This window comes from Yeguia hominis, from assembly GCF_014384705.1.
Taxonomy (GTDB): Bacteria; Bacillota; Clostridia; order Oscillospirales; family Acutalibacteraceae; genus Yeguia; species Yeguia hominis.
Map to the genome: position 1 here is coordinate 1 of NZ_JACRSN010000023.1, position 44,023 is coordinate 44,023.

Below are 44,023 nucleotides of genomic sequence, written 5' to 3' on the forward strand. Positions count from 1 at the left end.
AAAAAACGAATTGATGTTAATCTCGTTTCAACATATTTTAACCGTGCCAATTTTGAAAAGTTTATAGATGAAGCAAAGGCAAGGGAAAATACCGGAGATATAGGATTCTATTATCTAAATAAAAAAAGAGCCATCCGAGATGTAAAGGGTCTCGGGCAACAATTGCCCGCCATCCTTTCCCGCGATAGCTCTAACATTATTATACGCAGGATCGATGAAAAAATCAACAGAAAAATTTCCCATATTACGCAGAGTCAGCAATTCAAGCGTTGGTTTGGGGACTGGCAGAACCATCCGGAAAAGGCGAGTAAGGTTGTGAATGCGGACGGGACGCCAAAGGTGATGTATCACGGGACATTAGCGAATGGACTTCATGAGTTCCGAAAAGATTTTATCGGAAGTAGATTTTCTTTTGACGAGGTCGGATTTTTCTTTGTGGATCATAAGGGCATTGCAAATGATTACGCAACGCCAGACTTTGGTGAATCTAGAAAAGGCGAAGTGATTCCTGTATATTTGAGCATCAAAAAGCCTTTGATTTTTAACAAGGCCTATGCATTGAAAAACGGATATGGAAATGTTTTCAGAAATAATGATGTTATTGATGTATGGGATGCGTATCAAGGTGCAATTCTTGATGAAGCAGAAGAACAAAAAGCGGATGGTATTCTGTTAAATGATGGAACCGTTCAAATGGCGGTTGCGTTCGAACCCAACCAAATCAAATCCGCCACCGATAACATCGGCACATTTGACGCGAAAAATCCGGATATTCGGTACAGCCTCAATGACACCACGCCGGAGAATGAAAGCGAAGGCTACCGAGAAACCGATCTGGACGCTTCGGCGTTTCGACCGGAAGTCCGGCGGGAATTTCGGAAAATCACGGCCATGTCGGACTACAAGCTTTTGAAAAATGCGATCGGCACATTGACCGAAAGCAGCTTAGAATCGCAGGCGGTAAGCCTTTACAAAGAGGCGGCAGAGAACGTCCATGCGTTATATGAGGAGATCGACGCGCTGGAAGAAAAGCGGGATGCGGCAACCTCACGCGCAGATCTTTCGCGGATTACGGAGTATATTAATATTCGGGAAAAGCGTCTTTCGGAATGGCTGCCGCGATTGGACAAAAGAAGTGCGTCGCCGGAATTGCAAGCAGTGATGCGCCGTGCAGTCAGTCAAGAGGTTGATCGGCTTGTTGAAAAGTACGGGCGGATCCGCCCGGGCGAAAAGCGGGTGCGCGAAGTTTCTGTACCAAAACAAACCTCAGACGATAAGCGGGTTCGCCAGACGGTGCGCACTGTTCTGGAAAGCGGCGCAATCACGGACGGCATGGTGCCCGAAATTCAAAAAGACCTTTTGCGGGAGCGGTTTTCATATACGCCGGTATCCAATAAGGAATCCATGGAATGGGCGAAGCGGTATCTGAATGTCAACGGATATGAGGGCGGCATGAATGAGTGGGCCGCAGTCGTAAAAGGCGACCGCCCCGCAGGGAAAAATCAAATTGCACTTGCGGAGTATTTGCTGCAGGAAGCAGCGCAAAGCGGAAGGGTAGCGGACGCCCTTCGATTGACCGCCGAACTGGCAGCGGAAGGGACCCGCGCCGGGCAGACTGTCCAGGCGCTGAGTATGCTTAAACGCTTGGACAAGCCAGAAGTAAAGCACCTTGGCGAGCTCTATTATTTGCAAAAGGTAACAGAAAACCTGAACAAGGACCTGCTGAATCGGTTTGCAAAGAAAAAAGGCGACGTCCCGCAAATCCAAATTGATCCAGCGCTTGGCGAGAAGCTTTTAAAAGCGCCGGCAGAGGACTATGACCGGGTAGTACAGGAAATTATGAAAAGTCTCGCCGAACAACTTCCTTCAACTTGGGTGGACAAGTGGAATGCCTGGCGGTATTTGGCTATGCTTGGAAATCCCAAAACGCACATTCGAAATCTGATCGGGAATGCGGTGTTTATGCCGGCGGTTAAAATGAAAAATGTAATTGCTGCGGGCATGGAAAAGGTTTTTTTACGGAAGAATCGGACAAAGGCGGTTTATGCAAAAAAAGAGTATCGGGATTTTGCTCGCACGGATTTTCAGAAGGTAGAGGATGTACTGGCCTCAGGCGGAAAAATGAATGCTTATAACGAGATTATAGATCAAAAGCGCGTGTTTCAAACCCGATGGCTCGAGAAGGCCCGGCAATTTAACTCTCAAATGCTGGAAAAAGAGGATGTTCTTTTTCTCAAGCGGTACTATATTTCTTCGCTGGCACAATATCTGCAGGCAAATCAGCTCGACACGATTCAGCTGCGGGAAGGAAGCGATGCTCTTGAGAAGGCGCGGCTCTATGCAATTCGCGAAGCGCAAAAAGCAACTTACAGAGATTTTTCTGCGGTTGCACAATGGCTTTCCCGCAGCTCCAAAACAAAAGGATTTGGATGGGCGATCGAGGCGGTTCTGCCGTTTAAGAAAACGCCAATCAACATTCTCAGGCGCGGCATCGAATACAGCCCGGCAGGCCTTTTGAAAACGCTTTCAAAGGGTGTTTACGATTTAAAAACCGGAAAGATTACAGCAAATGAATTTATTGACGGGATTGCTTCTGGTCTGACTGGTACGGCAATTATGGCGGTCGGCATGGCGCTGCGGTCGCTCGGTATGATTCGCGGCGGATTTGACGACGATGACGAAGAGGCGTTTGCGAAACTACAGGGTGAGCAGGTTTATTCTGTAAAAATTGGCGATACCTCTTATACCGTTGACTGGATGGCTCCGCTTTCGATGCCGCTTTTTATCGGCGTGGAGCTTATGTCTGCGCTTGAAAAAGGAATGGAAAATCTGACGTTTTCAGATGTTTCCGAGGCTTTGCTGAATATCACAGAACCCATGTTTAATCTTTCCATGCTGGACGGGCTGAACAGTATGATTGATTCTGTAAGCTACCAGGACAACAAACTGACAGCAATCGGCGTGGAGGCGGTGTCAAGTTATCTGCAGCAGGCGTTTCCGACTCTTGGCGGGCAGATTGCCAGAACGATAGATCAGAACCAGCGCACGACGTATACAGACAAAAACAACAAATGGCTATTGCCGGAAGTACAGTATTTCCTGCAGCGGGTTATCAGCAAAACGCCGGGGCTTTCTTTTTTAAATCAGCCGCGGCTGAACGTTTGGGGAGAAGAACAGGAAGATCCGAACGTTTTGCTGAGAGCCTTCGAAAACTTCCTCTCCCCAGGCTATTTTGATACACTCGACAGCAATGCGGTCGAAACGGAGATTGGGGATGTTTACGAACGGACAAAAGAAAAATCTGTTTTGCCAAAGCGCGCAGAAAAAGCATTTGCGGTGAATGGGGAGCGCAAGAACCTTACCGCAAAAGAATATACGCTGTATTCAAAGCTGCGCGGACAGCTGTCCTATGAGATCCTTGACGACATGATCAATCTGAATGGGTATACAGACCTAGATGACGCGACAAAGGTGTATATGGTGAAGAACGCATACCTTTACGCAACCGCGTTGTCGAAAATGGAAATTGCGGCGGAATATGTTCCGGACGACAAATGGATTCTCAATGCGCAGGAAGCGGAAACCAAATATAACATTCCGGTTGAAATGTTTATTTTGTTCCGCGCATCCATTCGAAACCTGGAAAGCGATCAGGATTCGGACGGCAACACAATTCCCGGATCCAAAAAAGCAAAGGTTCTGGAAGTGCTTGACGGGCTCGACCTTACCAAAAAGCAAAAGGACGCGCTTTATTATTACCAGAATTACGGAGAGAAAGAGATTCAGGACGCGCCGTGGAACTAATCCAGGGTGAAATGACCTCTGTTAATCCGGTACAATGAAATAGGGGGCAGGAACGTGCAGTCCTGTCCCCTTATTTTATGAAATACGGGAGGATTTACCATGAAAATCAATTGGAAAGTGAGATTTAAAAATCCGGTATTCTGGGCGAACCTTGCAGTAGCCATTTTCCTGCCGATGCTGGCCGCGCTGGGGCTTCGTTGGGAGGATATTACTAGCTGGGCGGCGCTTGGAAATGTGTTGCTAGAGGCTGTTAAAAGCCCGGTAATTGTGGTGTCGGTGCTTGTATCAATCTGGAATCTGATCGGCGATCCAACCACAACGGGCCTGTCCGATTCCGCAAACGCCATGAAATACGATAAGCCGAATGGGGAGAAGTGAGATGAATGATATTCTTGTAGCACTGATTACCGGAGGGCTGGCGCTCATTGGGTCTGCAATCGGGGTATTTTCCGGGATTAAAACCAGCCAGAAGGTGACAGAGGTTAAAATCGAGGAACTAACCCGCGAGGTGCGGGAACATAACCACTTTGCAAAGCGGATTCCTGTTGTTGAGGAACAGATCAAAGTAATCAATCATCGAATTGAAGATTTAGAAGGGAAGTAATTATATGGCAAAGAAAATTTATCTATCTCCCAGTAACCAGAACGGCAACCTGTACAAAGGCCAGAACACGAACGAAATGGAGCAGTGCAACCGGATTGCGGCGGCAGCAGAAAAGCACCTTCGGCGCAATGGGTATGAAGTAAAGCGTGCGCCAAAGGGGCAGGATATGAGCAAATCTATCGCGGAATCCAATAAATGGGGCGCGGATATTCATATTCCGATTCACACGAATGCCGGCGGCGGCAAAGGGCCGCTTGTGATGGTATATTCGAAAGAATCTGGCAATATGAAATATGCGCAGCCGGTATATGATGCGCTGCTTGCGTTGAGTACCGGAAAAAAAGGCTACGGCGTGAGGGTTGGCACCGAAATGACCGCAGGAAACTATATGCCGTCAGAATTGAGCGATACAGCAGCCGTTAGCGTTTATTGTGAATGCGAATTCCACGACAGCGCAGACCTCGCAAAGTGGATTGTGGCGAATGTAAATAAGATCGGAGAAGCGATTGCAAAGGGCATTTGCAAAGCGGACGGGAAATCTTACATCAAAGAGAAGCCTGCGGCTGCTCCGGCGAAAAAAGATACCATTTATCGGGTACAAGTTGGCGCATTCAGCGAAAAGAAAAACGCCGAAGCAATGGAGAAGAAGCTGAAAAAGGATGGCTATTCTACCATTGTGAAGGAAGAAAAGAAATAAGTAAAGAAAAAGCGGAGGCGTCCGGTGGGCGTCTCCGCGATTTTTTAATTTTTATATTTTTCTTTCATTGCCGCTTTGATTAAATTTTCTATATAGTTGGAAGTGGTGCGGCTTTCGGCTTCAGCAGCGGCTTGTACTTGGGCTTTGAGTTCCGGCGTGATCCGGATTTCAAGGCGTCCGGTTCTTACCATTTTTTCACCTCCAGATTACTTTACAACGCAGAAGAATATTTCCTGCATCATCAAATACGTTAATGCAGCTAACGAGGTCATTTCCTTCGATGTGTTCGGGCTCTTCCTCATATACGCTGGAAATAATCTCATTGCCGGGGACGGTAAGCAAGTGCCCATCGCCTTCATCATCTACGATCACTCGGAGCGTATCGGGGAGAGAAAGCTCTGTGTGCCGCCAGGTGCCCGGATATTTTGCGCGCGGCTTTGCTCGAATCTTAATCATATCTGGAACATTGCGGAAGGTGGACGGGATTTTGTAGAGGTGAGCAATCATAATTTATTCTCCTTTCTTTTTACGCCATCAGCGAAGGGCATCAATGATTTTAGAGGCATTGCTTTCGGAAAAAATCATTTCAATTTTTGCTGCATCATCAGCAGATGCAAGGCTGCAATTGCGCTTGAGATATTCAAGGCGGTAGCCGGCAAACCATTTATCGAAGGGCTTGCCTTCTTTTTCGGCGGCAACTTTCAGCGTAGTAATTGCGGATTCGCTGCAGTTTTCGGGATGAAGCTTTTCAGCCAGCGCGAGAAAGCGATTAATATTGAATTCACGAGATGCCAATTCTTCGGAGATAAAGCGCTTGCGGAGAGAGGATGCATATGCCGTCTGTTTTTCGGAAACGCCGGAGATCATCGGCAGAGGATGCTTCTCGCTAAAGCTGGCAATATAGCTTTCTAATTTAGCGCTTTTCTCGGATTCCTTTGCGGCAGCGTAGCAAGCGGGGCATGTAGTGATATTTTCTTTTGCCCATTCTTCATAAGAGGCGGCATCACTGGAATTGCGGCACATGTGAATATGTTCGAACGGTTTTCCACAGCGAGTGCAAGTAAGAGTGATTTTTACGCGTGCCATATTATTTTCCCTCCCGGCCATTGGCCTTTTCTTTTATCTTTCCTGTGATTTATATTGTACGGCACTGTGCCGTACAAAACAAGACTTAAAGCGCACAAACATTTATAAAGTTTTTTGTGCAAAAATAAAAACCGCATCTCTTGAGGAAAGAGATACGGCGATTTTATTTTGAAATCCTATTACACGTTTATTACACACTGATTATTAAAAAACTTAGTGTTTAAGCCGATTTGTTAATGAATGGGGTTCAAGAGGCCGCAGGTTCGACTCCTGTCACTCGGACCAGAAAAAATTCACGGTGGATTTTCTCACCAAAAAGCAAAAAGTCAACAAAGGCGAAGTTCTGCAGTATTATGTGGAAGGTAGCCATCCGGCAATCATCTCCGCAATGGACTTCGACCGAGTGCAGGCAGAGATTGCCCGCCGACAGAGCCTGGGGCGTTCCTACAGCGGTTCGAGCATTTTTGCCAGCAAACTGATTTGCGGTGACTGCGGTGGCTTTTATGGCAAAAAGGTGTGGCACTCCACGGATGCATACCGCAGAGAGGTGTGGCGGTGCAACGGCAAATTCAACGGCGAAGCCAAGTGCGGAACACCAGCCCTCACCACAGAGGGCATTCAGCGGATGTTCCTCCAGGCATACAATCAGCTGATGGGCGACCGAGAGCAGGTCATCCAAGCCTGTGAGGTAATGCGGTCGATTATTGCCTCCGACTACTCCAAACTGGATGCAGAGATTGATGCTCTGAACGAAGAAATTCAGGTTGTTGCCGGACTGGTCAACCAGCGCATCAAGGAGAATACCACCACGCAGCAGTCCCAGGAGGAATACAACAAAAAATACAACCGACTGATTAAGCGGTATGAGAAAGCGGTGGATCGGCTGAACAAAGCTACCGCCGAGCGTGAAAGCCGGATGCAGCGTGACCGAGACCTATGGATTTTCATTAGCTCAATAATAGAACAGCCCCTCGTCCTTGGGACCTGGGACGAAGGATTATGGCTCACGCTGTTGGATACGGCAACGGTACACGCAGATAACAGAATCACATTCCGCTTTAAGGACGGAACAGACATCGGGGTTGGGGCTGAATAAGCCCCGCCTTTTTTGTTGATAGAAATGTTTACATTGTTATGATACACTGTACTAAAGTCCGTTTTATAGGACACCTACCGTGATAGAATGCTATTGTAAACCAAGAAAAGCATTTATCACGCCGGATATGAGGAGAACACGATGAGTAATGTCATAAGCGACTCCGTCAGCAAACTTTCAGCAATTACAGACCAAACACCTATAGATTGGGATGCCTTCGATTCTGTTCTGAAGGGCTTAGAGGATATCAATGCCTATGATGAGCATTATGAAGAGACAATTCTGTCAGAGTTTATTATGGATGGAGAATTTTACAAGCGTGGGTTCATCCTGGCAGATGTTGTCCGTCACTTTCTCGCTTGCGGTTATGATGTTTCTGCAAATAACGGGTTAAATGGTGGTCTGGCGCTTCATTCGCTTTGTTGGTCATCGTACGATCATTACGTTTTGGAGGCTGCCAAGGTTCTTATGAATGCCGGAGCCCCCGTCAAATACAGAACCAGTGACGATGATCCCAACGAAGAACCAGAGGGTCTGCTTGGAAGCATCAGCTGGAATCTTTCTGGTGCCTGGATGGTGGACAAGGACTATGCCTGGGCAAATACACTTGAAGCCTATTATGCTATGACAGAGGCTAATATTGCAGGCAAGGATTACAATGCCATAGACAATTACTTTGCTTGTATTGGGAAACCACTTACCGCTGTTTCTGCCGTCAATGTTGGCGGCAAACCCGCTCTATATGACGAGGGTGCTGTTTCTGTGTATTCCGAACCGCTCATCCTGTGGTTTGAGGACAAGCCCCTGGTAGTCAGCTGCTATACCGATTTTGTGGTAAACCCGGTATACGCTGATGACAAAAAGAACGACCTTGCAGATGTTACTGCAGCATTTTCCTCTCTTATTGGTACTGCGCTGAAAGAAGTGCAGTACATTGGCACAACCATCTGTTATTTCGAGTTTAGTAACGGAAAACGGCTGTTTTTTGCAAGCCGCGATATTGGAGACAGAAAACGAGTCGGCACTTTTGATATACTGGCTGACAGCAAAAAAGTGAATGTCGAGCAACTCCGTATCGAGAGTTTCTGCGCCATAAGCGGTCGCACCTTTGCCAGCACCGTCACGGAATATAGCGAGGATGCTATTGCTCTCTTCTGTGATGATGCAGCATACCTTCTCTATCTCCGTCCTGGAACAGCCGACAGATACCAGTTTGGTATTTGCCCTTGTACCAAGAAATTGCTTATTGAATACACACGTCAGTATCCATTACAGCAACCGGTCAAAACCACATGGATTTATGACCAAAGTATTCTGTCCGCAGTTCGCCTTGATTTCCCAGAAGGACACTTGTATATGGCGGCTACAGAATATTCTGACATCGAAATCCAGCTTTCAGATAAAATTTATAATCCTTTGGATTACAAGGTTTTGCCTCACAAAGAGGGCAAACACATGGAATTCCTAAAAAGGAAGGTTGGTGATGAACTATGAAATTGTTCGATACTATCGAAGCAGTAAAGTTCCCGGAAGAAAATATGATATTTATAACCCGCGGTGGGTATCTTTACTATATTTACAACCCCAAATATAAATGGTGGAGAAAACACAGCAATGCCGGAAACGATCATCTTACCATCTCCAACTACCCTGATGTAAGCAGAGAAGAACTTGTTGATGCCATGAAGGGTGTTTTTCCAAAAAAGGAAACAGATTTTATGCGTTTATGCAATTCATCCCAACTGTGCATCAGAGATATGCTGGATTTGCTCAAAGAGGATTATCCAAAATATATGGCTGACTATGCCATTTACCATACTATACACCGGCTTTTGTTGGAGTCGGACATCTGCCATAAATCGTTTGAAAAATTGCAGAAACTGCTGGAGGATGCCACCACCAATCACCATAATAGCAACCAGGTTCTCACTCAAATAAAGAATCTCTCTTTTGCCATCATCGGCAGAGACATTTTCAAGAGAGAAATCGGCATTGTCGATGGTCACGATAGTTCGTCTTATTTTTGGATTATGCCCGTGCGGGTCATTGACTTTGAGAATACCGCTGATCTGGATAGCGTTGCAGAAATGAGAAGTGCAGAGATTTCGATTGAAGAGGATGACGTTGCACAATACCTCACACCGTTTCTCTACAAATATTTCGATGAGGAACTGACAGAAAACAAGAAGCGAAAAGATGTTTCCGGCTTTGAATGGTACTTAGAGCATAACTTTTTTACATTCGATTCGATGGCACTGATCTTAAAGGACATTGAGGATACCGTTGATGCGTTGAGTTCTGGAAGAGAGACAGAATACACCCAAAAACTGAAAATAAAGAGAGGCACCGCAACCTACCAGTTGGTATATGCTAAAAACCTAACCGCAGAAGAGGTCGCAGAGTACAATGCCAATAGACCCACAGAGGATGATACCGCAGAGGCGCTCGTTGTTGATTTTTATCAGCGTTTCCTCTACCGGATGGAGCATATGCTCAAAGTCGGCAAAGAGAAGGGATATAACCTGATCTCCTTTATGGGTCCCTAATAACCCCGCAGATGGTTTCATTTCTGTGGATAGGTTTCATTTTCAAGTGAAACCTTTTGAAACGCTATGAAACCGTATCATTATTAGCAACTGCTGCCACGAAAGAACGAACTTTTGTCTACCATGACAAAGTTCGTTCTTTCTTTTTCGGGGATAAAAACGCCATAATGATAATGATGGAAAAAACAGCAAAAGTAGCTAAACGGAGCATCGGAGCAGTTAAATAGGCTGTACCGATGCTCTTTTTTTGTTTGCAGTACCGGGGTTTCGGGCAGCATGCGAAAGTTCGTTGTATGCCTCAATAAAGGGCCAACAAAAGGTTGATATTGAAAAAATTAAACACAAAAATCCGCAATAAATTCAAAGAAGCACGATTTTGTACGCCAATTGTAGGTTTGTCAAACAAAATGGACAGCGAACTCGGAGGGAGAAAGCCGGCGGAGGGGTCTCATGGGTAAGTTGTTAGAGCGACGATTGTGAACGGCAAGCTGCTTTGTGAAATCATCCAGAGAATAGAAAGCGTGGCAGGAGTAAAAACGCTTCTGATCCTCGCGGCGGTTGCGCTCGACCTTGCCGTTGTGGCGCGGGGTATACGGACGAATGCGCTTGTGGCGAACGCCCAGCTCAGCGGCAGTCTTTTCAAACAGCGTCGGTAAGTCGCGATTGCTGCCAGAAAAGCGGTTCGTAAACTCAAAGCCGTTGTCTGTCTGGACACATTCCACCTTGATGCCGCGGCGCATATACCACACTTTCAGTCTGCGCAGGAAATCCGCCGAGGAATAGGTAGACTGCTCCGGATAGGCGGCGAGGAAACGCAGGCGCGTGAACTCGTCAATGGCGGTGTACTGGAACAGCCGAAGGTTCGGATCTGCGATACAGCTGCGCGGCACGACCTTCACGTCGACCTGAACGCGCTCGCCGGGATAGGTTATCTGCTCATACGGCTTGGACTTGTATGTCTTTTTGGGCTTTTCGGCGGGAAACAGACCCATTTTACGCATGACACGGAACAGACTTTCCGGACAGCGTGTATAGCCGCGCTGCCACAGGCGGTGCCAAAGTTCGATCATGCCTAGGGTCGGGTTCCTGCGGCGCATGTCGCGGATGAGCGTTCGGGGTCAATCCCAAATTCTGTGTAAACGCTAAATCGTGGTGCAAAATAGAGCAAAATAATTTTAAGGCGGGAGCGGCGTAAGCTGCTCCCGCCTTGTCTATAAAATAACAGCGCTTCGAGGGTATGTCAAGGGCGGAGACGTCAGCCTCCGCCCTTGACATACCGGCGTGCAGAGTCGGTCAATCCGGCATACGGCCGGCAAAGAACACGGCCGGCTGCGCATGGATCAGGCTCCAGTCCTGCCGTCTTCCGGCCCATTTCTTCGTAATATCCATCATGGCCAGATACAGCATCTTCAGCAGGCTGTCATCCGTAGGAAATACCGATTTTGCCTTGGTTGCTTTCCGAAGCTGCCGGTTAAAGCCCTCGATTGCATTGGTCGTATAGGATCAGACGGCGCACCTCCTGCGGGTATTTGAAATAGGTACTCAGGTTGGGCCAATTCTCCCGCCGGGACTGGGCAATTTTCGGGTATTTTTTGTCCCATTTCTCCGCAAAGGTATCCAGAGCATCCAGCGCAGCAGTCTCATTCGCTGCGGCATAGACTGCCTTCAAATCTGCCATGAGCGCCTTTATGTCCTTGCAGGACACATATTTGTTGGAATTTCGGAGCTGATGGATGATACAGTTCTGGATTTCCGTTTTGGGGAACACCGCTTCAATCGCTGCAGAAAACCCGGTCAGATTGTCTGTGCAGGCGATGAAAATGTCCTCAATTCCGCGGTTTTTCAGGCTGTTGAGTACCGTTGCCCAGTATTTGGCGCTTTCATTTTCACCGACCCGCATGCCCGGAACGTCTTTCCTGCCGTCCAGATCAATGCCGATGGCGATATAGACAGCCTTCTTCACAATTTGGCCTTCGCTGCGGACATGGTAGTGGATGGCGTCCATGAAAACCACTGCGTAGACGATTTCCAGCGGCCTCTGCTGCCATTCTTTTGCGATGGGGAGAATCTTGTCCGTAATACGGCTCACGGTCGTGTCGGATACCTATACGCCGCAGATATCCCGAATGTGAACCGCAATATCCAATGTTGTCATGCCCTTGGCGTACATGGACAGGATCTTCTCCTCGATGTCCTGACTGATACTGGTCTGGTTTTTCCTCAGCACCTGAGGCTCAAATTCGCCCTTACGATCCCGGGGCACGGATATCTCCACATCGCCGAAGCCGGTTCGCAGCGTTTTGCTGCTGTGCCCGTTCCGGCTGTTGTCCGTGTCCTTGGTTTTATAGTCGTACCTGCTGCAGCCCAGTTCGTCGTCCAGCTCCGCATCAAGGCCGTTTTCCATAAATTCGGCAATCGTTTCCTTGAACAGGCTCTGAATGTCGTCCATGCTGCCGATGTTCGCCATCTGCAGCAGCTCTCTGATCTTTTCCCTGCGGGCATTTTCTTCCGGGGTGCGTTTCTTTCTTGCCATTGTAAAACCTCCACTGTGGTGCTTCTATTATACACCACAGTGGAGGTTTACACAAAGTATGGGACGGTCTCGATACGATACAGGCTCATAGCCCAAATTCAGAAATAGTGTCTACAGAATTTGGGATTGACCAGATTTCTTGTATTTGTAGTTTACTGTAATAACAAATGTGATAACCCCAACGATGAAAACAAGCATATATATCATGCTGATCTTCATGTGCAACTCTCTGTCTGCAAAGTAAATAGGCACATACAAAACATTCAGTGCAAGTGCAAAAATGCCAACCAGCAGGCTCATAATACGCAGTTGCTTTGTAATCTTTGGAAAATTGCTGCTTTCTGACTTTTTATAACCGGCAATCATTGAAAAATCATTGTTTTTAATACTGCTCTCAAAAGCAAAATACATAATGAGTGAAATTATATCGGCCAATAAAACCGATACAATCACTCCAATAATATTGATTTTTCCAGTAAGAGCCATGACAAAATGAACTATGCAAAGCAGTGTGCTTGCTCCGCAAATTATCAGTCCTTTTTGGTTTTTTTCAACCAGACCTTTCGATTGACCATCACTTATGATTTCATCAAGAGAAACTTGAAACAAGGAGCTAATTCTTATAAGCATATCAGCATCGGGTTGTGTTTTTCCATTTTCCCAATTTGAAACAGCCTGTCGGGAAACATAGAGGCTTTCAGCAAGGGTTTCTTGGGACATGTTGTGCCGCATACGGAGATTGCGTAGTGTTTCACCAATTCGATTTTCCATTTATCCGACCTCATTTTCGATATCGTCTTTATTGTATAGACAAGGCATGCAGCAAACCATACTATTTAGCTTACATCTGCGCAACATTTTGTTGCGCCTTGACAAAAAATAAATACCGCATAGAAATTCGCGCTATCTTGATTATAGCAGAAAAATATGCACGATTCTACCGCTCAACAAAAGAAAACCGTTAATAAAAAAGCGCTTGACAAAACGCTTTATGACCAACCATTTCAATTTTAGCATAGCTCTATGAGTTTTCTTCCTCTTTCGCAGTTTGCAGCCAAGATATACCTCATCCGCTCCGACTATCCGGACCGTCAAGGGACGAGTCGTTTTTTTGCGCACAGTGCGAAAAAATCTCCACTCTTAAACCCTTGACCGTCCGGATTTTTGCCGCTGCCTTTTCGTCGCCGAAAACGGGGAACAGGATTAGTAAACCCTGCACCCCGCTTTTGTCCGCTTCATTTTAGCGGCAAAACCGTCTGCACTTGCGCGGCGTTCACTGTCGACTTTTGCGAGGCTTCGCGCCCCGCGCCCCCCCGACCTCAAACAAGGAACAGAACGTAGCCCTTACAGCGCAGGAAAGCATGTGAATATGGAGTATTTACCCCTGCCACAGCCTCTTTTCCGAGGTGGGGTACTGTCAAGAATTATGCGCAAAAAGGTTTGCAGACTCCGGCTGAATGAGAAGTCAGCCGGCAATAGGGACGTCGTTCAAAGCCGCCTCCAGATGCTTCATATTCATGTGCTTCTTGTTGCCCCGCTGCGTTCCCGCCACATGACGCAGCCTTGCACAGACCAGCATCAGCGCAGAGTTCCCATCGGGGAACGTTCCCGCCGCACGCGCCCTGCGGCGGATCTCACGGTTCAGCCGTTCAATCACATTGTTGGTGCGGATACGCGTCCAGTGCTCGCCGGGAAAACCACAGCAGGTCAGCGTCTCCTCGATGCCGTCCTCAACCTTCTTGGCAGCCTCCTTCAGCTTCATCGCTCTCAGCTCGGCAACGACAGCTCTTGTCTTCTCGCGGGAGACTTTCTTGCTCTCCTGCGCATGGATCGCCTTGAGCATTTTCGCTGCAATCTTAACCTTTGATTTTGGCACAACGGAGAAAACATTGCGGCAGAAATGCACGATGCAGCGCTGGTATTTGGCATCTGGGAATACTTCGCCCACGGCCTCCAGCATCCCCATGCATTTGTCGCCGACGATGAGCTTTACGCCGTCCAAACCGCGGCCACGGAGCCACTGGAAGAAGCTGACCCAGCTGGCCTTGTCCTCTTTCATCCCCTCGGCAGCGCCCGGAACCTCACGAAACCCGTCCTCATTCACGGCAATTGCCGCCGGAATGGCAGCATTTTCGTATTCTCCGCCCCAGTTGCGGCGCAGGCAGATGCCGTCCACGTAGACATACGGATAGCGTCCGCCCTGCAAAGGACGGTTCCGCCAGTCTTCAATGCGGACGCAGGCTTTCTTGTTCAGTTCGCTGACGGTGGCAGGCGAGACCTTGCTGTCCCACAGAGCCTCGGTGATGTTCTCCACACGGCGCACGGAAACGCCAGCTAGGTACATCTCGATGAGGGCCTCCTCCACGCTGCTCTCCCGGCGGCGATACCGCTCGATGATGGCCGTCTCGAAGGATACGCCCTTGAGCCACGGCATATGGAGCGTGACATCGCCGGAGGTCGTGGTGAGGTTCCGGTCATAGTGGCCGCTGCGATAACCCTGACGGGCCTCGCTGCGCTCGCAGCGGGCCGCCTGCGTCAGGGACTCCGCCTCCTTTTCCAGCAGCTCGTTCAGGGTTTCTTCCGCGCTGCTTCGGACCAATTCCCTGATCTACCCCTTGATTAGTTCCTCATTCAGCTGTACAATTTTCTCTGACATCGTTTGCTGTCTCCTTTCGAATGTTTGTGTTGTGACTTCATTCTACCAGAGCCTGCAAGCGATGTCTTCTTTTATCCTCTTTTCAATTTGCGCAACTTATCTTACCTTATCAATTTGCGGGACTCACAATAGAAAAACTTTGGTACAGAATTAAAAAAACAAAGAGTGCAGACCGTTCGTTGTCAATTTCTAGACGCAAATGGTTGATATCAATTAAAAAATCCGCCGGTGAAGCAGTGTTTCATGCTTGCCGGCGGACATTTTTTGAGATCTTGTATCAGGAAAGCTCGGTTATTCGCCAATGGCTTCTGTCCGGAAGATGAACTTCACACTGCCGTCCATATCCGCAGAGATACCGGCGAAGTTCTGATATTCCTGCGAGACTTCCACGATCGCCTGGAGCCGTTCTGCCAGGACATCGATATTGTCATCGAAGAAGTCGAGGATCTTCTGGATGCCTTCTGACTGGAATTCCTTGAGGCCGTCCGAAAGTGCTTTTGCACCGTCGTCGAGTGCTGCAACGCCATCAACCAGTGCGCCGCTGCCGCTCTGGAGCGAACCCAGTCCGCTGTATAGGGTATCGGTTCCGTTGTAGAGTGCGGATGCACCGTCTTTCAGCGCTTTGGTGCCGCTGACAAGACTCTTGTCTCCGCCGTTTACGCCGTCATATGCCTTGTCAACACCGCCGGTGTATGCCAGAACACCGCTGTAAAACTCCGCATAGCTGTCAAGTTGATTCTTCAGAGCAGCGATGCTGTTGGCGCCGGTTTTAGCCTGTTCAACCGCTGCGTTAATCTGGGAAACAACCTCATCGCTTGCCATCCTCTGATCGATGATCGCAGATTTCTGCGCTGCAACATTCTGTTCGATTTTGGCCTGGATTTTGCTGCTTGCCATCTGTGCGGAAACTGCCTGTTCAATCGCGGTCTGTGTCTCTTCCGGAATCAGTCCGGCCGCAACCGCTTTTTCGTAATCTTCCGCCGTCATTTCCTGGCCGACCTGTTTGAGAACTGCTTCCAGCACGGCCTTGCGGACTGCGCTCTCAACGCCTGTACGGATATCCGCTTCGCTTGCGTCTACCGCTGCGGTCACTTTGCTCAGCGCGGTGTTGTACGCCATGTTGTAGACGGCCGTTTCGTCGAGGGAAGCAATCGCGCCGGAGAGAACTTCATCATAATTGTCCACCGTCAAACTCGGCAGAGTAAGGCCGGCTGCTGCCAGCTGCGAATCTGCTGCTGCAAGCAAAGAGGTGAATACCTGTTTTGCGCCATCATTGAGTTCGCCGCTCTTGCTGGAAAGCGTTCCGAGTCCGTCGCTGAGTTCGTTTGCACCTTCTTCCAGGTCTTTTGTACCGGCATAAAGCGTTCCGGCGCCGTTGCGAAGATCCCATGCACCGGCGGTGAGGGCATCCACGCCGTCTACGAGATCGCCGCTCTTGCTGCGCAGTTCACTGGTTCCGCTATAGAGGGCAGAGACGCCATCGAGAAGCTGATCCATTGCATCCGTCAGTTTTTTCGCGGTGTCTTTCAGTTCTTTCTCGTTGATCGAATTGCCGTCGAGGCTGCTGAATACATCATTTGTCGCAACGGTCATCACCGTGGAAAGCGAAAAGTCTTTGACATCTGCTGTGATCTCTACATAGTCGGGCAGTTCGAGATCTTTTTGATCGATGCCGAGGCTTTCCTGCATGCCGGGCATTGCCATGCCCATCACGATGCTGCGGTCGCCGTCGTTGATGAATTTCCCGTTTGTCACTTCCACATTGGAGAAAATGTCGTTATCGAGAATGATGCCGCTGACCATGATGAAGGGAACATAGATCGTCTCTTTTTTGCCGTTAATCGTCACGGTTTTCTTTTCTTTATTCGTGTAGTTCAGGCGCATGGTCACATTGCCGCTCTTTCCGGCAAGGTCCTTCGGGGAAATCTTTTTGCCGTCGAGCTTGTATTCGATGTCGACAGCGACCGGAAGTTCTTTGTCGGTTTTTCCCTGGTAGTAAATATCGTTGCCGCCTGCATTCCAGACGTAGTTGCCTTTTGCATCGACGGTATAGGTTTCGTCACCCTTGACGTTTGTGACGTCTGTCAGTTCCGTATAGTCGGTGATCTGGTTTTCAGCAGTTGGGTTGCTCAGCCAGTCGCTGACAATTACGTTGCTGACTTTGCCGTCTGCGCCGGTCATGACATAAACCGTTTCTGTTTTGCCGGCCGTGCCCGCTTCAGAAGTACCGGCGGCGGTTTCCTGATTCTGCGAGGAGGAAGAAGCGGCCGTTTCTTCTTCCGGTGTTTTCGCAGTATTGGAGCTCAGCGCATAGACGCCGGCGCCCATCATGCCGCTGATCATCACAAGGGTCAGCAGCACCGCAACCATTTTTTTCGCGGAAAGTTTTTTGAATCGTTCGAAAAGCATTCCAAATTCCTCCTGTCGTATTACTCACGCATCAGCTTCCGATTGTTTTTTGCGGAAGCCAAGACTCGTATGAATGATCAGTTTATCGAACAGCATCAGCATCGCAGGCAGCACCAGGATGACGGATACCATACTGATGATTGCGCCGCGCGCCATCAGCATGCACATGGAACTGATGATATCGACGTCAGAGTAAAGCGCAACGCCGAAGGTCGCCGAGAAGAATCCAAGCGCGCTGACGATAATGGACTGCATGCTGGTAGAAAGCGCTGTGGTCACAGAGGTTTTCTTGTCGTTTCCGAGACTGCGTTCGCGTTTGTAACGCGAGGTCATCAGAATTGCATAGTCGACCGTTGCACCAAGCTGGATGGTGCTGATGCAGATCGGCGCAATAAATGGAAGCGAAACATTCGTGAAATAGGGGATGCCAAGATTGATGAAGATTGCAAATTCGATTACGGCAACCAGAATCACCGGCAGCGAAACGCTCCGCAGAACCAGGGCGATAATTACAAAGATCGCAATAATGGAAATCATATCGACAACCTTAAAGTCGTGATCTGTGATTTCGATCATGTCCTTTGTGCAGGGAGCCTCGCCGATCAGCATGCCGTTTGCGTCATATTTATGGACGATGGTGTTGATCGCGTCGATCTGCTGGTTGACGTTGTCGGTTGCGACTTTGTATTCGGAGTTGATCAGCATCAGCTGGTATTTGTCGCTCTTGAGAAGATCGCGCAGATTGTCGGGAATGAGTTCTTCCGGAATGGCAGTTCCGACAAGCGAGTTAAATCCGAGCGTTGTCTTGACGCCGTTAACGTTGTCGATTTCCTTCATCATGGCCTCTGCGTCCTTTGCAGGCATATTGGCATCGACAAGCAGCATGTGCGTGGAGGACATATCAAAGGTTTCCTGCAATTTGGTGTTTGCAACGACGTATGCCATGTCATCCGGCAAGGTCTCGCCAAGATCATAATAGACTTCGGTGTTCGAATATCCATAGATGGCCGGCACAAGGATCACAAGGAAGGCAATCAAAAAGACCGGTGCAAGCTTGATAATTTTTTTGGCGGTCTTTTCAAACTTCGGCAGGATCGAGCGGTGCCGCGATTTGGTAATGAGCTTATCAAGAATCAAAATCAGCGAGGGCAGCGTTGTGACGCAGCCGATGACACCGAACAACACACCTTTTGCCATGACAAGGCCAAGATCCAGCCCCAGCGTATAGGTCATGAAGCAAAGCGCAATGAATCCGGCGATGGTGGTAATGGAGCTGCCGACAACAGAGGTTAAGGTGTTGGCAATCGCGCGTCCCATGGCAATCTCTTTGTCTTTTCCTTTTTCCAGCTCTTCGTTGTAGCTGTGCCACAAGAAGATGGAGTAGTCCATGGTAACGGCGAGCTGCAGAACTGCCGCCAGCGCTTTCGTGATGTAAGAGATTTCTCCGAACAGGAAATTCGATCCGAGATTTACGACAATCGCCATTCCGATGCTCAAAAGAAAGACAAACGGGATGATCCAGGAATCCATGAAGATCATCATGGCGACCGTAGCAAGCAGGACGGCGATCCCGACATAGACCGGTTCTTCGCGCTCGCAAAGATCCTTGAGGTCTGTGACCATTGCGGACATCCCGGAAACAAAGCATTTTTCTCCGGCAAGCGTCCGGATCTCCCGAACTGCATCCATTGTTTCATCGGCGCTTGTGGAGGTATCAAAGAATACCGCCATCAGCGTATCGTCGCCGGAATTGAACGCATCATAATATTTTTCCGGCAGAAATTCCATCGGGATGGAGAGATCTGCAATCGAATCATACCAGATGACCGATTCGACATGATCGACCTCTTCAATCTTTTCTTTGAGGGCCGAAACATCTTTTGCATCCATACCCTCGACGATAACCATGGAAAACGCGCCTTTTCCAAAGTCGTCCAGCAAAATATCCTGGCCGATGACGGTTTCCATATCATCCGGCAAATAGGTCAGCATATCGTAATTGACCCGGGTCGTCAGGATCCCGATGACGGACGGGATCAAAAGCAGGACTCCGATGATTAAAATCAGAACCCGGTGCCGTACAATCCAATTTCCAAACCGAACCATTCTCTCAAAGCCTCCTGTGTTCTATGGTAATCATTTTGATTGTGCCGTGACGTCATAATATTGCGGCGTTTCTTTTTTGGCATGCCGCGTGACTTTGATGGTGTAAAACGCTGCGCAGAGATTTTCAATTCCGCTGATCAGAATCGTGATCCCCATCAGACGCATGAGCAGTTCCATGCTTTCAAACGGATGTGCCAGAAGCAGAATTCCGAAAACAGCCGCGACAATGGCGAGCAGCAGAATCATCCACCAGCGATCCATTCCAAAATGTTTTGCATCAAAAGCCGTTTGCAGCTTTAGGACGCTGTCGATCAGGATCGAAAGCCCGATCACCGTCGGCAGAAGCGTCAGGACATTGTCCGGGTGGAACAAAAGCAAAATTCCAATGACCAACATAAAAATTCCTGCTGCCAAATCGAACTGGAACGCCAGCTGATAAAGATCTTCTGAAAAATATCCGAAGAGCTTTATGACACCGTATAAAACCGACGCCGTGCCGAGAACATAACAGATCGTAACCGCAGAAATTCCCGGCCAGATGAGCAGGCAGAGCCCCATGCAGACAAATGCAATCGAAAGCGCAATATACGCTGCCTTGACCTGCTTTACAAATCGCATCGTGCGTCCCTCCTTTCTCTGTCACACTTGATTTACTGTAACCCATTATAGCAACGCGGATTCTGTGCGCCAACAGACAAGATTTTTCGAATGCCCAAAAATCAGACACGCGGGAAACATTGCCTGATTTTTGGGCGTTTTCGGTAAGATGCCTAATTTTTTTGCTAGATGCTTGTAAAAAAATCCGACCGGGCGGAATTTTTAGAAATTCTGTGCAAAAAAGCAGACCGGCAGTTTGTTTGTGCGGCTGCAGACCCCGAAAACCGTCGGACTGCACAGCGCTGTTTGTTTGCTGACAACCCGGAACGGGGCAGACAAAACGCCGGGTATTTTATGAGGAAAACAAAAAAACACGCCCTGCTGCTTTCTTACAAAGATTGCAGTAGCGCGCGTTTTTGGTTTTTGAAGCATACGCTTTCAGGTGTCTGTTCGGATTCCATTGTTTAGAGCGAGTACGCCGAAGGTTCCGAAACCATCATTCTGAAAGCCGCAAAGACAGGTGATTATTCGAGCATTGTTGCCAGGTCTTCCAGCCAGTCGCCTTCAAAAAGTTCAATCATGCCCTTGTCGGCAATTGAAGCAATTGCCGGATCGATCGGCAGCTTTGCGACGGTATCAATATCAAACTGAGAAGCGATCGCGTCAATATGGCTGTCGCCGAATACATGGTGTTTTTCTCCGCAGTTCGGACACTGAAAATAGGACATGTTTTCGACAATGCCCAAAACAGGGATGTTCATCATTTGCGCCATTTTTACCGCCTTTGCGACAATCATGGAGACCAGCTCCTGCGGCGAAGTGACAATCACGATGCCGTCAACCGGAATAGACTGAAATACCGTCAGCGGAACGTCGCCGGTTCCGGGAGGCATATCGATGAACATATAGTCGACCTGATCCCAGAGGACATCCGTCCAGAACTGCTTGACCGTGCCCGCGATAATCGGTCCGCGCCAGACAACCGGATCGGTGTCGTTCGGAAGCAGCAGATTCACCGACATCACATCGATGCCCATTTTGCTGCGCACCGGAAAAATGCCGAGTTCGCTTCCTTTTGCTTTTTCTTTCAATCCGAATGCTTTGGGAATCGACGGACCGGTAATATCCGCGTCAAGAATTGCGGTGCGGTGACCCCGGCGGTTCATGGTTACCGCCAGCATGGAGGTGACCATCGATTTGCCGACGCCGCCTTTTCCGCTGACAATTCCGATGACCTTCTTGACAGAGCTGCCCTCATGGAGTTGCTCTTTGGGAATTCCGCCGGAACGTTCTGAACAATTGGCACTGCAGCTTCCGCAGTCATGTCCGCAGCTTTCACTCATTGCTTTTCCATCTCCTCAAATGATCGTAATTTCAAAATGATATTGCTTCCATTATACCGGAATCTAGAAATCCGTCAAGTGCAATTACCCTTTGGCGCGTTCCAGAAGCTCCAGAATAGCGGCCTTCGGCTGTACACCGACCGTGCTGGCGGCAACGGCGCCGTTTTTCAGAACAACCAGCATCGGAATGCTCATCACACCAAATTTGGCGGCCAGTTCGTGTTCGTCATCCACATTGACCTTGCACACCTTAACGCCGGCAGGCGCCTGCTGCGCAATTTCTTCGATGACCGGCGAGAGCATCCGGCAGGGGCCGCACCAGGAAGCCCAAAAGTCGATGAGCACCAAATCGGTTGTATGGACGGCCTCTTCATCAAAATTATCTGCAGTTAACGTTACGATTTCCATAATCCATTCCTCCTGATTTCATGATAGCAGGTTCTATTATTCCCAAAATACACCAGAATACTACATTTTTAATTGCAAATTGGAATTATTCCGGAATTTTACCGCAGCCCGAAAGTTCCCCAATTGTTTGCCGGGGCAGGACGCGTGCGTGGCTTAATGCGCCGGGGTTCTCGAGATACCATATGAAACGTGTCTGTTTATGTCTGTTCAAACGCGCGGCACGTTTAGAACCGTAATTTTTTACGCCTGTGCGGAAACCTGGCTTTTGCGGGTTGCCGCAAAGCAGCACAGCAGAAGAGAGAAAACCGATAGGAGCATTTGCACCCAGAGCGTCGGCTCATAGCTGCCAAGCGCGTCAAAGACCGCGCCGTTTAAAAGCGGAGAGAGCATGCCGCCCAAATAGCCGAGTGCAGAGAAAATCCCAACGATGGTAACATAGTCCCGTTGTCCGAAAAAGGTGCGGGTCAGATAAGCGCCGCCAAGTGTTCCAAACGGACATCCGAAACCCATGCCGAGAACAATCGGGAAGATAAAAAGCAGCGACTTTTTTGCGAGAATCAGCGACAACAGCCCCATGCAGACCGCGCCGTAAGCAAAGCAGAAAATGCATCTGGGGGAGAGCCGATCAAGCATTTTTCCAACCGCAAATTTTCCGACTGCCAACATTCCCATGCTGCAGGCAATCGCGGCGGTACAGAACACAGCCGGTGCGCCAATATCGTTTAGATGCGGTGCGATGGTGGTTGCAACCGTGTTGTTCGTAAAGCCAAAAACGGTATAGCAGATGCAGTGAATCCAGAAATACGGCCGGCATAGCGCTTCTTTGAGCGTCAGTCCGGTCAGCGTAGCAGCTGCAGCTGTTTCTGCGCTTTTTTCACCGTATGGAAGCAGACCGATTTCCTCCGGGTGGACATAGATGACCCGGAATACGCAGGGCAGGACAAGCAAAAGCATGAGCCCGGCCAAAATGCGGTAAGCTGCGCGCCAGCCGAACGCTTCCATGCATCCGCCGGCAATAAAATTAAAAACCATGCCGCCGACACCGCTGCCCATAAAGGTGATTCCAAGCGCAACACCGCTTTTTTGGTGAAACCAGTTGTTGATGATCATCGACATCGGCACAATTGTCATGGCGGCAAAACAGAATCCGCAGAGCGTGGAAAGCAGATAAAATTGCCAGAGCTTTGTCGCGAAAGAATAGGAAAAATACGCGACGCCGGCTACAATTCCGCAGACCTGCAGAACGCGTTTGGAATTAAATGTTTCAAAGAATTTTCCGGCAAAAAAGGAAAAAAGCGCGGTGCAGCCAAAGATGATTGTTTGATTGGCACCCATGGCTTTTCGGGAAAATCCGAGATCCCGGCAGACCGGAACGAGAAACAGGCTGATGCAGTTGCCGATAATCCCCATAATTGCGCTGAAAATCACCATGCCGGCAAGGACGATGTACCAGCCGTAAAAAATTTTTCCGGTCTTTTGCCGTTTCATGATCAAGACAAATCCTCTCTGTTTCCATTTTCTGCTTTTGATTAAAACATGGACGCTGCGCTTTGTCAAGAATCGCACACATCCGGACATCCCTGCATAATTTGATAATGAATGGAAACACAGAAAGGAGTTTGAAGCGATGAATTCTGAAGGATGCACCGGCGGAGCCTGCGCGCTTTCCAGAAATGGAGACAACACCATGGCGCCGCTGCCAGAAAATATGGTAGTCGCAATGGCCTATGTGCCATTTCAGCAATTTTCAAAAGTGTATACCCCGGAAAAAGCACTGGATAACGGAACGCTTTTCCCGGAACTCGACAAACCGTTTTACGGAAGGCAGGTTGAACCGCGATGAATGAACAGATGAGACTCATGCGGCAAATCCGTGCACAACAATTTGCCGAGTGGGAACTGCATATTTTTCTCGATACGCACCCGGCCAACCGGGATGCTGCTAAAAAGCTGCGGGAAGTCCGTGAAAAAACAGCGGAACTCGTCAGCAAGTACGAAGAAACTTACGGCCCGATTAACGAAAACAGCGCAAACACGAGCCGCTGGGCCTGGATCACCGGCCCATGGCCCTGGGAGAGCAGCCAAGAGGAGGATGAGGACTGATGTGGACTTACGAAAAGCGGCTACAGTATCCGATTAACATCAAAAATCCGAATCCGGCTCTCGCAAAGCTAATCGCCGCACAGTACGGCGGGCCCCACGGGGAGCTCGGTGCATCTTTGCGCTATCTGAGCCAGCGCTATACGATGCCGTATCCGGAGCTCAAAGCGATTTTGACAGATATCGGTAGAGAAGCCTCTGAAATGTTCCATTCAGAGGCTACGGCTTTTTTTGATGCTTTTGCAACCGTATAGCTCCACTTCATAGGAAGTAAATTCAGATATACATCTATGTTGTCCTTATCTTGAACTACCATCTTGTCTAAAATGTGCTTATAGAATTCATCTTCGTACTCCACACCGCTGACAATCTCTTTGATTGCATCCTCAATTTCTTTTAGGAGCTGCTGTTGCTGCTCAATCATTTCACGCTGCTTATCCACGCTTTCGATGATAGATTGAAGCTCCTCGATTTCCGCATCGCAGCTTGCACGGGTGGCGGTAAATTCGTCCTTGTTAATCAGATTGGACATATACAGGTCAATCAGATTAGCCCGCTTGCCCTCAATCTTCTTAATCTGCTCTTGCAGCTTTAGGACATCTGTACCCGTCGTATCCATAGCAATAATGGATTGAATGACGGCAGTTAGGTTATTTATGATTTTGTTCCTGTTGTATTTAAGGCTCTTGGTTACGAGATACATAATGTGGGTCGCATCCTCATTGCGGATAGACAAGCCCGTACAGCCGACTTGGTTTCCCGCTTTGTCGATATGGGGGCTACCGTGTTTTGCGGCTTCATTACAGCGCCACGCCTTGTATCGGCTGCCGTCCTTTCTGGTTTTATACCTTGCCACATAGCTTGAGCCGCAGCAGCCGCATTTGATTTTACCAGAGAACGGATAGCGGTTAGAGTGCTTCGCCTTGCCCTCCTGCGAAAGTGACTTTGCATCTAAAATGCGGTTTGCTTCATCGAACAGTTCACGGGAGATAATCGGCTCGTGATGGTCTTTAATGATAACAAATTCCTCTTGCCCACGGTTGTATTTCTTTTCGTGAGATAGGAAGTCTGGCGTATAGGTCTTTTTCTGCACCAAATCGCCGCAGTATTTCTCGTTGCGTATCACTCGCAGAATGACCGTGTTGCTCCATTCCTTGACCCGCATAGGGCTGATACCTTCCTCACGAAGCTCACGGGCGATGACGTGCGTTCCTTTGCCCTCATTGACAAACTTATGGAAGATAAGGCGTACAACCTTTGCGCCTTCCTCGTTAATGGTCATTTTGCCGCCCTCGACATCGTAGCCCAACATACTTCTGCCGAACACAACGCCTTGTTCCATCTGGCGTTTTTGTCCCCACTTCACACGCTCGGAAGTCTTGCGGCTTTCTTCCTGTGCAATAGAGGACATAATCGCCAGACGAAGCTCTGCATCGCCGTCTAAGGTGTTGATATTGTCATTCATAAATATAACACCGACGCCGTGCTTTTTCAATTCACGGGTGTAATATATACTATCAAGGGTGTTTCTCGCAAAACGGGAAATCTCCTTGGTGATAATCAAATCAAAGTCGCCATTCTTGGCGCACGCTATCATACGGTTAAACTCTTTGCGCTTCTTTGTGTTCGTGCCAGAAATGCCCTCATCGGCAAAAATCTCATAAAGCTCCCAATCGGGATTGCGCTCAATATACTGTCTGAAATACCGCTGCTGGCTTTCAAACGAATTGGCTTGGTCTTCGTTGTCCGTTGAAACACGGCAGTATGCAGCTACCTTTCTTTTTGTTTCAACCATCTTCAGCTCTTGGTTTAGGCGTTCATATCTATTTATCATAGCGAAGCTCCTTTCTCAGTAAACTTTGTTACTGTATTTAATTATAGAAAAAAGAGAGTGCGGTGTCGAATGTGCAAATTTGTTTTTTCACTCGGCTATGTAAAAACGCCAAGCGTTATGCTCGGCGTCTGCTTTTTGGCTCCCTGCTATATTGCTTTTCAAGCTCGACCAAACAGCGTTCCCGCTGAGAATGTGTCAGCAGCTTTCTTTTCTCCAAAGAAAGGAGTATCGACTTTTGGATATTCATAAGGAACGCAGCGTGTTCCTGCTCGTTTAATTCTGGAACAGGGTCGCCAACATAAACAAATTCTCTATGCAACAGCCGCAACACCTCCCTCGTTTCTAAAATATATGAGCTACCGCTTGTACCGTATAACGAGAGAGCTAATCCTTTTTTGCAAGCCCGATGCTGATAGCGAGAGCTTTGTCTGCGCAATGAATAAAACGCCTGTCAAGAGTTCCTAAGTACTCTCGCAGGCGTTGCTTGTCTATGGTGCGGATTTGTTCAAACAATATAATTGAGTTCTTATCCAGACCGTCGAAGTCTTTAATTAAGGTGTGCGTAGGTAATTTTGCTTTTGTGTGTACCCGACTTGTGATAGGGGCGATAATGACCGTAGGGCTATGCTTGTTGCCTATATCGTTGGAAATGATAAGTACAGGTCTTGTGCCGCCCTGTTCAGAGCCGATAACGGGATTTAGCTCCGCATAATAAATGTCGCCACGCTTGATAGTCAATTCCATTGTGTTTGACCTCCCAATATGATTTAGACAGAGGTTTTCTGCCTATGTAGGCAGCCAAACACAAGGAAGTATTTAAGGTCGGGAGAGCATAAACAATATCTCTGTTCTTTTGACCGCCTTGCGTCTGGCTGCTATGAGAAAGCATTTCAATTTGTCCTCGACACCCCGAAATGCTATTGGGAAGTCGCCAAACGGTCAGCAGCGAACTGACGCCACGGGAGTTTCACCCCAACTGTCGTTCTGACAGAGCCGCCCTCATTGCCTGCGACGGTTTTATCACGCTCGGACTGTGACTGGACGGGAGTATCATTGTCCTCTTTGTGGGTTATGGCGAAATCGGGAGCTGCCCGATATTTTGAGTAGGTAGTTGTCGCTCTCTGCTTTACGGCAGGTTATGGCGTACCTCTCGACACGCTTATGCTTATCACAATCACAAAGAGAAGGTATTTGGCGAATGGGTATTCGGTTTTCAAAGAGCAATCCCGTTTTCGCCACACAAAGGAAAACAGGGCGAGAGGTTTTGTCCTCTCACCCTGTAGCCCGTGGGAACGCTCAATTTTCCCCTCTACTCAAAAATTTTTTGGATTTTTTCTTTGAGCCTGTCCAATCGCCTGTAAACGGCTTTCTCCGTGATACGCAGATACGATGCAATTTCACGGGTAGAATATCCCTGTACTTTCATAAAAGCGATATGCAGAGTAAGCCTATCCACCTTAATCAGCACTTGATAGAGCTGCTGATTTTCGATGTTATCCAGAAAGTCCTCAACCGTGTTTATTTCGGGCTGTGTCATATCCGCTGCGACTTCTTCAAGGTATGTACCTGTTTCTTGCATACGCTGATAGTAACGCCTGTCGGAATTGAAAATCGCCCAATCGTGAACACGGAGCTTTTCTATGTCTTTCTCGCTGACACCCAAACTCCGCAACTGTTTTTCTTCGGCTTCTTTCCATAGCCGCCATTTCTTTTCTTCTCTGGCTTTGTTGTACGCCATACTGTTTCCTCCAATCTGAATTTTTTGAAAACTCAGACTGGCGGGCGGACTGCGACAACCAACGCCAGATGCGGGCTTGTCCTGTATCAAAGAGAAGCAGGACAAGCAAAAAGCCGCAAAGGTACAAAGACCTCTGCGGCAATAAGCATAACTATACCTACGGCATAGAAATGAAATCTCTATTTGAAAACCATAAAAGTGCCACGAACAGGCGAGGATTTTTTTAACAGCTTATCCTCGTTCATGCGTGACACTCTATATGTATCCGCTGCTTCTGATGAGCAGCGTTGCGGTCATATTAGACCAACACATAAAAAATCCCTCCAAACCTTAAACGGGCTTAGAGGGCTGAGCTATTTTTGTTTGGGCGTGACAGAGCAGCCCACCAAAGCACCGTTTTTTTTATTTGGTGGGCTGTGCTGCCAAATTTATTGATGAAAAAAGAGCCGACGAGCTGTGAGGTATCTCACAGGTTCATCGGCTCTGCGTCTTAGCGTCTGGCACTTCTGCTGTTGTGATATTCAGTTGCTTTGCATTTATCAAGGTCTGCTTATGGCACTTGGGACAGAACAGGGGAAAATTCTTTAGCTCTGTATCCTCCCGTATCTGTACTCTTGTTTTGTTGCCGCAGACGGGGCATAGTATAAATTTTTCTTTTTGCATTAGGCATATTTCCTCCGAGTCACAAACGCAAGATTGCCTTAGCTATTGTTGCCAAGGAAAGCTGCAAGTCCCTTTTGCACTTCTGCTGGGTCTTTGACACTATATGTGAAAGAAATCGTTGCGCTTGTTTCAATCCAAATCTTAGAATAATCGGAAGTGAAACTGATTATGGAGTCCATAGAATTGTCTGCTCGGTAAAATGTAATCTTGTTATTTTCCTCGCTGTCAATCCAAGAGCCTCTCTTAACTTCTTTCGTGTTGATCTCAATACCTTCAACAAAGGTCAACAGTTCATTGAAATATGCGCTGTCTGTAATGGTTTTGTTCCCGTCGGCAGTTTTAATTTCGGCGTGCGTTGCAGACGGAGTTGCAATTGCGTTGATTTCAGTAATAGTTTGCTTTGCCGTCGCATACTGCGGACGGTTAGGAATAAGGCATATTGCAATGACCACAATTAAAATTACCGCCCCTAAACCTGCAAATCCAATTATTTTTTTCGTGTTTGATTTCATAACATTCTTTATCCTTTCTTTGGGATTTCCCTCGGCAAACGCCATCGGTATGCCAAGTGTGCTTTTTTCAATAGAAAGCTCTAAAAGCGACCGGCTGTATTCTTTGCGAATGTCCTCCTTTGAATTTCTGATTACGCTTTCATCGCAGGACATTTCCATATCGGTAACGAACAGCTTGAACGCAAGCCACACAAGAGGGTTAAACCAATGCAGGATAAGAACAACATATCCTAATATCTTCGCAAGGTTATCACGCCGAGCGAGATGCGTCTGTTCGTGGGCAATTACATATTCCTGTGCGTCAGCCAAATTGCTCGGCAAGTATATTTTTGGATTTCGCAATCCAAGCGCAAAGGGCGTGCCGACTACTTGCGAAATATAAATATTATCCCGAAGAAGGACGGCACTCTGTAATTTCTTTTTGAGTTTGGAATATGAGCGTATGCTATACAGGCAAAACGCACAAACGCCGATGAACCATATAATCTTCCCCCAAAAGGTAAATATCTGATATACATTTGCGGTAGAATCGAAAACCTCAGTTGCTACAACAGGGTTGATTACGCTGTCTATTGCTTTTATACCCGTTTCCACATAAGGGGTTTCAATATAAAGCATATCCGTAGAAAGCGGCGTGGTGTTGAACGGCAATATGCTCAAAACGCTTTCAAAGGAAACGGGTACAAGCAGACGGAAAAAGGCAACAAACCATAATGCGTAGGAGAAAACCTTTGGAGCTTTTTTCAGCAGCAACCGTGCCAACATAATAATTAAGATAGCAAAGCTGCCCGTAATACTCATATTTACAATATCGAGAAATACTTTGTCGCTCATAGTCATTCCTCTACATTTTGGTCGATGATTTTCTGTATCTCAGCGATTTCCTGCTTTGAGAGCTTTTTGCGGCGGGTAAACGCCACTAAGAATTGTGGCAGAGAACCGTTGAATGTTTCTTCCACGAAGCCCTCACTTTGCTTCGTAAACCACTCCTGCTTTGAAAGGACAGAAACGACATTGCCCGAATTGTTTTGAAAAATGCCCTTATCACAAAGACGCTTCAGCATCGTATATGTGGTGGATTTCTTCCAAGAGAATTTCTGCTCACAAAGCTGAACCAAGCCTCCAGAGGAAATAGGCTCATTCTCCCAAATTAAGTTGGCAAACTCCAGTTCCATATCTCCAAGTTTGTAATTTTTCATTATAATCCTCCTTGCGGGTCTACAAGCATTAGACCTTTGCTTATAGTCTAACACTTGTAGACCCGTTTTGTCAAGAGGAAAACAAAAAGTTCACAAACTCTTTGCTGCCAATACTCAGACAGCATTCAACTACTTTGGATTTATCAAGGTTAGTTTTTCGTTTCGGTTTCCTTGTATGGCGTTGCCCGATATGCGTGGTTCTCCACATATACCATCATACGGTTATACAGTACCACATAGAAAAGTATAGCAAGCATACTGCCTATTGCACCCAAAATCGCATAAGAGTCGCTTCCTCGTAATTTCAGCGCTGTCCATATTATAATACCTATCCACGCCACAATGCACAGGGCGATAGTTGAGATATGTTCGTGCAACCATTTCTTCTTAAAAAACGCTATCTTTTCTTTCAGCGTAAAGGTGCTGTTGTTCAGCGCCGTAACAAGATTATCGTCAGCGGCTTTCTGGAAGTCCTCCGCCAAAAGCCGTTCACCGCTTATAAGCTCGTTAATACTTACGCCGAATTCCTTTGAAAGCAGCGCCAGCATTTCAACATCTGGCATATAGTTTCCATTCTCCCAACGAGAAATGGTTTTGTTGGTCACGCCGAGCTTTTCTCCGAGCTGCTCTTGCGTCAAACCTTTCTCTTTTCGCAGGGCGGCTATGAATTTTCCGATTTTGATTTGATCCATTTTTATATCCCTCCGAAGAAAAGTATAGCGCATTTTTCATGAGAATGCTTCCCCACAAACAGCGAATTCCGCTTGACAAACTGGAATTTGTAATTACTTTGTAAGAACCTTTTTATGATACGATTTGTTTCCGCAGTATGGGCATTTCATCTTTCTTGATGTGCCGCTATGCAGCGCCATAACAACAGCTTTCATTGTCGGTACATATCTTTTTTTGCATACAGGGCATTCGTAGTATCCCGTATCGTGCTCAATTCTTACTCCTACAAAGCAAGTGGCGAAAACTACCGCAGCTCCAAATGCCAATAAAGCGATTCCGAGGGCAAGATGGTCTTTCATCAAATAGCATCCGACAAGTATCATAGTGAGAGATACAACAATCGCCATTGAGATAAGAAGCTTCTCCAGATGCAGAATCCATTTATTTAACGATTCCTCCTGCTTCTTCATCTCCAAGAGCAAAGCATCCGAAGTTTCCTTGTAGTTCTCCATTGCGATTCGCTCCCCACTGAAAAGCTCGCTTAGGTTTATTTTTAGCAGGTCACATAGTTCTGGCATAATGGCTGCATCTGGCAGACTCCGTCCAGTTTCCCATTTTGATACGGCACGGTCTGTGATGCCAAGTTTCTCCGCAAGAACAGCTTGTGTGAAACCTTGCTCCTTCCGACAGGAAGCTATGAATTTTCCAATTTTCTCCTGTTCCATGAGGAGCACCTCCTTTCTTACATCCACTATATCGCCGTATGACGATTTTTAACAGGAACCAATGGTTGATATGTCCGAAATTCACTCTTTAACGGGACTCTACTTCGGGTGGAGTAAGATATTCATTGGCATTCATATTCAAGCTTTACTTATCACAATAAATGAAAATTGCCTCTCTTACAAACTCCGCTGTTCCTTCTCCGCTAACACGGTCAATGTTTTTCTTAAACCGGTCATCACAGACATACATTTCGCCCAAACCTTTTAAAATGTCATTGCTGCAAGTATAGAAGTTTTCATTTATATAGGATTGCAAAGCAGCTACTTTTTCTTGAACAGCCTTATCTGTAGGGGGCAATTGCTTCATCGCTCCTAACTCGGTGAACAACGACATAATCTCATTGGCAAATTTATGATAGTTGTGTTCACTGTGAGAAACAGCTCGTTGTTCATACTCTTGATATGCTTTAGAATTTCCCCATTTTGATTTGACTTCCGCCTTGTATTGTTCAATTTCTTTCGCATCAAAAACTTCAAAATTCATTGTCTTTACTCCTTTAGTTTGAATTTCACGGGCAAAGGAAATAAGCTCGCCTATATGCTTATATTGCAATTCTAACAGTTTGATTTGCTGCGCTATTGCTTCCTCTTGATTAAAATTAGGACTATCAAGAATTTCTTTAATTTCTTTTAGAGGAAATTGCAATTCACGAAACAACAGAATGTTTTGCAAACGGCTAAGGGATGTATCGTCATACATTCGGTAGCCTGCATCAGTTACTTTTGTAGGCTCTAAAAGACCAATGGCATCATAATAGTGTAGTGTGCGCACACTAACACCTGTTAGTTTGCTAACCTCTTTTACTGTTCGCATATTTATCACTCCTTTCCGTGTAATATCATTCTAAACTATGACGCAGCGTCAGAGTCAATAGGTTTTTAAATATTTTTTTGCCTTGACCTTTTAATTGGATGGCGAATAACGGTTTTCCATTTTTCTGGTGCTACTTTCCGTGCATCTGATAAGTAAATTTCGTGATGCAATCGGCTTTCGGTTATATCATTTTCATAACCGTTCTGCGCTATATATTCATCCATTAACGCTACCGTTTGCGGTTCATCGTCAAATGCGCCTATGTGCATTATTTGAACACACAAGCCCTCATCAACGGTCAGAAATTCCGCCGATGAGCAGTCGAGCTTTTTCTTTTCGGATGCGGTTTCTACCGCCCATTCAAAATCCTTTTTAGTAATAAATTCGGGCAGTCGAATGACAGAAATCCAGTTAAATGCAGCTTTATCGGCGTAGTCTATACCATCAACATTATCCTGCCACCAAAAGCCCTCCAGCGGAGGAACAACATACTCAAAAAAGCCCTCGATTTTATGTTCTGTTTTATAGCTCATTTTCAGCGTGTAAGCAACAGCGTATAGGATGCTGATTGCCTGCTGATAAGCGCCGTCAATCTCGTTAGGATTGCCTTTTCCTCGTACAGCAATGTAGTTAGCCTTCGGAACAGTAACAATCTCTGGTTTGTTCTTCGGCATATAAAATTCTTTGTATTCTTTTTTGAAATCGAAAGCCATAATGTTCTCCTTATAAATCTCTATTTATTCTAATTTGTGAGTAGATTGTACCACACTTATACTGACACCCTGTGTCAAGATTTATATTTTTCATAGATACTTTTCGCCTGCTTTGCAACGATGTCCTTGAGATGCGCAGGCTCTACAATATCCACCTGTGTTCCGAATGATAACAAATACCCGATTAACCATTCATCTTCTGGCATTTCAACAGATACGATTAAATCCCCATTTTCTTCTGTGCTTATTTGAGTATTATCAAATTCATCATAAACACGATACGAGATTTCTTTGGCAAAGCGCAGTACGATTGTACTATAAACTTGCCCCGACATCTCATCTAATTCTGGAAAAGACTTTTTATCAAAAGTGTCTGCAAGCACTTCCAATGTTATAATGCGAGTCAGCTTAAAAATGCGATAGTCCTGTTTTTCCGTACAGTACGCTTTCAAATACCACGATATAGATTTATATAACACTTTTAACGGTTGGATAATTCTCTCGCTAATCGTTCCATAGGAGTTGGCGTAGGTTATTTTCACGCACCTTTGTTGAATTACTGCCGATTTCAGCAATTCAAATTTTGTATTATCAGTTCCGTTATTGCCCCATCTGGAAAAATCCACTTCAAGCCAGCTTTCTGAACCGACATTAAATATCGCAGAGAGTTTTTGCAGTATTTGGCTGTTGTCAATATTGCTTGTGGAATTGATGCTATGCAAGGCTGTTAGAATTTCTCGCTTTTCTTCTTCGGTAAGCACAGCTTTATCCATAACAAAGTCATTCATTAAATAAATGCCGCCATTTCGCCCCGCTTCCGCATAAATAGGAATACCTGCGCCGCTTAGAGCGTCAATATCTCTATAAATCGTTCTTACAGATACTTCAAACTTTTCTGCCAGTTCTGAGGCAGTAGCCCGACCTTTATCAAGTAAGTGATATACTATCTTAAACAACCTGCTTTCCTGCATTGTCTTATTCTCCTTTGATAATAAGATACCATCAAAAACCTGACACGGTATGACAACATTTATTATAATTGATTTGCCGAGCAGTATCAAGTATGCAATTATGAACTTTAATCGCCTGATATAAGAGGTTTAATATCCTATTGCAAGAGATTTCAGACCGTTTCATAAGAAGCCTCGTTTCTGTAAAATATATATAGTACGATTTTACAGGTACAAGGTGGTGAGCTTATGGACGAAAGAAATAATGATTTTGACTTCGATTTTATGCCAATCGGTCTGGCTATCAAAAAAGCCAGAACAGCACAGGGTATGACGAGAGAGCAGCTTGCCCGTATCGTTGACTACGACCCAAGGCATTTACAGGCGATTGAAAATGAGGGGCAAAAGCCGAGTCTGGAGTTGTTTATTCAGCTTGTGACGATGTTCAACATTTCGGTTGACGAATACATATTCCCCAATAAGGAAGTCAATAAAAGTTCCGCCCGCAGACGCTTAGACGCACAGCTCGACAATTTAGATGATAAAGAACTGTCCATTGTAGAAGCAACTGCCAACGGTTTATGTAAGGCAAAAGAGTAAACAGAGGAAAGAAAAACCTCTGTTTTTCTTTTGCCCTTTTTTAATAGGCAGGGATACCGTATCCGTAAATAACGCTGCTGCCGACAGCGTATTGCTTCTGCCTGCAAGCGTCGCCAGAGTTACCCTCAACGGTGTAGACAATGCCGTTTTCGCACTTCTCTACAATGCCCACGTGGTCAACCTCGCCGTCGCACTCCCAATCAAAGAAGATGATTTGACCTGCCGACGGCTCAAAGCTGCTGTCCTGCCATTGCCCACGGTCTTTGAACCATTGCACCCCATTAGCGCAGCCTGCGAATTTCGGTATCACGCCGCTGTCGATATAGCCGCATTCATTCGCACACCAACTCACATAACAAGCGCACCATTCTACACGCCCGTCAAAGCCGTACCAAGACCAATAGGGCTGACCGCCCACATTGCCGACCTGCGACAAAGCAACGGTCACGATTTCGCCGTCACCAACGGAGATACCATAAAGCACCGCAGACCAGAGCGAATTGTTTTCCTCGGCAAGTAATTCCGATAGCTGCTGTCGCTGTTCCTCATTAAAGCCGTATAGGTCTGCCATTTCATCGGCGGTCTTGTGACTGACCGTGATATACAGATAAGTCCGTGTAACGGTGGTTTCCGTCTGCACGATGTTCCCGTGACCGTCGTCGCTCTCGGTTATGACGGTTTCGGTCTTGCTTTCCGTTCTGCTGCTGATTTCGTTCATCTCCCAGAAAATACCCGATAGAAGCTGCTTTTTGCCCTCGTCCATCGTTGCCACTTCCTGCGGATTGTCTGGGTCGGTAGCAGTCTTTACGGAATAGACCGCAAGCACCTCTTTCCAGACCGCACGGCTGCCCGACATTTCCAGAACATCATAGGTCGTGCTGCCTTGGATTTCGTCAAGACGGGTATCGTATTCGGCATTGATTTCTCGGACAACACTCTGCATTGTCATACCGTTTCCAGAGTCCTCGCCCGAAAAGAAAATGCCGAACACCGAGCCTGCAATCAAGGCAATCAGACAGATAACAATTATAATCACGACGGCAATCCAACCGCCTGCGGCAATGGCGGCTACAAGCGCCTTGACGCCTGCAATAATCGCCTTAACTGCGGCAATCGTAGCTTTTACCGCCGCTTTCACCGCAGCAACCGTAGCCTTGGCGGTGGCTTTTGCCGCCTGTGCAGCTCTTTGAGCCGCTTTTGCCGAAGCCTTTGCCGCTGCCTTCGTTGCTTTGGCGGTATGCTCGGCTGTTTTGATAGCTGCCTTAGAGGTAGCCTGTGCAGTCTTAACGCTTTTCTGGGTGGTCTTGACCGTGCCTTTTGCGGTCGCCTTGACCGTCTTTTCTGTATTTCGGGCGGTGGTCTTGACCGTCTTTTTGCCTTGCTGTCGGGTCTTGATAAACTGAGATTTTGCCCTTTGGGTGCTATCGGGAGCAGAGGAACGGCTTGTAGCCCCGTGACGGATCTGCAAGCCGTTGTTATTCTGTTCGGCGGCTTTTGCCGCCTTTTTCTGCTTGTAGGACGATATTTTATCCTTTGCCTTGCCGATATTTTCCCTTGTTTCCTTGACCGCCTTTTGACCTTGCTTGTTGAATTGGTGGATACCCTCGTCCTTGATACGGTCAGCTCCGTAGGAAAGCCTGTCAGCAGCATATTCCGTAGCGGAGCTTTCATCAGTATAGCAGCCTTGTTCCGCCTTATCCTTTGTTTTTGCATAAGCGGACTTCATACGCTCGGTAGCAATGGCGGCTTTGTCTATGGTCTTTATCGTGCCTTTGACCGCATCTCTGGTTTTTATATCAGCCATTAAAAGCCTCCTTTCCTTGAAGCGGTACAGATATTAGGCAACCTTTTTTGCCACTACAACAAGCCTGCCGTTTTGTGCGGAGTATTCGCAGGTTGAAAGCGTAATAAGCCTGTCGCCGTATTCGGCGGTCACACCTGTATCGTACAGGGCAAGCTCCTTGCACTTGGCGATATAAGCGTTAAAATCGTTTTCGTCCTCTGCGTCTACAAAATCGTAGTAGCGGAAGCCCTCTGAGCTGTACGCAACCGTTTTGAACACGGCAATGATTTCATACTCACCCCGTTTGGTAAGGGTATCAAAGCAAACGGTCTTGTGTTCCTCGTAAAAATCCTTGCTCTTGTAATTCTCCAATGCGCCGAACATCTTTTGCCCCTTGATGTGATGACCGTAAATAACAAGGTTATCGCTCGTCAATAGGTCGCAATTTTCCTGCACATACGGAGTACCTAAATCGCTGTACTCCTTTTCAAAATTGTGCTTCAGATAATAATTGGGGTTGTTCGGGGTCTGCATTACGGGATAGTTGATATTCGTGCCGGCAATCGAAAGCCAACCGACCATATCCGTATTTTGCAGATACAACTCGCCGTATTCCGCAAGCACGGTTTCCTCCTCCGTGAGCAGAACATCGGCAGTTTCGCTTTCGCCTGTCTGCGCCTGTTCCACAACCTCGGCAATTTTCTCAAAGACTTCTTCCTGCTCACTTTCGTGTGCATAGTGGCTGCAAATACGGAAGCCGCAAAAAGCCGCCGCACCTAACAGGCACACGGCAGCAACCATACAGATGATTTTCGTATATTTCTTCATAAGAGTTATCCTTTCTTATTCTGTTTTAGGGGCAAAAAATAACGCCCACATTTTCTGTGAGCGTTATCGCCAAAATATTGATTTCAGATACAAAATGCGGCATAGAGAGGAACGATTTTTTTATTGTCCTCAAAGCCGAAGTTTTTGGCAGAGAGCTTGATAGCATAAGCGGGCTTGTAGGTGTCCATATAGACCTTTAAGCTCTTGGCTCTGGTGTTGTCAGCAGATTTGACCTCAATGGGAATGAGCTGTCCGTCACGCTGAATGATAAAATCAATTTCAGCTCCACGCTCGGACTCCCAATAGTAGGTGTGGTAGCCGTTAATGGAGAGCTGCACATTGACATAGTTCTCCGCCATACCGCCCTTGAAATCGTTGATTTCCTCAACCATATAGAGAATGTCATTAGCGGCTAAGTCTTTCTTGGCGCAAAGCAATCCTAAGTCGGACACATAAATCTTGAACGCATCAATATCACGGTAGTTTTCAAGAGGCTTTTTGATTTGCTCCACCTTGTAGACCTGTGACACGATACCAGACAGGCAGAGCCATTCAATCGCATTTTCAAATTCGGATGCCCGTCCGCCTTTCTTAATCAGCTTATATTGGAAACGGGTATTCTTCTTTGAAAGCTGAACGGTAATGTTATCATAGGCAAGTCTGGTTTTCTTGATTTCATTCAAGTTGTTATACTTGCTCATATCGTTGAGATAGCTTGCAAGTATCGTATCCTGCGTATGGCGGACAAGGATATAATCCTTTGTTTCGGCAAACTGCATCACGCACTCTGGCATACCGCCGACCACAAGATACTGACGGTAAAGCTGCATTGCGGCATCGTGCAAGGCAGACGGCAGCGGCGTATCGGTTTGGAAGCACTTTTTAATCTGCTCCACCAAATCGTCCTCACCGAGCGCCAACATAAATTCCTCCATATCCATAGGATAGAGCGTTTTCATATCGACCTTTCCTACGGGGAAAGAGAATTTTGCTCTGTTGACCGCAACACCGAGCAAGCTGCCTGCGACGATGATGTGATAATCTGGAGCGTTCTCGCAAAAATATTTGAGCGAGGTCAAAGCCCTTTCGCAAAGCTGCACCTCATCAAAGACTATCAGCGTTTTTTCCTTTACGATAGTCTGACCTGCGATATGGGACAAAATCGGTATCAGATAATCGGGGCTGATGTTTTCCTCAAAGGTTTCGTTCAGCTTTGGATTGGTTTCAAAGTTGAAGTATGCCACATTTTCGTAATGGGTGCGCCCGAACTCCAGAATGGAATAGGTCTTTCCGACCTGTCTTGCGCCCTGTAAAATAAGGGGCTTGCGGTGTTCGTTTTCTTTCCAAGCTTCCAAGAAGCCCATAATCTTTCTATACATAAGCAGTCCTCCTTAAAGGTACTGACCATAGTATAGCAGATGTTCGTGTAAAAATCAATGAAATTTCCTTGAATTCTCGCACTAATCAACATGATTATTTCTGCTAACCTCTCACGATACGACACGAACACCGCAATTTCTGCATTTTACACCTCTCCGAACTTGGTCGTCATCAACTTATAAAGCTCGGTATTGCGGGGGAACTTGTTGACAAACGGCACAAGAGAGCTGCCGACCTTGAGAAGCCCCTGTCCTGCGCCGACATTCGTGATATAACTAAGCTGAAGGTCGGAGATATTAAGGAGCTTGGCAAGCTCGATACGGTCTGTGGACGCTTGATTGAGCATAATGATAAACTCGCTGTTGGCAAGCATTGTTCTTGCCGTGTGGCTCTGCAAAAGGTCGTCCACATTCTGCGTGATACCTGTGCAGTACGCACCGTATTTTCTTACTCTTTTCCAGAGCGTAAAGAGGAAGTTGGCGGAGTATTCGTGCTGAAAGAGCAGATAAATCTCATCAATGAAGATGAAAGTGTTTCTGCCTTTGGCTCTGTTCTGGGTAATACGGTTCAAGATGCTGTCAAGAACAACAAGCATACCGATAGGCTGTAACTGCTTGCCCAAATCCAGAATGTCATAGCAGATAAGGCGGCTGTGGGTATCCACATTCGTATGCTTTGCAAAAGTGTTAAGAGAGCCGTCCGTGAAAAGCTCAATGGCAAGGGCGATTTCCTGTGCTTCTGGCTCGTCCTGCTTCAACAGCTCCTCACGGAAGTCCTGCAAGGTCGGCGGCGTTCCCATATAGTTGCCTTGCTGATAATACCGATACACCGAAGCGGTACAGCGGTCAATGATGGATTTCTGCTTTGCGCCAAGACTGCTGCCGCCGATGAGCTGTTCGCAAAGGGACAAAATAAACTCCGATTTCAAGATAACGGGGTTAGCACCGTCACCGTAATCGGAGTTCATATCCATAGCGTTGATATGGTTTTCGCTCGTTGCTGAGATGTGAATGACCTCGCCCTGCATTGCCTTAACAAGCGGCGAATACTCTCGCTCTGGGTCAATAATGATAATATCGGCGTTGGGGTCGGTCAGAATGATGTTCGTCATTTCTTCCTTTGCCGTAAAGGATTTGCCTGCACCCGACACGCCGAGGATAAAGGAATTACCGTTGAGCAGGTGGCGGCGGTTGGCGATAATCATATTCTTGCTGATTACATTCTGCCCGTAATAAACGCCGTTCTCGTGATAGATTTCCTGCACCCGAAACGGAATAAACACCGCAAGACTTTCCGTAGTAAGGGTACGCAGGGCGTCAATCTTTCGCACGCCGAAAGGCAGCACCGTATTTAAGCCGTCCATCTGCTGGTATTTCAGCACGGCAAACTGACACAAGTGCTTTCTGGCAGTTGTGAGCAACGCTTCGGTGTCGCTGTCAAGCTGCTCCTTGCTGTCAGCCGTATGCACCATAGTCAGCACAGCGAACATCATTCTCTGGTCACGGGTCGTAAGGTCATCAAGGAACTCCTTGCTTTCTTTTCGCTGCTGCTCCAAGTCATACGGCACAACGGCAGAAAAGTTGTTGTTCTGGTTTTGCTTTCGCTGCCAATTCGTGATGTTGGTTTCCACACCGAGCAAGCGGTTCTCCACCTCTCGCACGGCTTCATCTGTGGGAACGGGAATAATGTCAACGGAGAGCATCATATTTCTGTTCAGCTCACAAAGCTCCGCTACCATACTGTCCTTGATATAGGCGGCGTATTCTCTGAGAAAAATCACACGCCCGTATCTGTCACCCATTCTGAAACAGTCCTTTTCAAATTCAAAGGTGTCGGGGCAGATAAAGTCCTTGAAGTCGTGACCCTTTCGCATCGTCTGGGAAATATCGAAACGGAACGCCGTTTCTTCACCTGTGCGGTAAAAGTCGTGAAAAATACGGAGCTTTTCTTCGGCTTCAAGCTCTACGCAGCGTGACCCCAGACGGGAAAAGTGTGCAATAAGGTCAGCGCCCACACGGGCGAAATAGTTTCGGGCTTCCTCAATGTTTTTCTTGTTGACAGATACCGTCACATACTTGTCCTGCACAATGGAGTTTGCTCCCGTCGCTTTATCAAGGAGCATCTTGTTATATTCCTTGCGATACTTATCCAGAGCGTCATCAGCCATAGGAATGAGTATCGTCTGTTCAAAGTCCGCTTTGTTTAAGCGGCGGTTATTGATAGTGATTTTCGTAGTAGCTCCGCTGTCAAGAGAATTAAGCAGCTCCGAGTATTCAAGGAACATTGCTTCCTTATCCTCACGGCTTGCTACGGCGTAATTGATGTCCTCAAATTTGAATGTCTTAGCGTACTTGTTCTTGCCGACAAGGAAGATACCGTCCTCCCAGATAGTTTTAATTGGGATAACGCTCTGTACCGATTTCGGCACGACAAACTTCTCCTTGTCCTGTTTGAACAGGTTTTTGAGTGTTTTAAGCATTGTTCTTCAACGCCTCCTTTTCGTGATTTTGAATTGTTGCTTTCAGCGTTTCATAGTAGAGATTATCGGGGTGAAACATCAGCTTTTTCGGCATAAGGAACTCCGATTTAATCCACGCCCAGAAAAACTGCTCGGCGTTCATCCCGTTGTATTTGATAAAGCGCCCATCAGCGCAAAAGGCGCAGCACCGAGGATACATACCCAACTGAGAGTTTCCGTTCCGAAGTGCGGGCGCAGCAGAAAATACAGCCCGACCGCCACTCCGCAGGCAAGTACCGAAAAAACGAACTGCCGCAAAGACAGTCCGAAAAACATACTCTCCGTGTAATTACGGATTTCCTTGTTTATCTTAACTTCCAATTCGTCGAACCTCCTTTATAAGCCCATCATTTCTCTTACAACACGGTCGGACATTTTGACCGCACCGACAAGGACGAGCATATTAAATACAAGCTCTCCGATATAGCTCCATACCATAGACACAGCCGCAGCATTTGGGTCAACCGCAGGGGGTGAAGCCGCAAAGAGCGAAAAGATGATGCAGGCAAGCACAATGATTGCGCCCTCCAGACACACGGCGGCATAGCTCTTGATAAAGCTCTTGCCGACACTCTGGCTCGGCTCTCCCGCAAAAGTAGAAAGCGGAACAGGGGCAATGGCGGTATAAAGGTACAGCTTAAAAAATCTGCCGTACACCGACATAATCATAATGAACGACAGTACCGTAATAAACAGACCGCCTATCAGCGTGACCGCCCATAACGGGATACTCTCGAAAAAGCCGCAGTCCTCAACGGCGGTCACGATTTCCGACGGTAATACCGTCTGCTGTGCCGTTCCGAAGCCTGCGGCGTTCATAATGGTTGAAATAAGTCCCTGTACGATATTGAAAAGAGCCATCATCAGCTCCAAGCCATAGGTCACAGCACCTTTGGCAAGGGCGAAGCGGATAAACAGTTTTAATGCGTGTTCTGGTTTCTTGACCTCTGCAAAGCTGCCGCAGGTACGCATTACGCCTACGACAAAAAAGAGAACGAGCAACGCAAGCCCGATTGCCTGCACTGCGCCGTGTATATTTACGATAACATTCCATATCGTGCCGCCCTTAAAGCTCTCTGGGGATTGGGTAATGAGTTGCCATATCTCCGACAGCTTCTCATTCCAAGTTTCAAGAGCGTTCTCCAAGTTCTGCACAATCCAATTATCAGACATTCGACCACCTCCTTATTGATTTGGATAACGGGGGCAATTCCGCAAAGCGGATCTGCCCCCGTTACCGTCAGTCTTGTGTCATTCTGTTGTTCTCTCAGCCTGTGATAAGGGTCAAGATTTCCTTTGCAAAGGTAATGACCACGCCGCCCGCAAGGGTCAAAAAGCCGTTTGCTCTCTGGGACGGGTCGTGAGATTTGAGGGACAGACCAATTTGCACAATACCGAAGCCGAGCATAATCATACCAACAGCTCTTACCAGACCGAAAATGAAGTCGGACAGGTTATTGACTACGGCAATAGGGTCATTCGCCGCAAAAGCGGTCACGGATGTTCCCACAACAAAGGTCAATGCCATTACTGCTGTGCAGTAAAAGCGGAACCCCTTTCTGACCTTGCCAGACATCGGCAGCTTTTCGGTTTTCTTGCCCTCATTGTTCTTAAAAAGTTTCATAGATAAATCCTCCTTTTAGATGTTGAATATTTCTTCCAAGTCCTCATCGGACAGAAGCTCGTAGGAAGTGCTGACAGCGTTTATGCTTACGGCGCTTTGAGGAATATCGCTGTCAAACACAAGGGTTGCAACTACCTGCGTCGGCTCTCCGTGAATATACGGTGGCTGCCCTCCATCAGCAGTCAGCTTCACATTCGGGTGCTTCATAATGTCATATTTGAAGTCCATTACGGGGCGTTCTCCCCGAATAAAAAGAAGTGCGTAGCGGTTATCAAGCATACGCACTTCGTCTGGGGTCATAAGCTCACGCCCCGATATTTGATAGTTGGTCGAATAGTTTCCGCTTCGCCCAGAGCTTTTTCCGTAGGTGTTGGTATCAATGGTTTCCTTGCCGAGCAGCTCCGACACATATTTGTGGGTGCTTTGCTCATTGCCGCCGAGGTAAAGAAATTCATCGCAGTTGCCTACGATGCTTTCCCATTGCTTCTCGAAAAGGGCTTTGAGCTGCGCCAGATTTTGCAGGATAATGGACACCGACACCCCTCTGGAACGCATAACGGACAAAATCTTATCGAAGTCATCGGGCAGCGATACATTCGCAAATTCGTCCATTATAAAGTGGCAATGCACGGGCAGGCTGCCGCCGTATTTATGGTCTGCCAGATAAAAGAGCTGTTGAAAGAGCTGCGTATAAAGGATACTGACAAGGAAGTTAAAGCTCGTATCATTGTCGGGTATCAAGGCAAACAAAGCGACTTTCTTTTCTCCCAGACTCGGCAGGTCAAGCTCATCGGTGGCGGTAAGCCCCGCAAGGCTCTCCAGATTAAATTTTTCAAGCCTTGCGGCAAGCGTGATTTGAATACTCTTTAAGGTCTTTGCCGAGCCAGAGTGATAATCCCTGTAATACTTGAGGGCGATATGCTCTGGGTTTATCATTTCCAGACGGTCAAACAGCTCGTCCAGAGGGCTTACATAGCTGTCGTCGTCCTCACGGACTTCACCTGCACGAAGCAACTCCATAACCATAGGAAAATTCTGCTCGTCGGGCGGAGCTTCGTATTTGAGATAAAACACCAATGCAAGAAGCAGCATACTTGCCGCCGTATCCCAGAACGGGTCTTGCGACTGTGAGCCTTTTGGCGTAGTTGCCTTAAACAGATTCGTTACCAAACGCTGCACATCATTGTCGTTGCGCAGATACACAAAGGGATTGTAGCAATGGCTGCGGTGCATATTGATTAGGTCAAGGACACGCACCTCATAGCCCTTGCTCTCCAACAAACCGCCGATGTCACGGACGATTTCACCCTTCTGTCAAGTGGTTTTGAGATATTTTTTGAAAAATCTCCAAAGCGCATAGCTGTGCGTAAAGTCAATCAGGCAACATCTCCTTCCTGCAAAGCCATTGCTTCTTTTGCAATCAGA

General features: G+C 47.2%; 39 protein-coding genes and 4 pseudogenes. 11 read left to right on the forward strand and 32 right to left on the reverse strand.

Annotation, left to right across the window (positions count from 1 at the left end):
• From IAG03_RS12390 to IAG03_RS12405, 4 genes are all read left to right on the forward strand, one after another.
• A partial coding sequence (locus IAG03_RS12390; protein WP_249320347.1) for an ADP-ribosyltransferase-containing protein occupies nucleotides 1-3,804 on the forward strand: 3,804 nt, incomplete at its 5' end.
• 99 nt (nucleotides 3,805-3,903) lie between these two features.
• Entirely contained in the window at nucleotides 3,904-4,182 is a 279-nt protein-coding gene (locus IAG03_RS12395) for a phage holin (protein WP_249320348.1), read from the forward strand.
• 1 nt (nucleotide 4,183) lies between these two features.
• On the forward strand, nucleotides 4,184-4,408 hold the full coding sequence (locus tag IAG03_RS12400) for a hypothetical protein (protein WP_249320349.1): 225 nt from the start codon (nucleotides 4,184-4,186) through the stop codon (nucleotides 4,406-4,408).
• 4 nt (nucleotides 4,409-4,412) lie between these two features.
• On the forward strand, nucleotides 4,413-5,105 hold the full coding sequence (locus IAG03_RS12405; protein WP_249320350.1) for an N-acetylmuramoyl-L-alanine amidase: 693 nt from the start codon (nucleotides 4,413-4,415) through the stop codon (nucleotides 5,103-5,105).
• Nucleotides 5,106-5,149: 44 nt separating this feature from the next.
• Here the strand turns inward: IAG03_RS12405 and IAG03_RS12410 are convergent, their stop codons facing one another.
• From IAG03_RS12410 to IAG03_RS12420, 3 genes are read right to left on the reverse strand one after another with little or no spacing between them, the layout of a single operon-like run.
• On the reverse strand, nucleotides 5,150-5,296 hold the full coding sequence (locus IAG03_RS12410) for a type II toxin -antitoxin system TacA 1-like antitoxin (RefSeq protein WP_249320351.1): 147 nt from the start codon (nucleotides 5,294-5,296) through the stop codon (nucleotides 5,150-5,152).
• Between the two features lie 4 nt (nucleotides 5,297-5,300).
• Nucleotides 5,301-5,612: a hypothetical protein gene (locus tag IAG03_RS12415; protein WP_249320352.1), complete on the reverse strand. Its 312-nt coding sequence runs from the start codon at nucleotides 5,610-5,612 to the stop codon at nucleotides 5,301-5,303.
• A 27-nt stretch (nucleotides 5,613-5,639) separates the two neighbouring features.
• Nucleotides 5,640-6,191, reverse strand: a complete 552-nt coding sequence (locus IAG03_RS12420) for a hypothetical protein (RefSeq protein WP_249320353.1) — start codon at nucleotides 6,189-6,191, stop codon at nucleotides 5,640-5,642.
• Nucleotides 6,192-6,489: 298 nt separating this feature from the next.
• Between IAG03_RS12420 and IAG03_RS12425 the strand changes: the two genes are divergently transcribed.
• The 3 genes from IAG03_RS12425 to IAG03_RS12435 all read left to right on the forward strand — a co-directional run bounded on the left by IAG03_RS12425 (nucleotide 6,490) and on the right by IAG03_RS12435 (nucleotide 9,833).
• Complete coding sequence (locus IAG03_RS12425; RefSeq protein WP_249320354.1) at nucleotides 6,490-7,287, forward strand: recombinase zinc beta ribbon domain-containing protein; 798 nt, start codon at nucleotides 6,490-6,492, stop codon at nucleotides 7,285-7,287.
• A gap of 141 nt (nucleotides 7,288-7,428) precedes the next feature.
• Nucleotides 7,429-8,781 (forward strand): hypothetical protein, encoded by a 1,353-nt coding sequence (locus IAG03_RS12430; RefSeq protein WP_249320355.1) that lies wholly within the window; start codon nucleotides 7,429-7,431, stop codon nucleotides 8,779-8,781.
• The gene (locus IAG03_RS12435) at nucleotides 8,778-9,833 is read left to right on the forward strand and encodes a hypothetical protein (protein ID WP_249320356.1); all 1,056 of its coding nucleotides are present in this window, start codon (nucleotides 8,778-8,780) and stop codon (nucleotides 9,831-9,833) included. Before IAG03_RS12430 ends, IAG03_RS12435 begins: the two co-directional genes overlap by 4 nt.
• Before the next feature lie 398 nt (nucleotides 9,834-10,231).
• Here IAG03_RS12435 and IAG03_RS12440 read toward each other — a convergent pair whose 3' ends face one another.
• The 10 genes and pseudogenes from IAG03_RS12440 to IAG03_RS12485 all read right to left on the reverse strand — a co-directional run bounded on the left by IAG03_RS12440 (nucleotide 10,232) and on the right by IAG03_RS12485 (nucleotide 23,373).
• Nucleotides 10,232-10,903, reverse strand: coding sequence for a DDE-type integrase/transposase/recombinase (locus IAG03_RS12440; protein WP_249320357.1), 672 nt, complete (start codon nucleotides 10,901-10,903; stop codon nucleotides 10,232-10,234).
• A gap of 223 nt (nucleotides 10,904-11,126) precedes the next feature.
• A pseudogene (locus tag IAG03_RS12445) lies at nucleotides 11,127-12,366 on the reverse strand (IS256 family transposase).
• Between the two features lie 111 nt (nucleotides 12,367-12,477).
• Nucleotides 12,478-13,137, reverse strand: coding sequence for a helix-turn-helix transcriptional regulator (locus IAG03_RS12450; protein ID WP_249320358.1), 660 nt, complete (start codon nucleotides 13,135-13,137; stop codon nucleotides 12,478-12,480).
• A 694-nt stretch (nucleotides 13,138-13,831) separates the two neighbouring features.
• A complete protein-coding gene (locus tag IAG03_RS12455; protein ID WP_249320388.1) occupies nucleotides 13,832-14,974 on the reverse strand; it encodes an IS256 family transposase in 1,143 nt (380 codons plus the stop codon).
• Between the two features lie 339 nt (nucleotides 14,975-15,313).
• A complete protein-coding gene (locus IAG03_RS12460; protein WP_249320359.1) occupies nucleotides 15,314-17,431 on the reverse strand; it encodes a hypothetical protein in 2,118 nt (705 codons plus the stop codon).
• 24 nt (nucleotides 17,432-17,455) lie between these two features.
• A complete protein-coding gene (locus tag IAG03_RS12465) occupies nucleotides 17,456-19,537 on the reverse strand; it encodes an efflux RND transporter permease subunit (protein ID WP_249320360.1) in 2,082 nt (693 codons plus the stop codon).
• Between the two features lie 30 nt (nucleotides 19,538-19,567).
• A complete protein-coding gene (locus IAG03_RS12470; RefSeq protein WP_249320361.1) occupies nucleotides 19,568-20,155 on the reverse strand; it encodes an HdeD family acid-resistance protein in 588 nt (195 codons plus the stop codon).
• Nucleotides 20,156-20,658: 503 nt separating this feature from the next.
• Nucleotides 20,659-21,477 carry an Mrp/NBP35 family ATP-binding protein gene (locus IAG03_RS12475; RefSeq protein WP_249320362.1) on the reverse strand — a complete coding sequence of 273 codons (819 nt, stop codon included), beginning with the start codon at nucleotides 21,475-21,477 and terminating at the stop codon, nucleotides 20,659-20,661.
• Between the two features lie 84 nt (nucleotides 21,478-21,561).
• A complete protein-coding gene (trxA, locus tag IAG03_RS12480; protein ID WP_249320363.1) occupies nucleotides 21,562-21,885 on the reverse strand; it encodes a thioredoxin in 324 nt (107 codons plus the stop codon).
• Between the two features lie 240 nt (nucleotides 21,886-22,125).
• The gene (locus tag IAG03_RS12485; RefSeq protein ID WP_249320364.1) at nucleotides 22,126-23,373 is read right to left on the reverse strand and encodes an MFS transporter; all 1,248 of its coding nucleotides are present in this window, start codon (nucleotides 23,371-23,373) and stop codon (nucleotides 22,126-22,128) included.
• A 139-nt stretch (nucleotides 23,374-23,512) separates the two neighbouring features.
• On the opposite strand from IAG03_RS12485, the gene IAG03_RS12490 reads away from it, so the two are divergent.
• The 3 genes and pseudogenes from IAG03_RS12490 to IAG03_RS12500 all read left to right on the forward strand — a co-directional run.
• Entirely contained in the window at nucleotides 23,513-23,728 is a 216-nt protein-coding gene (locus IAG03_RS12490) for a spore coat associated protein CotJA (RefSeq protein WP_249320365.1), read from the forward strand.
• Entirely contained in the window at nucleotides 23,725-23,988 is a 264-nt protein-coding gene (locus IAG03_RS12495) for a spore coat protein CotJB (protein ID WP_249320366.1), read from the forward strand. Before IAG03_RS12490 ends, IAG03_RS12495 begins: the two co-directional genes overlap by 4 nt.
• Nucleotides 23,988-24,203, forward strand: a pseudogene (locus IAG03_RS12500) (manganese catalase family protein); the annotation flags it as partial. The gene IAG03_RS12495 and the pseudogene IAG03_RS12500, both read left to right, overlap by 1 nt.
• Here IAG03_RS12500 and IAG03_RS12505 read toward each other — a convergent pair.
• The 11 genes from IAG03_RS12505 to IAG03_RS12555 form a co-directional block, all read right to left on the reverse strand.
• Nucleotides 24,125-25,819: a recombinase family protein gene (locus tag IAG03_RS12505; protein WP_249320367.1), complete on the reverse strand. Its 1,695-nt coding sequence runs from the start codon at nucleotides 25,817-25,819 to the stop codon at nucleotides 24,125-24,127. The pseudogene IAG03_RS12500 and the gene IAG03_RS12505 overlap by 79 nt on opposite strands.
• 384 nt (nucleotides 25,820-26,203) lie before the next feature.
• The gene (locus IAG03_RS12510) at nucleotides 26,204-26,563 is read right to left on the reverse strand and encodes a type II toxin-antitoxin system PemK/MazF family toxin (protein ID WP_283243156.1); all 360 of its coding nucleotides are present in this window, start codon (nucleotides 26,561-26,563) and stop codon (nucleotides 26,204-26,206) included.
• Between the two features lie 565 nt (nucleotides 26,564-27,128).
• A complete protein-coding gene (locus IAG03_RS12515) occupies nucleotides 27,129-27,557 on the reverse strand; it encodes an ECF-type sigma factor (RefSeq protein WP_249320368.1) in 429 nt (142 codons plus the stop codon).
• Between the two features lie 474 nt (nucleotides 27,558-28,031).
• Nucleotides 28,032-28,220 (reverse strand): cysteine-rich KTR domain-containing protein, encoded by a 189-nt coding sequence (locus tag IAG03_RS12520; protein ID WP_249320369.1) that lies wholly within the window; start codon nucleotides 28,218-28,220, stop codon nucleotides 28,032-28,034.
• 38 nt (nucleotides 28,221-28,258) lie between these two features.
• The gene (locus IAG03_RS12525) at nucleotides 28,259-29,566 is read right to left on the reverse strand and encodes a M56 family metallopeptidase (RefSeq protein ID WP_249320370.1); all 1,308 of its coding nucleotides are present in this window, start codon (nucleotides 29,564-29,566) and stop codon (nucleotides 28,259-28,261) included.
• Nucleotides 29,567-29,568: 2 nt separating this feature from the next.
• Nucleotides 29,569-29,931, reverse strand: a complete 363-nt coding sequence (locus IAG03_RS12530) for a BlaI/MecI/CopY family transcriptional regulator (protein ID WP_249320371.1) — start codon at nucleotides 29,929-29,931, stop codon at nucleotides 29,569-29,571.
• 149 nt (nucleotides 29,932-30,080) lie between these two features.
• Nucleotides 30,081-30,623, reverse strand: a complete 543-nt coding sequence (locus tag IAG03_RS12535) for a helix-turn-helix domain-containing protein (RefSeq protein ID WP_249320372.1) — start codon at nucleotides 30,621-30,623, stop codon at nucleotides 30,081-30,083.
• A 93-nt stretch (nucleotides 30,624-30,716) separates the two neighbouring features.
• On the reverse strand, nucleotides 30,717-31,328 hold the full coding sequence (locus tag IAG03_RS12540) for a helix-turn-helix domain-containing protein (protein WP_249320373.1): 612 nt from the start codon (nucleotides 31,326-31,328) through the stop codon (nucleotides 30,717-30,719).
• 145 nt (nucleotides 31,329-31,473) lie between these two features.
• The gene (locus tag IAG03_RS12545) at nucleotides 31,474-32,202 is read right to left on the reverse strand and encodes a MerR family transcriptional regulator (RefSeq protein WP_249320374.1); all 729 of its coding nucleotides are present in this window, start codon (nucleotides 32,200-32,202) and stop codon (nucleotides 31,474-31,476) included.
• A gap of 65 nt (nucleotides 32,203-32,267) precedes the next feature.
• Complete coding sequence (locus IAG03_RS12550; RefSeq protein WP_249320376.1) at nucleotides 32,268-32,915, reverse strand: GyrI-like domain-containing protein; 648 nt, start codon at nucleotides 32,913-32,915, stop codon at nucleotides 32,268-32,270.
• A 74-nt stretch (nucleotides 32,916-32,989) separates the two neighbouring features.
• The gene (locus IAG03_RS12555) at nucleotides 32,990-33,886 is read right to left on the reverse strand and encodes a helix-turn-helix transcriptional regulator (protein ID WP_249320377.1); all 897 of its coding nucleotides are present in this window, start codon (nucleotides 33,884-33,886) and stop codon (nucleotides 32,990-32,992) included.
• A gap of 228 nt (nucleotides 33,887-34,114) precedes the next feature.
• Between IAG03_RS12555 and IAG03_RS12560 the strand changes: the two genes are divergently transcribed.
• A complete protein-coding gene (locus tag IAG03_RS12560; RefSeq protein WP_249320378.1) occupies nucleotides 34,115-34,465 on the forward strand; it encodes a helix-turn-helix transcriptional regulator in 351 nt (116 codons plus the stop codon).
• A 40-nt stretch (nucleotides 34,466-34,505) separates the two neighbouring features.
• Here the strand turns inward: IAG03_RS12560 and IAG03_RS12565 are convergent, their stop codons facing one another.
• The 8 genes and pseudogenes from IAG03_RS12565 to IAG03_RS12600 all read right to left on the reverse strand — a co-directional run.
• Nucleotides 34,506-36,269, reverse strand: a complete 1,764-nt coding sequence (locus IAG03_RS12565; RefSeq protein WP_249320379.1) for a CHAP domain-containing protein — start codon at nucleotides 36,267-36,269, stop codon at nucleotides 34,506-34,508.
• A gap of 33 nt (nucleotides 36,270-36,302) precedes the next feature.
• Nucleotides 36,303-37,076, reverse strand: a complete 774-nt coding sequence (srtB, locus tag IAG03_RS12570; protein ID WP_249320380.1) for a class B sortase — start codon at nucleotides 37,074-37,076, stop codon at nucleotides 36,303-36,305.
• A gap of 83 nt (nucleotides 37,077-37,159) precedes the next feature.
• Entirely contained in the window at nucleotides 37,160-38,455 is a 1,296-nt protein-coding gene (locus tag IAG03_RS12575) for an ATP-binding protein (protein ID WP_249320381.1), read from the reverse strand.
• 146 nt (nucleotides 38,456-38,601) lie between these two features.
• A complete protein-coding gene (locus IAG03_RS12580; protein WP_249320382.1) occupies nucleotides 38,602-40,935 on the reverse strand; it encodes a VirB4-like conjugal transfer ATPase, CD1110 family in 2,334 nt (777 codons plus the stop codon).
• Nucleotides 40,928-41,295, reverse strand: a pseudogene (locus IAG03_RS12585) (PrgI family protein). The gene IAG03_RS12580 and the pseudogene IAG03_RS12585 overlap by 8 nt, the downstream one beginning before the upstream one ends.
• Before the next feature lie 15 nt (nucleotides 41,296-41,310).
• Entirely contained in the window at nucleotides 41,311-42,147 is an 837-nt protein-coding gene (locus tag IAG03_RS12590) for a VirB6/TrbL-like conjugal transfer protein, CD1112 family (protein WP_249320384.1), read from the reverse strand.
• Between the two features lie 94 nt (nucleotides 42,148-42,241).
• A complete protein-coding gene (locus IAG03_RS12595; protein ID WP_249320386.1) occupies nucleotides 42,242-42,598 on the reverse strand; it encodes a glutamyl-tRNA amidotransferase in 357 nt (118 codons plus the stop codon).
• A gap of 15 nt (nucleotides 42,599-42,613) precedes the next feature.
• Nucleotides 42,614-43,909 (reverse strand): annotated as a pseudogene (locus tag IAG03_RS12600) (VirD4-like conjugal transfer protein, CD1115 family); the annotation flags it as partial.
• Nucleotides 43,910-44,023 lie beyond the last annotated feature (114 nt).

What these genes read in the sequence shown, in the direction of transcription:
- IAG03_RS12395 (WP_249320348.1), top strand. Translation starts at nt 3,904, where the DNA reads ATGAAAATCAATTGGAAAGTGAGATTTAAAAATCCGGTATTCTGGGCG.
- IAG03_RS12400 (WP_249320349.1), top strand. Translation starts at nt 4,184, where the DNA reads ATGAATGATATTCTTGTAGCACTGATTACCGGAGGGCTGGCGCTCATT.
- IAG03_RS12405 (WP_249320350.1), top strand. Translation starts at nt 4,413, where the DNA reads ATGGCAAAGAAAATTTATCTATCTCCCAGTAACCAGAACGGCAACCTG.
- IAG03_RS12410 (WP_249320351.1), bottom strand. Translation starts at nt 5,296, where the DNA reads ATGGTAAGAACCGGACGCCTTGAAATCCGGATCACGCCGGAACTCAAA.
- IAG03_RS12415 (WP_249320352.1), bottom strand. Translation starts at nt 5,612, where the DNA reads ATGATTGCTCACCTCTACAAAATCCCGTCCACCTTCCGCAATGTTCCA.
- IAG03_RS12420 (WP_249320353.1), bottom strand. Translation starts at nt 6,191, where the DNA reads ATGGCACGCGTAAAAATCACTCTTACTTGCACTCGCTGTGGAAAACCG.
- IAG03_RS12430 (WP_249320355.1), top strand. Translation starts at nt 7,429, where the DNA reads ATGAGTAATGTCATAAGCGACTCCGTCAGCAAACTTTCAGCAATTACA.
- IAG03_RS12435 (WP_249320356.1), top strand. Translation starts at nt 8,778, where the DNA reads ATGAAATTGTTCGATACTATCGAAGCAGTAAAGTTCCCGGAAGAAAAT.
- IAG03_RS12440 (WP_249320357.1), bottom strand. Translation starts at nt 10,903, where the DNA reads ATGATCGAACTTTGGCACCGCCTGTGGCAGCGCGGCTATACACGCTGT.
- IAG03_RS12450 (WP_249320358.1), bottom strand. Translation starts at nt 13,137, where the DNA reads ATGGAAAATCGAATTGGTGAAACACTACGCAATCTCCGTATGCGGCAC.
- IAG03_RS12460 (WP_249320359.1), bottom strand. Translation starts at nt 17,431, where the DNA reads ATGCTTTTCGAACGATTCAAAAAACTTTCCGCGAAAAAAATGGTTGCG.
- IAG03_RS12465 (WP_249320360.1), bottom strand. Translation starts at nt 19,537, where the DNA reads ATGGTTCGGTTTGGAAATTGGATTGTACGGCACCGGGTTCTGATTTTA.
- IAG03_RS12470 (WP_249320361.1), bottom strand. Translation starts at nt 20,155, where the DNA reads ATGCGATTTGTAAAGCAGGTCAAGGCAGCGTATATTGCGCTTTCGATT.
- IAG03_RS12475 (WP_249320362.1), bottom strand. Translation starts at nt 21,477, where the DNA reads ATGAGTGAAAGCTGCGGACATGACTGCGGAAGCTGCAGTGCCAATTGT.
- trxA (WP_249320363.1), bottom strand. Translation starts at nt 21,885, where the DNA reads ATGGAAATCGTAACGTTAACTGCAGATAATTTTGATGAAGAGGCCGTC.
- IAG03_RS12485 (WP_249320364.1), bottom strand. Translation starts at nt 23,373, where the DNA reads ATGAAACGGCAAAAGACCGGAAAAATTTTTTACGGCTGGTACATCGTC.
- IAG03_RS12490 (WP_249320365.1), top strand. Translation starts at nt 23,513, where the DNA reads ATGAATTCTGAAGGATGCACCGGCGGAGCCTGCGCGCTTTCCAGAAAT.
- IAG03_RS12495 (WP_249320366.1), top strand. Translation starts at nt 23,725, where the DNA reads ATGAATGAACAGATGAGACTCATGCGGCAAATCCGTGCACAACAATTT.
- IAG03_RS12505 (WP_249320367.1), bottom strand. Translation starts at nt 25,819, where the DNA reads ATGATAAATAGATATGAACGCCTAAACCAAGAGCTGAAGATGGTTGAA.
- IAG03_RS12510 (WP_283243156.1), bottom strand. Translation starts at nt 26,563, where the DNA reads ATGGAATTGACTATCAAGCGTGGCGACATTTATTATGCGGAGCTAAAT.
- IAG03_RS12515 (WP_249320368.1), bottom strand. Translation starts at nt 27,557, where the DNA reads ATGGCGTACAACAAAGCCAGAGAAGAAAAGAAATGGCGGCTATGGAAA.
- IAG03_RS12520 (WP_249320369.1), bottom strand. Translation starts at nt 28,220, where the DNA reads ATGCAAAAAGAAAAATTTATACTATGCCCCGTCTGCGGCAACAAAACA.
- IAG03_RS12525 (WP_249320370.1), bottom strand. Translation starts at nt 29,566, where the DNA reads ATGAGCGACAAAGTATTTCTCGATATTGTAAATATGAGTATTACGGGC.
- IAG03_RS12530 (WP_249320371.1), bottom strand. Translation starts at nt 29,931, where the DNA reads ATGAAAAATTACAAACTTGGAGATATGGAACTGGAGTTTGCCAACTTA.
- IAG03_RS12535 (WP_249320372.1), bottom strand. Translation starts at nt 30,623, where the DNA reads ATGGATCAAATCAAAATCGGAAAATTCATAGCCGCCCTGCGAAAAGAG.
- IAG03_RS12540 (WP_249320373.1), bottom strand. Translation starts at nt 31,328, where the DNA reads ATGGAACAGGAGAAAATTGGAAAATTCATAGCTTCCTGTCGGAAGGAG.
- IAG03_RS12545 (WP_249320374.1), bottom strand. Translation starts at nt 32,202, where the DNA reads ATGCGAACAGTAAAAGAGGTTAGCAAACTAACAGGTGTTAGTGTGCGC.
- IAG03_RS12550 (WP_249320376.1), bottom strand. Translation starts at nt 32,915, where the DNA reads ATGGCTTTCGATTTCAAAAAAGAATACAAAGAATTTTATATGCCGAAG.
- IAG03_RS12555 (WP_249320377.1), bottom strand. Translation starts at nt 33,886, where the DNA reads ATGCAGGAAAGCAGGTTGTTTAAGATAGTATATCACTTACTTGATAAA.
- IAG03_RS12560 (WP_249320378.1), top strand. Translation starts at nt 34,115, where the DNA reads ATGGACGAAAGAAATAATGATTTTGACTTCGATTTTATGCCAATCGGT.
- IAG03_RS12565 (WP_249320379.1), bottom strand. Translation starts at nt 36,269, where the DNA reads ATGGCTGATATAAAAACCAGAGATGCGGTCAAAGGCACGATAAAGACC.
- srtB (WP_249320380.1), bottom strand. Translation starts at nt 37,076, where the DNA reads ATGAAGAAATATACGAAAATCATCTGTATGGTTGCTGCCGTGTGCCTG.
- IAG03_RS12575 (WP_249320381.1), bottom strand. Translation starts at nt 38,455, where the DNA reads ATGTATAGAAAGATTATGGGCTTCTTGGAAGCTTGGAAAGAAAACGAA.
- IAG03_RS12580 (WP_249320382.1), bottom strand. Translation starts at nt 40,935, where the DNA reads ATGCTTAAAACACTCAAAAACCTGTTCAAACAGGACAAGGAGAAGTTT.
- IAG03_RS12590 (WP_249320384.1), bottom strand. Translation starts at nt 42,147, where the DNA reads ATGTCTGATAATTGGATTGTGCAGAACTTGGAGAACGCTCTTGAAACT.
- IAG03_RS12595 (WP_249320386.1), bottom strand. Translation starts at nt 42,598, where the DNA reads ATGAAACTTTTTAAGAACAATGAGGGCAAGAAAACCGAAAAGCTGCCG.